This window comes from Ruegeria sp. CF1 (genome assembly GCF_056537445.1).
Window position 1 is genome coordinate 1 of record NZ_JBQFRN010000010.1, and the last position, 55,062, is coordinate 55,062.

57 protein-coding genes and 1 pseudogene (1 of these 58 only partly in view) are annotated in these 55,062 nt (G+C 57.7%); 28 read left to right on the plus strand and 30 right to left on the minus strand.

Annotation, left to right across the window (positions count from 1 at the left end):
- Both gcvT and ACRZ96_RS15965 read right to left on the minus strand, forming a co-directional pair.
- A pseudogene (gcvT, locus tag ACRZ96_RS15960) lies at positions 1-121 on the minus strand (glycine cleavage system aminomethyltransferase GcvT); the annotation flags it as partial.
- A 291-nt stretch (positions 122-412) separates the two neighbouring features.
- On the minus strand, positions 413-1,600 hold the full coding sequence (locus tag ACRZ96_RS15965) for a Zn-dependent hydrolase (RefSeq protein ID WP_480814835.1): 1,188 nt from the start codon (positions 1,598-1,600) through the stop codon (positions 413-415).
- Positions 1,601-1,729: 129 nt separating this feature from the next.
- On the opposite strand from ACRZ96_RS15965, the gene ACRZ96_RS15970 reads away from it, so the two are divergent.
- From ACRZ96_RS15970 to ACRZ96_RS15985, 4 genes are read left to right on the plus strand one after another with little or no spacing between them, the layout of a single operon-like run.
- A complete protein-coding gene (locus ACRZ96_RS15970) occupies positions 1,730-2,380 on the plus strand; it encodes a histidine phosphatase family protein (RefSeq protein WP_170513888.1) in 651 nt (216 codons plus the stop codon).
- 10 nt (positions 2,381-2,390) lie between these two features.
- On the plus strand, positions 2,391-3,005 hold the full coding sequence (locus ACRZ96_RS15975; RefSeq protein WP_480706426.1) for a glutathione S-transferase family protein: 615 nt from the start codon (positions 2,391-2,393) through the stop codon (positions 3,003-3,005).
- 14 nt (positions 3,006-3,019) lie between these two features.
- On the plus strand, positions 3,020-4,075 hold the full coding sequence (locus ACRZ96_RS15980) for a saccharopine dehydrogenase (RefSeq protein WP_170598443.1): 1,056 nt from the start codon (positions 3,020-3,022) through the stop codon (positions 4,073-4,075).
- Positions 4,076-4,078: 3 nt separating this feature from the next.
- Positions 4,079-5,221 (plus strand): saccharopine dehydrogenase C-terminal domain-containing protein, encoded by a 1,143-nt coding sequence (locus tag ACRZ96_RS15985; RefSeq protein WP_170637086.1) that lies wholly within the window; start codon positions 4,079-4,081, stop codon positions 5,219-5,221.
- 66 nt (positions 5,222-5,287) lie between these two features.
- Here the strand turns inward: ACRZ96_RS15985 and ACRZ96_RS15990 are convergent, their stop codons facing one another.
- From ACRZ96_RS15990 to ACRZ96_RS16005, 4 genes are all read right to left on the minus strand, one after another.
- Entirely contained in the window at positions 5,288-5,488 is a 201-nt protein-coding gene (locus tag ACRZ96_RS15990; RefSeq protein WP_480563455.1) for a DUF1127 domain-containing protein, read from the minus strand.
- 57 nt (positions 5,489-5,545) lie between these two features.
- Positions 5,546-5,782 (minus strand): DUF1127 domain-containing protein, encoded by a 237-nt coding sequence (locus ACRZ96_RS15995; RefSeq protein ID WP_170394595.1) that lies wholly within the window; start codon positions 5,780-5,782, stop codon positions 5,546-5,548.
- Positions 5,783-5,912: 130 nt separating this feature from the next.
- On the minus strand, positions 5,913-6,230 hold the full coding sequence (locus ACRZ96_RS16000) for a DUF3775 domain-containing protein (protein WP_170408475.1): 318 nt from the start codon (positions 6,228-6,230) through the stop codon (positions 5,913-5,915).
- 87 nt (positions 6,231-6,317) lie between these two features.
- Positions 6,318-7,088, minus strand: a complete 771-nt coding sequence (locus tag ACRZ96_RS16005) for a DUF1365 domain-containing protein (RefSeq protein WP_480771842.1) — start codon at positions 7,086-7,088, stop codon at positions 6,318-6,320.
- 288 nt (positions 7,089-7,376) lie between these two features.
- Between ACRZ96_RS16005 and ACRZ96_RS16010 the strand changes: the two genes are divergently transcribed.
- The 3 genes from ACRZ96_RS16010 to ACRZ96_RS16020 all read left to right on the plus strand — a co-directional run bounded on the left by ACRZ96_RS16010 (position 7,377) and on the right by ACRZ96_RS16020 (position 9,007).
- The gene (locus tag ACRZ96_RS16010) at positions 7,377-7,892 is read left to right on the plus strand and encodes a sigma-70 family RNA polymerase sigma factor (RefSeq protein WP_480814858.1); all 516 of its coding nucleotides are present in this window, start codon (positions 7,377-7,379) and stop codon (positions 7,890-7,892) included.
- Positions 7,893-7,902: 10 nt separating this feature from the next.
- Positions 7,903-8,553, plus strand: coding sequence for a ChrR family anti-sigma-E factor (locus ACRZ96_RS16015; protein WP_170408477.1), 651 nt, complete (start codon positions 7,903-7,905; stop codon positions 8,551-8,553).
- A 112-nt stretch (positions 8,554-8,665) separates the two neighbouring features.
- Positions 8,666-9,007, plus strand: a complete 342-nt coding sequence (locus tag ACRZ96_RS16020; RefSeq protein WP_480814836.1) for a hypothetical protein — start codon at positions 8,666-8,668, stop codon at positions 9,005-9,007.
- 3 nt (positions 9,008-9,010) lie between these two features.
- Here the strand turns inward: ACRZ96_RS16020 and ACRZ96_RS16025 are convergent, their stop codons facing one another.
- The 6 genes from ACRZ96_RS16025 to ACRZ96_RS16050 all read right to left on the minus strand — a co-directional run bounded on the left by ACRZ96_RS16025 (position 9,011) and on the right by ACRZ96_RS16050 (position 16,321).
- Positions 9,011-10,240 carry a DNA recombination protein RmuC gene (locus ACRZ96_RS16025; RefSeq protein ID WP_480814837.1) on the minus strand — a complete coding sequence of 410 codons (1,230 nt, stop codon included), beginning with the start codon at positions 10,238-10,240 and terminating at the stop codon, positions 9,011-9,013.
- A gap of 52 nt (positions 10,241-10,292) precedes the next feature.
- Positions 10,293-12,143, minus strand: coding sequence for a DNA mismatch repair endonuclease MutL (gene mutL / locus ACRZ96_RS16030; protein WP_480814838.1), 1,851 nt, complete (start codon positions 12,141-12,143; stop codon positions 10,293-10,295).
- A 283-nt stretch (positions 12,144-12,426) separates the two neighbouring features.
- Positions 12,427-13,356: a metal ABC transporter permease gene (locus tag ACRZ96_RS16035; protein ID WP_480706439.1), complete on the minus strand. Its 930-nt coding sequence runs from the start codon at positions 13,354-13,356 to the stop codon at positions 12,427-12,429.
- Entirely contained in the window at positions 13,353-14,558 is a 1,206-nt protein-coding gene (locus ACRZ96_RS16040) for a metal ABC transporter permease (RefSeq protein WP_480706441.1), read from the minus strand. The genes ACRZ96_RS16035 and ACRZ96_RS16040 overlap by 4 nt, the downstream gene beginning before the upstream one ends.
- A 2-nt stretch (positions 14,559-14,560) precedes the next feature.
- Positions 14,561-15,364 carry a metal ABC transporter ATP-binding protein gene (locus ACRZ96_RS16045; protein ID WP_170426192.1) on the minus strand — a complete coding sequence of 268 codons (804 nt, stop codon included), beginning with the start codon at positions 15,362-15,364 and terminating at the stop codon, positions 14,561-14,563.
- 3 nt (positions 15,365-15,367) lie between these two features.
- The gene (locus tag ACRZ96_RS16050) at positions 15,368-16,321 is read right to left on the minus strand and encodes a metal ABC transporter solute-binding protein, Zn/Mn family (protein WP_170408483.1); all 954 of its coding nucleotides are present in this window, start codon (positions 16,319-16,321) and stop codon (positions 15,368-15,370) included.
- A 199-nt stretch (positions 16,322-16,520) separates the two neighbouring features.
- Between ACRZ96_RS16050 and deoC the strand changes: the two genes are divergently transcribed.
- From deoC to ACRZ96_RS16065, 3 genes are read left to right on the plus strand one after another with little or no spacing between them, the layout of a single operon-like run.
- Positions 16,521-17,519: a deoxyribose-phosphate aldolase gene (deoC, locus tag ACRZ96_RS16055; RefSeq protein WP_170408484.1), complete on the plus strand. Its 999-nt coding sequence runs from the start codon at positions 16,521-16,523 to the stop codon at positions 17,517-17,519.
- Positions 17,520-17,530: 11 nt separating this feature from the next.
- Entirely contained in the window at positions 17,531-19,864 is a 2,334-nt protein-coding gene (locus tag ACRZ96_RS16060; protein ID WP_480706444.1) for an aldehyde dehydrogenase family protein, read from the plus strand.
- Between the two features lie 25 nt (positions 19,865-19,889).
- Entirely contained in the window at positions 19,890-20,705 is an 816-nt protein-coding gene (locus ACRZ96_RS16065) for an SDR family oxidoreductase (protein WP_223117187.1), read from the plus strand.
- Between the two features lie 69 nt (positions 20,706-20,774).
- Here the strand turns inward: ACRZ96_RS16065 and ACRZ96_RS16070 are convergent, their stop codons facing one another.
- The 8 genes from ACRZ96_RS16070 to ACRZ96_RS16105 all read right to left on the minus strand — a co-directional run bounded on the left by ACRZ96_RS16070 (position 20,775) and on the right by ACRZ96_RS16105 (position 29,694).
- Positions 20,775-20,939 carry a hypothetical protein gene (locus ACRZ96_RS16070; protein WP_170515005.1) on the minus strand — a complete coding sequence of 55 codons (165 nt, stop codon included), beginning with the start codon at positions 20,937-20,939 and terminating at the stop codon, positions 20,775-20,777.
- Between the two features lie 292 nt (positions 20,940-21,231).
- Positions 21,232-22,536 (minus strand): M16 family metallopeptidase, encoded by a 1,305-nt coding sequence (locus ACRZ96_RS16075; protein ID WP_170515008.1) that lies wholly within the window; start codon positions 22,534-22,536, stop codon positions 21,232-21,234.
- On the minus strand, positions 22,533-23,873 hold the full coding sequence (locus ACRZ96_RS16080) for a M16 family metallopeptidase (protein WP_480814839.1): 1,341 nt from the start codon (positions 23,871-23,873) through the stop codon (positions 22,533-22,535). Before ACRZ96_RS16080 ends, ACRZ96_RS16075 begins: the two co-directional genes overlap by 4 nt.
- 85 nt (positions 23,874-23,958) lie before the next feature.
- Positions 23,959-24,474: a DUF3035 domain-containing protein gene (locus tag ACRZ96_RS16085; protein ID WP_170566971.1), complete on the minus strand. Its 516-nt coding sequence runs from the start codon at positions 24,472-24,474 to the stop codon at positions 23,959-23,961.
- A 50-nt stretch (positions 24,475-24,524) separates the two neighbouring features.
- Complete coding sequence (gene lspA / locus ACRZ96_RS16090) at positions 24,525-24,995, minus strand: signal peptidase II (protein ID WP_170394647.1); 471 nt, start codon at positions 24,993-24,995, stop codon at positions 24,525-24,527.
- The gene (gene purH, locus ACRZ96_RS16095) at positions 24,995-26,584 is read right to left on the minus strand and encodes a bifunctional phosphoribosylaminoimidazolecarboxamide formyltransferase/IMP cyclohydrolase (protein WP_170733896.1); all 1,590 of its coding nucleotides are present in this window, start codon (positions 26,582-26,584) and stop codon (positions 24,995-24,997) included. Before purH ends, lspA begins: the two co-directional genes overlap by 1 nt.
- Before the next feature lie 22 nt (positions 26,585-26,606).
- Complete coding sequence (locus tag ACRZ96_RS16100; RefSeq protein WP_170566965.1) at positions 26,607-28,346, minus strand: heparinase II/III domain-containing protein; 1,740 nt, start codon at positions 28,344-28,346, stop codon at positions 26,607-26,609.
- A gap of 88 nt (positions 28,347-28,434) precedes the next feature.
- Entirely contained in the window at positions 28,435-29,694 is a 1,260-nt protein-coding gene (locus ACRZ96_RS16105) for an RsmB/NOP family class I SAM-dependent RNA methyltransferase (RefSeq protein ID WP_480706453.1), read from the minus strand.
- A 90-nt stretch (positions 29,695-29,784) separates the two neighbouring features.
- On the opposite strand from ACRZ96_RS16105, the gene ACRZ96_RS16110 reads away from it, so the two are divergent.
- A complete protein-coding gene (locus ACRZ96_RS16110; RefSeq protein ID WP_170394659.1) occupies positions 29,785-29,967 on the plus strand; it encodes a DUF1674 domain-containing protein in 183 nt (60 codons plus the stop codon).
- On the opposite strand, the gene ACRZ96_RS16115 is transcribed toward ACRZ96_RS16110, so the two are convergent.
- Complete coding sequence (locus ACRZ96_RS16115; protein WP_480614451.1) at positions 29,968-30,828, minus strand: LysR family transcriptional regulator; 861 nt, start codon at positions 30,826-30,828, stop codon at positions 29,968-29,970. It lies immediately after the preceding gene.
- A 99-nt stretch (positions 30,829-30,927) separates the two neighbouring features.
- Here ACRZ96_RS16115 and tmpA point away from each other — a divergent pair, with 99 nt between their 5' ends.
- Both tmpA and tmpB read left to right on the plus strand, forming a co-directional pair.
- Positions 30,928-32,064, plus strand: coding sequence for a 2-trimethylaminoethylphosphonate dioxygenase (tmpA, locus tag ACRZ96_RS16120; protein WP_480706455.1), 1,137 nt, complete (start codon positions 30,928-30,930; stop codon positions 32,062-32,064).
- Positions 32,061-32,651, plus strand: a complete 591-nt coding sequence (tmpB, locus tag ACRZ96_RS16125) for a (R)-1-hydroxy-2-trimethylaminoethylphosphonate oxygenase (RefSeq protein ID WP_170648778.1) — start codon at positions 32,061-32,063, stop codon at positions 32,649-32,651. The genes tmpA and tmpB overlap by 4 nt, the downstream gene beginning before the upstream one ends.
- Before the next feature lie 72 nt (positions 32,652-32,723).
- On the opposite strand, the gene dapB is transcribed toward tmpB, so the two are convergent.
- A complete protein-coding gene (gene dapB / locus ACRZ96_RS16130) occupies positions 32,724-33,533 on the minus strand; it encodes a 4-hydroxy-tetrahydrodipicolinate reductase (protein ID WP_480706458.1) in 810 nt (269 codons plus the stop codon).
- Between the two features lie 89 nt (positions 33,534-33,622).
- Here dapB and rbfA point away from each other — a divergent pair, with 89 nt between their 5' ends.
- Genes rbfA through truB form a run of 3 tightly spaced genes read left to right on the plus strand, consistent with a single transcriptional unit; the run spans position 33,623 to position 35,718 of the window.
- Positions 33,623-34,018, plus strand: coding sequence for a 30S ribosome-binding factor RbfA (gene rbfA, locus ACRZ96_RS16135; RefSeq protein WP_480706460.1), 396 nt, complete (start codon positions 33,623-33,625; stop codon positions 34,016-34,018).
- Positions 34,015-34,755: a phosphodiester glycosidase family protein gene (locus ACRZ96_RS16140; protein WP_480706461.1), complete on the plus strand. Its 741-nt coding sequence runs from the start codon at positions 34,015-34,017 to the stop codon at positions 34,753-34,755. Before rbfA ends, ACRZ96_RS16140 begins: the two co-directional genes overlap by 4 nt.
- Positions 34,756-34,809: 54 nt before the next feature.
- Positions 34,810-35,718, plus strand: a complete 909-nt coding sequence (gene truB, locus ACRZ96_RS16145; protein ID WP_170426161.1) for a tRNA pseudouridine(55) synthase TruB — start codon at positions 34,810-34,812, stop codon at positions 35,716-35,718.
- 7 nt (positions 35,719-35,725) lie between these two features.
- Here the strand turns inward: truB and ACRZ96_RS16150 are convergent, their stop codons facing one another.
- Positions 35,726-37,174: a pyridoxal-dependent decarboxylase gene (locus ACRZ96_RS16150; protein ID WP_170513970.1), complete on the minus strand. Its 1,449-nt coding sequence runs from the start codon at positions 37,172-37,174 to the stop codon at positions 35,726-35,728.
- A gap of 106 nt (positions 37,175-37,280) precedes the next feature.
- On the opposite strand from ACRZ96_RS16150, the gene ACRZ96_RS16155 reads away from it, so the two are divergent.
- The 3 genes from ACRZ96_RS16155 (at position 37,281) to rpsO (ending at position 39,328) form a co-directional block, all read left to right on the plus strand.
- The gene (locus ACRZ96_RS16155; RefSeq protein WP_170513974.1) at positions 37,281-37,784 is read left to right on the plus strand and encodes a DUF1643 domain-containing protein; all 504 of its coding nucleotides are present in this window, start codon (positions 37,281-37,283) and stop codon (positions 37,782-37,784) included.
- Positions 37,785-37,880: 96 nt separating this feature from the next.
- Positions 37,881-38,915, plus strand: a complete 1,035-nt coding sequence (locus ACRZ96_RS16160) for a calcium-binding protein (RefSeq protein ID WP_480814840.1) — start codon at positions 37,881-37,883, stop codon at positions 38,913-38,915.
- A 143-nt stretch (positions 38,916-39,058) separates the two neighbouring features.
- The gene (gene rpsO / locus ACRZ96_RS16165) at positions 39,059-39,328 is read left to right on the plus strand and encodes a 30S ribosomal protein S15 (RefSeq protein WP_050605082.1); all 270 of its coding nucleotides are present in this window, start codon (positions 39,059-39,061) and stop codon (positions 39,326-39,328) included.
- 386 nt (positions 39,329-39,714) lie between these two features.
- On the opposite strand, the gene ACRZ96_RS16170 is transcribed toward rpsO, so the two are convergent.
- Positions 39,715-40,962 carry an MFS transporter gene (locus ACRZ96_RS16170; RefSeq protein WP_480751098.1) on the minus strand — a complete coding sequence of 416 codons (1,248 nt, stop codon included), beginning with the start codon at positions 40,960-40,962 and terminating at the stop codon, positions 39,715-39,717.
- 449 nt (positions 40,963-41,411) lie between these two features.
- Between ACRZ96_RS16170 and ACRZ96_RS16175 the strand changes: the two genes are divergently transcribed.
- Positions 41,412-41,621, plus strand: coding sequence for a hypothetical protein (locus ACRZ96_RS16175; protein WP_170394694.1), 210 nt, complete (start codon positions 41,412-41,414; stop codon positions 41,619-41,621).
- 116 nt (positions 41,622-41,737) lie between these two features.
- Here ACRZ96_RS16175 and ACRZ96_RS16180 read toward each other — a convergent pair whose 3' ends face one another.
- Complete coding sequence (locus ACRZ96_RS16180) at positions 41,738-43,339, minus strand: BCCT family transporter (protein ID WP_170513982.1); 1,602 nt, start codon at positions 43,337-43,339, stop codon at positions 41,738-41,740.
- Between the two features lie 268 nt (positions 43,340-43,607).
- Here ACRZ96_RS16180 and ACRZ96_RS16185 point away from each other — a divergent pair, with 268 nt between their 5' ends.
- The 4 genes from ACRZ96_RS16185 (at position 43,608) to pnp (ending at position 47,104) form a co-directional block, all read left to right on the plus strand.
- On the plus strand, positions 43,608-43,961 hold the full coding sequence (locus tag ACRZ96_RS16185) for a metalloregulator ArsR/SmtB family transcription factor (protein WP_170408502.1): 354 nt from the start codon (positions 43,608-43,610) through the stop codon (positions 43,959-43,961).
- Positions 43,942-44,364, plus strand: coding sequence for an SRPBCC family protein (locus ACRZ96_RS16190; RefSeq protein ID WP_170394703.1), 423 nt, complete (start codon positions 43,942-43,944; stop codon positions 44,362-44,364). The genes ACRZ96_RS16185 and ACRZ96_RS16190 overlap by 20 nt, the downstream gene beginning before the upstream one ends.
- Entirely contained in the window at positions 44,361-44,729 is a 369-nt protein-coding gene (locus tag ACRZ96_RS16195; protein WP_170513987.1) for a DUF1761 family protein, read from the plus strand. Before ACRZ96_RS16190 ends, ACRZ96_RS16195 begins: the two co-directional genes overlap by 4 nt.
- 224 nt (positions 44,730-44,953) lie before the next feature.
- Positions 44,954-47,104, plus strand: a complete 2,151-nt coding sequence (gene pnp / locus ACRZ96_RS16200) for a polyribonucleotide nucleotidyltransferase (RefSeq protein ID WP_170394709.1) — start codon at positions 44,954-44,956, stop codon at positions 47,102-47,104.
- 294 nt (positions 47,105-47,398) lie between these two features.
- Here pnp and ACRZ96_RS16205 read toward each other — a convergent pair whose 3' ends face one another.
- On the minus strand, positions 47,399-47,899 hold the full coding sequence (locus ACRZ96_RS16205) for a helix-turn-helix transcriptional regulator (protein ID WP_170394711.1): 501 nt from the start codon (positions 47,897-47,899) through the stop codon (positions 47,399-47,401).
- 36 nt (positions 47,900-47,935) lie between these two features.
- The gene (locus tag ACRZ96_RS16210) at positions 47,936-48,487 is read right to left on the minus strand and encodes a hypothetical protein (protein WP_480814841.1); all 552 of its coding nucleotides are present in this window, start codon (positions 48,485-48,487) and stop codon (positions 47,936-47,938) included.
- A gap of 250 nt (positions 48,488-48,737) precedes the next feature.
- On the opposite strand from ACRZ96_RS16210, the gene ACRZ96_RS16215 reads away from it, so the two are divergent.
- The gene (locus tag ACRZ96_RS16215; protein ID WP_480814842.1) at positions 48,738-49,367 is read left to right on the plus strand and encodes a TIGR02466 family protein; all 630 of its coding nucleotides are present in this window, start codon (positions 48,738-48,740) and stop codon (positions 49,365-49,367) included.
- 314 nt (positions 49,368-49,681) lie between these two features.
- Positions 49,682-50,677, plus strand: coding sequence for a Hint domain-containing protein (locus tag ACRZ96_RS16220; protein ID WP_480771848.1), 996 nt, complete (start codon positions 49,682-49,684; stop codon positions 50,675-50,677).
- Between the two features lie 38 nt (positions 50,678-50,715).
- Here the strand turns inward: ACRZ96_RS16220 and ACRZ96_RS16225 are convergent, their stop codons facing one another.
- Entirely contained in the window at positions 50,716-51,366 is a 651-nt protein-coding gene (locus ACRZ96_RS16225) for a peroxiredoxin (RefSeq protein ID WP_170408508.1), read from the minus strand.
- 218 nt (positions 51,367-51,584) lie between these two features.
- On the opposite strand from ACRZ96_RS16225, the gene ACRZ96_RS16230 reads away from it, so the two are divergent.
- Positions 51,585-53,024, plus strand: a complete 1,440-nt coding sequence (locus tag ACRZ96_RS16230) for an aldehyde dehydrogenase family protein (RefSeq protein ID WP_170394725.1) — start codon at positions 51,585-51,587, stop codon at positions 53,022-53,024.
- A 55-nt stretch (positions 53,025-53,079) separates the two neighbouring features.
- Here the strand turns inward: ACRZ96_RS16230 and ACRZ96_RS16235 are convergent, their stop codons facing one another.
- Both ACRZ96_RS16235 and ACRZ96_RS16240 read right to left on the minus strand, forming a co-directional pair.
- Positions 53,080-53,514 carry a glyoxalase superfamily protein gene (locus ACRZ96_RS16235; protein ID WP_170408510.1) on the minus strand — a complete coding sequence of 145 codons (435 nt, stop codon included), beginning with the start codon at positions 53,512-53,514 and terminating at the stop codon, positions 53,080-53,082.
- Positions 53,515-53,689: 175 nt separating this feature from the next.
- Entirely contained in the window at positions 53,690-54,541 is an 852-nt protein-coding gene (locus ACRZ96_RS16240; RefSeq protein WP_170394731.1) for a bifunctional helix-turn-helix domain-containing protein/methylated-DNA--[protein]-cysteine S-methyltransferase, read from the minus strand.
- Between the two features lie 120 nt (positions 54,542-54,661).
- On the opposite strand from ACRZ96_RS16240, the gene ACRZ96_RS16245 reads away from it, so the two are divergent.
- On the plus strand, positions 54,662-55,062 hold the 5' portion of the coding sequence (locus ACRZ96_RS16245; protein ID WP_170636552.1) for a MarR family winged helix-turn-helix transcriptional regulator. 49 nt of this gene lie beyond the right edge of the window; only the first 401 of its 450 coding nucleotides appear in the window; its start codon is at positions 54,662-54,664; its stop codon lies off the right edge, out of view.

Consider the following 55,062-nt stretch of genomic DNA (forward strand, 5'->3'; position numbering starts at 1 on the left):
GCTCCCCCATAATCCCCAAAGGATACTGAACAGGCATCTCCCATCCCGCAAAATCAACCAACTTACCCCCCAACTCAACATGCAAAGCGTGCAAGGGAGTGCGTTTTAAGGATGAAGTCATGGTGGCCACCTGCTTTGTATCAGTTACCCAGAAACGTTCCTGTCAGTCTGACCCAAGCTGCACAGATTGCAACGATTCAGCCCAGGATTTCAGCAGATCGCCTCGATCACGGCAGAACAGTATACGGGTGCATGCATCAACAATGTTCCTATAGGAAACTTTTTTCCGTTAGGCAACACTCCTTGTTCGGAGTCAGTAAAACTGTGCCGAGCACCCACCCATAGCTGGTAGACATCCCCGATAGTAACTTGGTTTAGCGTGGAAAATCGTGAAATGGTCTTCAACTTACCTTCATTCCTCAAGGGAATGGACTGCGCGATCAAGCACCCTGAGACCTGCAACCAAATCCTCTTCGGCTGTGTCTTCGGCAAAATCGTGGCTGATTCCGTCAATCGACGGGACAAAGAGCATCGCAACCGGCATCAGGCGCGAGACATTGGTGGCATCGTGGAGCGCTCCGGATGGCATATTGCGCCAACGCCCAGGCGCAATGGCCTGCGCGCCGCTTTCCAGCGCACCGCGCAAAACCGGGTCCATGCTGACGGGCTCTAACCCCAGCATCGGGCCGTAGGTTAGTGTTACGCCCTGCTCTTCGGCAATCTGCTGTGCGGTCGCGCGAATGATGTCTTCCATACGCACCAGACGCTCAGGATCGCCGTCGCGCCATTGCATCGAAAACCGCACCCGTCCCGGCACGATAGAGGACGCATTGGGGTGAACATCAACACGCCCGATGGTCCAGACGGTTTGCGGCGTGACCACATTACGGAACCGGTCATTGAGGCGCGTGTTGAACAGCGACAGGGCCTGAAACGCGTCACGTCGCAAATGCATTGGCGTGGTTCCAGCATGGTTTTGCTGGCCTTGGAAGGTGATGACCATATCGCGGATGCCGACGATATCGGTAACAACGCCGATCTGTTCACCGGCTGCATCCAGTGCCGGGCCCTGTTCGATGTGCATTTCGATGAAGCCGCTGAACCGGACAGGATCAACAAAGCCTTGCGACTTCTTTGCCATTTCAGCCCGCGCGCTGCCAAAGGTGACGCCTGAGCCATCAATCAGCACGTCCGCCTGTTCCAAAGATAATCCACCTGACCAGACCGCCGATCCGGTGGTGACGCCGAACCGCCCCTCTTCGTCCTGAAAACTGACGACCGAGATGGGTCGATCACTGGAACGCGCGATTTCCAGTGCCGCAATGACGCCCAGGGCTCCGTCCAGCCAACCGCCCTCGGGCTGGCTGTCGGAATGCGAGCCCATCAGCAGCGAGGGTCCATCAGCCAACCCGAACAGGTTTCCAACCGGGTCGACATGCGGAGTCAGGCCAGCCTCGGTCATGCACCCGGCGAGCCACTGGCGCGCGGCGATATCAGCTTTGGAATAGGCAGGGCGGACGACGCCCTTGCCGACGCCCGAAGCCCCGAATGAACGCAGCGTGTGTAGATCGGTCAGAAACCGTGTGTGATCGACAGCCATGGGTCCTCCTTGTCGGGGTGACCATAGCGGTAAACTTCGCCTGATATAGGAGTTTTTTCGGGCCCGCGTGAAAGCCCTCTGGTCCCGGCCCCGAACCTGCCCTAAGACGTCAACGCAAGAGGGATCATCATGTCACATATCACATTAGTGCGCCACGGGCAGGCCAACACAACCGCACGGGATGAGCTGAGCTATGACCGGCTGAGCGAACTGGGTCACCAACAGGCCCGTTGGCTGGGCGCGCATTTGCGCGATACCCGCCTGCATTACCCTCGGGTTTATTGCGGCACACTCAACCGGCACGTGGAAACTGCGGCCAGCATGGGGCTGCCGCAGCCAACTCGGGATGCGCGGCTGAATGAGATCGAGTATTTCACCCTTGCCCAGTTATTCCAACAGCAGCACGGGGTTGAAATACCAACCGACCGCGAAGGCTTTGTCGAGCACTTGCCCCGCACCTTTGCCGCCTGGTCCCGGGGCGAGATCGAAGATACGCCAGAATCCTTTGAAGAGTTCGAGACTCGCGTTCGCGATGCTCTGCGTGAGATAGGCACCGAAGGCGGTCCGGCAATTGTCGTGACCTCGGGCGGGCTGATCTCGATGGTGGTGCGGCAGGCGATGGGCTTGGACATCCCATCGATGGCGCGGGTGGCGCTTGCCATCATGAACACGTCGATGCATCGTCTGCACCCGATTGGCGCGCAGCTAAGTCCGGTTCTGTTCAACGCAGTGCCCCATCTGGAAGCGCCAGACCGTCAGTTCGCGCAGACCCATCTGTAAGGAGGCTACAATGCAACTTTATTATGCCCCCCGCACAATCTCGGTCGCCGTGGCAATTGCGCTGGAAGAGGCCGGGCTTGAGTATGAGGCCATCCAACTGGACTTTGCCGGAGGTGAGCAAACCAAACCCGCCTATAAGCAGATCAATCCAAAAGGTCGGGTCCCGGCACTGGTTGTGGATGGCGTCATTCTGACCGAAACCGGAGCGTTGCTGGAATACACTGCCGCTAAAGCGCCTGAGGCGGGATTGGTGCCATCAGATCCGGTTATGGCGGCGCGGATGCGAGAGGTGATGTTTTATCTCGCCTCGACCATGCATGTGAACCATGCCCACAAGATGCGCGGGCCCCGTTGGGCAGACAAGAAATCCAGCTGGAAAGACATGAAGGACAAAGTCGCGCAAAACATGACTGAGTCCTGCGCATATATCTCGTCGAACGGGTTGCGTGGGCCGTTTGTTTTGGGCGAGGCGTTCTCGCTGGCCGACGCGTACCTGTACGTGGTTTGCAGCTGGCTGGAGGGCGACGGTGTTGACGTCTCGGCCTTTCCAAAGATCATCGCCTTCCGAGAAGCGATGGAGGCGCGTCCCTCGGTACAGGCGGTACGCGCTGCCGGTATGCTCTGACAAAAGGAATTGGAATGACACATCTCTGGGTCCGGGCAGAACAGCGCCCGAACGAGGAACGGGTCGGGCTGACCCCCGAAGGCACTGCCGCGTTGATCGCGGCAGGCATCCGCGTGACGGTCGAGGAAAGTTCCGTCCGCGCCATCGCAATTGATGGCTACAAGGACGCGGGCTGTGAAATCGCGGCTGAGAATTCCTGGCCCAATGCCCCGCTGGACGCGATCATCTTTGGCCTCAAGGAGCTGCCCGAGGACGGCACGCCCCTGCCCCACCGCCATATCATGTTCGGCCATGCCTATAAGGGGCAACATTCAGGACGCGCGCTTTTGCAGCGGTTCAAGGCTGGCGGCGGCACACTTTATGATCTGGAGTATCTGGTCGAGGAAAACGGCCGCCGGGTTGCCGCTTTCGGCTATTGGGCTGGATACGCGGGGGCTGCCGTGACGCTCAAGACATGGGCGGCCCAGCAACGAAATGAAGAATGCCCGCCGGTTGGTGTTTATAAGAACAAAGACACGTTGAATGCCGAATTGCTGGCCGAGCTGGACTCCACCGGCGCCGACCGTCCCCGCGCCATCGTCATCGGTGCGTTGGGCCGTGTTGGCACAGGCGCGGCTGATCTCTGCGAGGCAATGGGCGTCAGCGTTACCAAGTGGGACATGGCCGAAACCGCCCGCGGCGGACCATTCCCAGAAATCCTCGATCACGACCTGTTCTTGAACTGTATCTTCGCTCGTCCCGGCACACCGGTCTTTGTCCCACGGTCAGCGCTGACCACCTCGCGGAACCTTACAGCTATCGGCGATGTGGCCTGCGACCCGGATAGCGATTACAACCCAGTGCCGGTCTATGACCGCGCGACCACATGGGATGCCCCCGCCTTGCGCGTGGCCACCGATCCGGTGATGGATGTTATGGCGATCGACAACCTGCCGTCGATGCTGCCTGTCGAAAGTTCCGAGGACTACGCGGCGCAATTACTTCCGTCGTTGTTGACCCTCACCGATCTGGATAGCGGCGTCTGGGGCCGGGCAGAAGCAACTTACAAAACTCATATTGAAGGGATCTGAGCGATGACGATTCACTGGTGCGGCACCGGCCTGTCGGCCATCCCCGGCCTGCGCCGTCTTATTGAAGGCGGGCACAAAGTCACTGTCTGGAACCGGACCATTGAGAAGGCCAAGACAGAGGTCGGTGACCTCACCGACGACATCCGCGCCTTCGACATCGACGCATTGGGTGCGGTGCTGGAAAAAGGTGATGCCATCGTATCGATGCTGCCTGGTGACTGGCATGTACCTTTGGCAGAATTGGCAATCTCGAAAGAAGCCAACTTTGTCTCTTCCTCATATATCGCACCTGAGATGCGCGCGCTGGACAGCAAGGCCCGCGAGGCCGGAGTAGCGCTGGTTAACGAAGTTGGGTTGGACCCGGGCATCGACCATCTGATGGCGCATGCGCTGGTTGCCGATTACCGCGCCTCGGACGCGTTTGATCCCCAAAACCACCTGAGCTTTATCTCTTATTGCGGAGGCGTTCCCAAGAATCCCAACCCGTTCCGCTACAAATTCAGCTGGTCACCTCTGGGTGTGCTCAAAGCGCTGCGCTCTCCTTCCAAGTCAATCCGGGACTACGCGCCGCTGGATGTCGCCCGACCTTGGGACGCGATCACCAGCTACATCGCACCGCTGCCCACTCCGGAAAGCTTCGAAGTCTACCCGAACCGCGACTCGATCCCCTTCAAGGCCGAGTACCAGTTCGAGGATCACTGGCCGGTCAAGGAATTTGTCCGTGGCACCCTGCGCCTGAACGGCTGGGCTGACGCGTGGTCGGATGTGTTCACCGAAATCGAAACGCTGTCCGGCCCCGAAGGCGATGCGCGCTTGAAAGAGATGTCGGATCAGTTCTGGGCCGAGAACGCCTATGACGAGGGCGAGCCTGACCGCGTGGTTTTATGTGTGGGCCTGAAGGCGGAAAAGGACGGCGTTGAAGTTTGGCACAAAACCTATGTCATGGATGCCTGGGGCGACGCGCGCGGGACGGCGATGGCGCGGCTGGTTTCGATCCCGGTTTCATTGGCCGTCGAGGCCGTGCTGAACCGCGCTATTCCCGCAGGAGTTCACGCTGCACCCAGCGACCCGAAGCTGGTGCAGGACTGGATGCGCGAGATCGACACGCTGGCACAGCACCTGCAGATCGTGGACCACACGGCCTAAATCACAAACAGCCGCTCCGGTACCTTCGGAGCGGCTGCGTTCTTAATGCGGCTTAACCCGCTATCGTCAGATGTATTGCGCAATCACCGCTTCAACATCACAGCGATTGATGCCCAGTTCTGACAGATCGGAATCAGAAAGCCGGTTCAGTTCCTGGGCGGCACAAACGATATCCGCCCTGATCGCGTGTATTCTCATCGCCCGGTCAAACAGCATCAATGCGCTTTTTGAAGGGGGTTGTTTCGGGATTGGGTTGGCATCCAGCATACTTGTTACCTCAGCAAAATTTAAAATGGACCGATTTCCGTTCAGCGCCGGAAAGGCTTAAACGCCGTTCAGATAGGGTATGTTCTGATAGACGTTCCGATATACGCGCCGCCTGATCTCACCACGCGGAATGCCGATATCAAAAAGCTGACGATCGCTGAGTTCTTCAAGCGCCCGGATCGTGTTCTTGTAGACCTTGCGGCGCTGCCATCCTGACTTTGGCACTGTTTGGTTCACAAGTTGGCCAAAAAGCAGATCCCGATGATCTGCTCCGGTTGCATTGACATGTGCCATGACGGTTCCTCCTAGATTCATCGCTGTGTTTGATGAACCTGATCAAAGAACTCGACATTAACCCCGACGGAAGGCCGCATTAATTTTGCTTCATACGCTAGGATAAGCTGACCCGTCGCCAGATCACCGACTACATCAGATCGTTTTCAACGTCCTCGGCTGAAATACCCAGCGCATCCAACCCGTTTTCCAGATGGTCCGACAAATGCGGTGTTCCGATCAGATAATCCGCGCAAGGCGTCGAGGCTTCGGACTTAGCCGTCGCGATCGCTTCGGCCAAATCCTCGGCAAAAAAGCTTTCTCGACCGATCCACATGACGGCCACCAGTTCTGCTTGCTCATCCTCACCCATACGGTCGATGAATGCGCGCAATTCGCCCTCGGCCCGGTCCAGTTCACGCCCCATCATGGCGACCTGGGCGATCTTTCTTGCCGAGATTTCCAACATCTGTCTCAACTCCTCGTGTTCGCGGTCCAGGCATTTCTGCACGATCCCACAGATGACCGTCTTTGATCTTGCGCAAAGCGGAGGGCTTTAGTGCCGCGACCGGGATACAGGCTGATCGGGAACCGGCGCGGTACGAAACGGGCTGAACCGCGCCCGTTTGAACCACAGCTTCACAGCCTGCCAGTGGATCAGAAACACCGCCCGGCGCGCGCCGAACGGACGCCGCCAGAGAGACTTTAGAATGATCCGGTTGCTGTACGGCTGGCGCGGACCGGTCAGCGTGGCAATCAAACCGCCTCGGGCACGCCCATAATCGATCCAGACACCAACACGTTCGTCCTGATAGTCAAAGTGGAAGGTATAGGTGCCCTCGATCTTCTGAAACGGAGAGACATGCATCAGCTTGTCCGCAAGTATCCGATCGGTAGGTGCAATCGGTGAAAGATCGGGTTTGTGGCACAAGTAGCTATGGCGTGTGCCATAAGTGTTGGTCACCTCGGCCACCACAGCATAAAGCTGGTTATCTTTATCAAAACAGAACCAGAAACTGACCGGATTGAACACATGCCCTAACACACGGGGTTGTGTCAGCAAGGTCATCCTGTCCGGTTGTGGAATATCTTGCGCCTCAAAGCACTCACGCAGCCAGATCGCCCCGCGACCCTGACCAGGTTCACCCCCATGATCACAATCTCGCCAGCTTGTCAGGTTCGCGCCATTGATCGAAAACAGGGATGGGGTCTTGGGGTGGGCCTCGGGGTCTAGCAAGATGTAATCGACGGAATAGCGAAACGCATTCTCGACCGCACCTTTGCGCCCGTGAAAGGTATGGCCCGCGATATAATCAATTCTGTTCATGAAACAGATTTTCCGTCCTGCCCGCAAATCATTCAATTGACATGCATTTCCGCATATCTGGTATCTCACAATACGATATTCAGCCGGTTTTGGATGAAATTTATCCAACCGACTGATCCACCTTGGGTGTCCCCACGTATTGTGGTTATGTTTACCGAGACTGACACCGCGACATTGGACGAACCGACGGCAGAAGCTGCTGGAAGAATTGTTTGGCGCGGACCTAAGCGTTTTAAGGGCAACTCGGTGAACGGACAGAATAATACTTGTGGCGCCAGAAAGGATTGGGTGGAACACGTCCGTCGAATCCGAGACGCTCACGATCAGGCGGCCTTCGCCGAACTGTTTCAGCATTTCGCGCCTCGTATCAAGGCGTTCCTGATCAAGTCCGGTTCGGATGCCGCCCTGGCTGAAGAATGCGCGCAGGAGGTCATGGCGACCTTGTGGCACAAGGCGCATCTGTTTGACCCGACAAGGGCGACGGTTGCGACCTGGGTGTTCACGATCGCAAGGAACAAGCGCATTGACGTATTGCGCAAGCAACGCCGCCCCGAACCCGAAGACCTCGGGTGGGGGCCGGAGGCGGAGCCGGAACAGGAAGACGTTTTAGCGCTGCAACAGGAAACCGCGCAGCTGCGTGATGCCATGGCTGCATTACCTGAGGCGCAAAGACAGCTGATCGAGAAGGCTTACTTCGGAGATCTGAGCCATCGAGAAATCGCATCTCAGACCGGGTTGCCCTTGGGAACGATCAAATCACGGATACGGCTGGCGCTGGACCGCTTGCGCCACGCGATGAACTGAGATGACGAGCATGAAAAACGAGATTAAACATCACCTGACAGACGACCTGCTGATGGCCTATGCCGCAGGCAATCTGCCCGAAGCGTTTGACCTGATGGTCGCAACGCATCTTTCTCTGTGCGACCACTGCCGCGCCCGCGCTGAAAGCTTTGACGCAGTTGGCGGATGCGTTTTGCAAGAACAAGATGCGTCAGCAAGCATGAGTGACGGTTCACTGGCGGCAACAATGGCATTGATTGCTCAGGGCGCACCAAAGGTGAAACCCGCGCACCCGTCTTGTGCAGTTCTTCCGACACCGCTGCAGGACTATGTCGGCGGCGACGTGAACGCGATCAAATGGAAGCCCGTCGGCATGGGTGTCAAACAGGCAATCCTGCCCACGACCAGCGAAGCCACCGCCCGGTTGTTGTTTATCCCCGCCGGGGCAGCAGTGCCGGATCACAGCCATAAAGGCATAGAACTGACGATGGTCCTGCAGGGTGCATTCTCTGACGAGATCGACCGCTTCGACCGCGGCGACGTCGAAATCGCTGACCAGTCTATCCATCATACGCCTACGGCAGATATCTCTGAAGACTGCATTTGCCTGGCCGTCACTGATGCTCCACTGAAGTTCAGCAAGCTGATGCCGCGCCTGTTCCAGCCATTCCTTCGAATCTGACCCGTTGTGGTAGGGTTGTTTATCGACGCTAACTAATTGGGGGTTTTCAATGTTCTTAAGAATGGCGGTCACAGCGCTTTTGCTGACTTTTGGGGCCAGCGTTTCCGCACAGATGTCCGCAGACATTAAATTCCAACCGGGCAATTTCGGCACGATGGTGAATGGGACTGTCACCGGCGACGAGTATTTCGACTATAAACTCGGAGCCAAGGCTGGGCAGGAGATGTTCGCCGACCTTAAGGTCAGTGACACCAATGGCAACGGCGTGATCTATTTCAACATCTTGCCGCCGGATAGCGACGGCGTCGCAATTTACAACGGCTCAATCGATGGAAATACCGCCCGGATCGAGCTTCCCGATGATGGCGACTACACCATACGTGTTTATCTGATGGGTAACGATCGCGACACAGGCAAGACGGTTGGTTACAACTTGGACCTGTCGATCCAATAACGCTTACCCTTCGGTTTTGCCCAGCGGCACGACGTTTGTTTGGTCATCCGGCGCAAGCTCTTCGAAATCGAAATTATCCAACCGTTGCGCCCGGCGACCCGCCTTTTCCGCGCTGATCTTGATTTCCGAGATATCCTTTGCAGCCTGCCCGAAATGACGGTCGAGATTCGACACCCGGTCGCCTAAACGTTCCACATCCTTATGCAGCAGCCCCAATTCCTTGCGGATCGCACCGGCCTGTTCGCGCATACGCGCATCTTTAAGGATCGCCCGCATGGTGTTCAGCGTCGCCATGCACGTGGTGGGTGAAACGATCCAAACGCGTTTCGAGAAACTCTCTTGCACCAATTCAGGGAACTTGGCGTGCAGCTCGGCATAGACTGCCTCGGAGGGCAAGAACATCAAAGCGCCGTCGGCAGTTTCACCGTCCAGAATGTACTTCTCAGCAATATCGTTGATGTGCTTGCGCACTGTACTGCGGAACATCTGCACGGCTGTTTTCAGCTCCATATCATTGGTCGATCCGATCAGCGCCTCATAGGCTTCCAGCGGGAACTTACTGTCGATCACGATTGGTCCGGGAGGGTTCGGCAGGTTGATCAGGCAATCAGCGCGCCGTCCGTTCGATAACGTGGCCTGCAGCTGAAAACTATCTGATGGCAGCGCCTTTGAAACGATATCGTTCAGCTGGATTTCCCCGAATGCCCCGCGCGTCTGCTTGTTCGACAGAATATCCTGCAATGACAGCACGTCGCCTGAAAGCTTGGTGATATTGTCCTGCGCCTTGTCGATGGCTGCCAGACGTTCCTGCAATTGCGTCAGCGAGGTCGCCGTCTGTTTCGACGAACCATGCAGCGATTCCTTCATCCGCTCCTGCATCTCAGCCAGAGCGCGCGCCGATTTCATCGCGTTATCGGCCAGCCGGTCATTCATCTGCTGTTGCACCGATGACAGGCGGGATTCAACGGTCTGGATCACCTGCACCTGCGCGTTGGCTTGCGTGTCCGAGACATGCTGTAGGCCACCTCGCAGTTGTTCCTGCCCCTGGCCCAGTTGCTGCACATGCTGCCCAAGGTGCGCCATCTGCCGGGCCAGCGGCTCCGCCATCCGAGCTGAACGCTGTGACGCTCGAAGTGACAGAAACAGAAGCAGCAGAATCAACACCACCACCCCGCCCACTGTCAGGATAACAGGGTCATTCAACGCATATTGAGTGCCAGCAATCTCGATCATGTTGCCTCAGATGTTCTTGTTTTATTCTTCATAGCCCGAGCGGGCCAGCGGATCAACTGCGGCCGAACAGGCGTTCGATATCGCTCAGCTTCAGTTCCACATAAGTTGGCCGCCCGTGGTTGCACTGCCCGGAATGGGGCGTCGCCTCCATCTCACGCAGCAGGGCATTTATCTCTTCGGCCCGCATCCGACGGCCAGACCGAACCGAACCATGGCAGGCCACCCGGCTCAGGATCGCCTCGATCCGCGCTTGCACCGTCTGGCTTTCGCCCTGATCGGCAAGCTCATCAAGGATATCGAGGATCATCGCACGGGCATCGACCTCTCCCAATATGGCCGGAGTCTCGCGCACGGCGATTGCCCCGCCACCAAAGGGTTCGATGGTCAATCCAAAGCGCGACAGGTCCTCTGCAACGGCCATCAGTCGCGCGCAGTCACCGTCTGTCAGTTCGACGATTTCGGGGATCAACAACGCTTGTGCGGCAACGCCATTTTCGGCCATCTGGGACTTGAGCTTTTCGTAAACCAACCGTTCATGTGCGGCGTGTTGATCCACGATCACCATGCCGTCTGCCGTTTGGGCGATGATGTAATTCTCGTGCACCTGCCCGCGCGCCGCCCCCAAGGGCAGGTCTTGCGGCTCATCCACCGGTGCAGTTTCGGGCACCGGTTCCATGATGCGTCCGCTATAGTCCTGCGACAGTTCCGCAAAGCCCGGAGACTGCGCCCGATAGGCCGCCTGACGCGCCGCGGGTGACGGGCGATCCATTTGATACACCCGCGCCGGGGTTGCAGGTGCCGGCTCGGGCCGCATCGCACCCAAGGTTGCGTTGGCCACGGTCGAAGATGCCCGGTGCCCGGCCTCGGCCAACGCGTGACGCAGGCTGGACACGATCAAGCCACGCGCGAGGCCCGGATCGCGGAACCGAACCTCGGATTTTGCCGGATGTACATTCACATCCACCAGCGTTGGATCGCAATCTATGAACAGCGCCGCCGCCGGATGCCGGTCGCGGCTGAGGAAATCGAAATAGGCCGCTCGCAGCGCACCGGTCAGCATCTTGTCCCGCACGGGTCGCCCATTGACGAACAGATACTGCGCCACTGCAGCCCCGCGCGAATAGGTCGGCAGCGCGGCATAGCCATAAAGCCTGAGCCCTTCGCGTGTGGCATCGATCTGCAAAGCATTCTCAGCGAACTCACGGCCAAGAACGCGCGCCAATCGGGCATGCAGCGCATCAAACAGATCGCCATTCTCGCGGTCGGCACGAAAGGTCACGCGCCCCTCTCCCCCGCCCGAGACATCGCGCAGAGTGAACGCGACCGAAGGCTCGGCCATCGCCAAACGTTTCACAATGTCCGAGATCGCCTGCGCCTCGGCCCGGTCAGTGCGCATGAATTTCAGCCGTGCCGGGGTGGCGTAGAACAGGTCTCGCAACTCAACCACAGTCCCAGCGCGCAAGGCTGCTGGCTTCACTGCATCCATTTTGCCACCGCACACTTGGATCGAGGCCGCATCAGCACCCGAGACACGGCTGGTGATGGTCAAACGCCCGACAGCCCCCAGCGAGGGCAGTGCTTCACCGCGAAATCCAAAGGTGTGGATATTCAACAGGTCGGCGCCGTCGATCTTCGACGTCGCATGGCGCGACAGCGCCAGTGGCAAATCCCCGGCTGCGATCCCACACCCATCATCTGTGACACGAATCAGGGTCTTGCCGCCATCCGCGACCTCAATGGCGATGCGTGTGGCCCCGGCATCGATGGCGTTTTCGACCAGTTCCTTGACGGCAGAAGCAGGCCGTTCCACGACTTCACCCGCTGCAATCCGGTTGATCGCTGCGTCGTCAAGCTGTCGAATGACCGGCCGATCGTCGCTGATATTGGGGTTAGCATACACCATACCGCTAGACCTAGCATAGGCGCACGCGATTCGACCACCGGTTTGAATTGTGAAGAGCGGGCTTTAAACGAGGTATCCGGCCAGTTTGACCGCGCCGTTAAGGGGGTAGCGACTAAGGTCAGAACTGGCCGGATATACCAGAGTGAGTGGTGGTCTTGTGGTTTCCAATTGAAAGTTTGGTATCACCGAAAATGGAATAAATCTTGTTAAGAATTCGTGATTGTTTCCACTTGGCGAAGTTCAGCCGAAACTGCGTGATGGGCGTTGGCGTGAATACGCCAAGTCAAGCCTGACTGGGCGCTCCGCTGCGGGTTCGGCATGGGCCAAAAGCAGCGGTCAGCGCCAGAATCAGGCCTGATATCGTGGCGATCATTCCAGCGGCGCTGACAGCATCCGCAGCCCCCAACCACAATGGGCCATAGCCCGCTAAAACATAACCGGACACGGCGGAAAGGGTTGCGAACAGGACACTCCAGACGATCTGGGCTTCCAACCGGTTGGTCATCATCCGTGCTGCAGCTGGCGGGCAGATAAACATTGCAATCACGATGATCGACCCCACTGCATCAAATGCCGCGACAGCAGCAATCGCAGCTATGATCACCAGCGCCATCCCTAACGCACCAGTGCGGATACCAATTGTGCGCGCAAAGCCTTCATCGAAGGTTGATATCTTGAGCGGTCGCCAGAACAACCACGTGAATAGCAAGACCCCCGTCAGTGTCAGCGCAATGCGCGGCAATTCAGGTGGCAACCCTGCCAATGCCTGTAGATCCAGCAGCGACGACCAGTCCGTTGCATCCAGCCAGATCAAGCTTTCCAGATTGCCGTAAAGCGCATGTTCAACATCCAAATGGACGGTCGAAGTGTCAGTCTGCTCAAGCAGTAGGACACCACCGGCGAACATGGTCGTGAATACGACACCCATCGCTGCCCCCGGCTCGATCTGACCCAATCGCCGGATCGCTTCGATCATAACCACGGCGACCACAGCAGCCCCTGCTGCGCCAAGCATCATCGGCCAAGTTGAAATTGCGCCTGTCAACAGAAACGCGACGACAATACCGGGCAACACCACATGGCTGATCGCGTCGCCAATCAGCGCTTGCTTGCGCAGCACCAGAAAGTTGCCGGGCAGAGCGCATGCGATGGCCGCGAATGTCCCAATCAACAAAGGCGTCAGCGACAGGGGTACGAACTCTTCTCCGCTCATGGCGTGACCTCCTGCGGGCCGCCGATACGGCGATCGATCTCGGCGATCTGATCGCGAGTCAGCACGGTCTCGATATCGCGCAGCCCATCGTACAGCGCCGCAGTGGCCTCATGCGCCTGATCCGCGCGGACGATCTCCCACCGCTTTTCGTCTCGTAGGGCCTTGGCCGCACGCGCCCTCCCTTCCTCTGTTGCAACTCCATCGGCGCGCACAAGGCCGGTGCGGCGTAACAGGCGAATGGTTAGGGGTTCATAGATTTGCTGCCCCTGCGCCAGTGCCAGCAGTCCCTGCCGAATGTGCACTCGACGCTGGAACCGAAGGTGGCTGAGAATAGCTGCCAACACGCCCCGAACCGGCGCGAACAGGAGAGACAGGGCAAAGAACCCAAAGCTGACCAGAACGATGATCGGTCCGGTCGGCAGGTTCGGAGCCGAGGCCGAAATACCTGCCCCCAGATACCCTGCAAGACCTCCGGCCAAACCGGCCAGAACGACCACGCGGTCGGATCGCTCCGTCCAGAACCGCGCTGTCACAGGCGGGATGATCAGCAGAGCAACAATCAGGATCAGACCAACGATCTTTAGCCCGACCACGGTCACCGCCATCACGAGCCCCATCATCGCCAGATCAATCCGATGCACGGGCAACCCGCGCGCAGCGGCATATTCGGGATCGAAGGCGACCATCGTCATCGGGCGGCGGATGATCATCACCAGTACCAACGTTGCCGCGCCACCGATCGCGATGACCAGAGCATCAGCCCATAGCATCCCAGCAGTAGAACCCAGCAAGAATCCTTCCAATCCTGCCTGGCGTCCAACCCCCATGGTTTGAATAACGGTCAGCAGTACGACACCAAAACCGAAGAACACCGATAACACTGCGCCGATCGCTGCATCTTCTGCCAAACGTGTGCGACTGGTCAGCCAGTTCATACAGAGCAAACCAACCCATGCAGATATTGCCGAACCTGCAAGCAGTCCGATCAAATTCCGACCATCACCACCGAAAGCCACCAGCACCATGAAGGCAAGGCAAACGCCCGGTAGGGTCGCGTGGCTGATGGCATCGCTAACCAGCGCGCGTTTACGCAGGAATAAGAACGTGCCCGTCACACCTGCCGAAACGCCCAGTAACGTCGCACCAATAGCAACCAGCGTGGCGTTATAGCCAAGCTGTAACGTCAAAGCCTCCCAAAGCATGACTACCCCAGCGCGCGCGAAATCTGATCGATTTGAGCCGTTGCAAGACGTCCGCCATAAGCGGCCTGCAGCGTTTCAGCGGTAAAGGCCTGCTCCACCGGTCCCTCGGCCACTTTGCGGGTGTTGATCAGGAACACATGGTCGAAATAGTCGGTGACCGTGGCCAGGTCGTGATGCACTACAACAACGGTCTTGCCAGCCTCTTTCAACGATTTCAGCACGGCGATGATCGCCTTTTCAGTCGCGGCGTCCACGCCTGCAAAAGGTTCGTCCAACAAATACATGTCGGCATCCTGTGCCAATGCGCGCGCAAGAAAGACCCTCTGTTGCTGACCACCAGAAAGCTGCCCGATCTGACGGTCGGCAAATTCCCGCATACCGACACGGTGCAGACAGTCCATGGCACGGGCGGTATGGCGGGCACGAACACGACCCAGCAGGCCCAATTGACGCGACAAGCCCATCAGCACCACATCAATCACGCGCGTCGGGAAATCCCAGTCCACGCTGGCGCGCTGTGGTACATAGGCGATGCGGGCCCGCTGGTCCTCGAGCGGCTGACCAAACACGGTCACCTGACCCGACAGCGGAGACACGATCCCCAAAGCAGCCTTTAGCAAGGTTGATTTGCCAGCCCCATTTGGCCCGATAATTGCCGTCATGGCGCCGGGCTGCACCGTCATATCGACCGAGAAGACTGCGGGTTTCTGACCGTACGAGACGGTCAAACCCCGTATGGCGAGAGGGCAAAGATCGATGTCCTGCCCTTCGATAGAAACCCCTTGAACTGTGGCGAGTTCAATCATGGCTCAAAACCCCGCCGACAGTTTTCCGTTCATGCCGCGTTCGGGCACATCCGCCCCCAACGCGCCGGCAATCACAGTAATGTTGTGATCGAGCATACCGATATAGGTGCCCTCATAAGTGCCCGGCTCGCCCATGGCGTCGGAATAAAGCTCTCCGCCGACGCCCACTTTGTGACCTTCGGCCGAAGCACCCTCGATCAAGGCACGCATGGATCGATCTGAAACGGAACTCTCCACAAACACGGCGTTCAGCTGACGCTCTACCAGAGTTTCGACCAACTCACCGATCCGGTTCAACCCTGCCTCGGATTGGGTCGAGATGCCCTGAATACCCAGCACCTCATAGCCATATTCATCACCGAAATAGCCAAATGCATCATGCGCAGTCACCAGCACGCGGTTGTTTTCGGGAACGGCCGCCAAAACCTGCTTGCCATAGGCGGCCAGCAGATCGATCTCGGCCAGAAAAGCTTGTGCGTTGGCTGCGAACTCATCTGCCGCTTCGGGTCGGGCTTCGGTCAGAGCTTCCTGCACTTCGATCACGACATCGCGCCACAGAACCGGGCTCATCCAGACATGCGGGTCAAATTTGTCAGCGTAGTCGTCATGGGCGCGCAGTTTCGATGTGTCGATGCCATCCGCCACGGCAACCACTGTCCGCTTGCGGCCCAGATCGTCAAAGAAACCTTCCATCTGAGCCTCTAGATAGAGGCCGTGCCACAGCACCAGATCAGCTCGGGTCATCGCAACAATATCGGTGCGGGTCTGGCGATAAGCGTGAGGGTCGACACCGGGTCCCATCAAGCCCTTCACGTCGACCTGTTCACCGCCGACCTGGCGCGCAGCGTCTGCAATCATGCCGGTGGTGGCGACGACTTTCAGCGGCGCTTGAGCGATTGCGGCAACGGGCCACACAAGCACGAGAGCCAATGCCGTAAGTAGCGATCGACGAATCATTTCAGACTCCGAACGGTTATCCTGTTAAGTCAAAATATGAGAACCATTCGCAACTAAGTCAATGCAAATGCGAATTACTCGCAAGAAAACGACTATATTTGTCCATTTGGTCAAAAATTTGCCCCTTACGACGCTGGCACACCTTCCCTTTCGCTGCGACCCATGCGATTTTGACGCGAACCTCCAAAAGGACGGAATAATGGAAACGCAGAGCTCAGAAAGCACCGTGCGCACCCCGCATCTGCCGCAAGTGACCGAGCCCCGGAACCCAGGAATGGATCTGGATCTGGATTGGGTGCGGGCCGTGCAGGCCAACACTTCGGCCATCGAGCGCCGCGCAGCGACGCTGCCCGGTCGGCGGTCAGTGAAAAAAGAATACCAGGCCGCATGGCTGCTCAAAGCGATCACAATGATCGACCTGACCACGCTATCGGGCGATGACACGGTTGGGCGGGTTCGTCGCCTGTGCGCAAAGGCTCGTCAGCCTATCGCGTCTTCAGTTCTGCAGGCGCTGGACATGCCGCCGATCACAACAGGAGCGGTGTGTGTCTACCATGACATGATCGAAACGGCTGTGGACGCATTGGAAGGCACTGGTATTCCGGTTGCGGCGGTATCCACTGGCTTCCCGGCTGGGCTCTCTCCGTTTCATCTGCGTGTGGCAGAGATCGAAGAAAGCGTGAAGGCCGGAGCCGAGGAGATCGACATCGTCATCTCGCGCCGTCATGTGCTGTCTGGCGACTGGCAGGCCCTGTATGATGAGATGAAGGCCTTCCGCGTCGCCTGCAGCGATGCACATGTCAAAGCCATTTTGGCGACCGGAGAGTTGGGCAGCCTGCGCAACGTCGCGCGTGCTTCGCTGGTATGCATGATGGCGGGCGCTGATTTCATCAAGACCTCGACCGGCAAAGAAAGCGTCAACGCCACCTTGCCTGTGTCGCTGGTGATGATCCGAGCTATTCGCGACTATTATGACCGTACCGGCTATCGCGTAGGCTACAAGCCTGCGGGTGGGATTTCGAAAGCCAAGGATGCGCTGGTCTATCTGTCGCTGATCAAGGACGAGCTGGGCGACCGCTGGCTGGAGCCGGATCTGTTTCGCTTTGGTGCCTCATCATTGCTGGGCGACATTGAGCGGCAGTTGGAACACTATGTCACCGGCGCATACTCCGCCGGTTACCGTCACTCCATGGGCTGAGGACAAAAACAATGACAGTCAAAGAGATTTTCGAGACCATGGACTACGGCCCTGCCCCCGAAAGCGCAGCCGAGGCACTGGCCTGGCTGGTCGATCAGGGCGACAAGTTCGGCCACTACATCGATGGCGCGTTTACCAAACCCGGCAAAGGATTCGACAGCCGCAACCCAGCAACCGGAGAGGTTCTGGCCAAGCTGACACAAGCGAAACAGGCTGACGTGGACGCCGCCGTTTCTGCCGCTCGCAATGCGCAACCCAAGTGGGAGAAGCTGGGCGGTGCGGGTCGGGCACAATACCTCTATGCGATTGCGCGCCTGCTGCAGAAGCATTCGCGCCTGTTTGCCGTGCTCGAAAGCCTCGACAACGGTAAGCCGATCCGTGAATCGCGCGACATCGACATCCCGCTGGCGCAACGGCATTTCTATTACCACGCGGGCATGGCCCAGCTGATGAAAAGCGAGCTACCCGATGCGCAAGCCTTGGGTGTGTGCGGCCAGATCATCCCCTGGAATTTCCCACTGCTGATGCTGGCGTGGAAGATCGCGCCTGCGTTGGCCATGGGCAACACCGTGGTTCTGAAGCCGGCCGAGTACACCTCGCTGACCGCACTGCTCTTTGCTGATATCTGCTCGCAGGCCGGTCTGCCGAAAGGCGTCGTCAATATCGTGACCGGAGACGGTGCGGTGGGCGAGATGATCGTGAACGCGGATGTGGACAAGGTCGCCTTCACCGGCTCGACCGAAGTTGGGCGGCGTATCCGTGAAGCGACAGCGGGATCAGGCAAAGAACTAACCTTAGAACTGGGCGGCAAATCTGCTTATGTTGTCTTTGATGACGCCGATATTGATTCAGCCATCGAAGGTCTGGTCGACGCAATCTGGTTCAATCAGGGTCAGGTCTGCTGTGCAGGTTCGCGCCTTCTGGTGCAGGAGGGTATCGCTGATCGTTTTCATGACAAACTGCGCGCCCGGATGGACACACTGCGCATCGGGGATCCGCTGGACAAATGCATCGACGTGGGCGCTGTGGTGGACCCTGTTCAGCTGCAGACCATCAAAGGCAAGGTCGAGAGCAACACGGCTGGCCACGTGCATCAAGCCGCCTGCGAATTGCCCGCAAATGGCTGCTACTACCCGCCGACCCTGATCTCGGGCCTCGAAACCTCGGACCCGCTGATGCAGGAAGAGATCTTTGGCCCGGTTCTGGTCTCCTCGACCTTCCGCACTCCGGAAGAGGCGGTCGAGCTGGCCAACAACACCCGTTACGGGTTGGCCGCAACGGTCTGGACCGAAAACGTAAACCTCGCGCTGGACATCGCGCCCAAGCTGGTTGCGGGCGTGGTCTGGGTGAACGCAACCAACCTGTTCGACGCTGCTGCCGGGTTCGGCGGTGTACGCGAAAGCGGCTTTGGCCGTGAAGGCGGTTGGGAAGGGCTGACGGCCTATACCAAGCCCAAAGCCAAGGCCAAACCGCTGACAAAGATTGAGGCGGCAATGGGCGAAGGCGCTCCCGTCGATCCTATTGACCGCACCGCCAAGATGTATGTCGGCGGCAAGCAGGCGCGGCCCGATGGCGGCTATTCGAAACCTGTCTGGGGCAAGTCCGGCCTACTGGGCCATGTGGGACTGGCCAACCGCAAGGACGTGCGCAATGCGGTTGAGGCGGCGGCAGGGGCCAAGGGCTGGTCCAAGACCACCGGCCATCTGCGGGCTCAGATCCTGTACTACATCGGCGAAAACCTCTCGGCGCGTGCGGGTGAGTTCGCCGCTCGTATCGACGCAATGACCGGCAAAAAGGACGGCGCGAAAGAGGTTGAGGCCTCGATCCAGCGCCTGTTCTCCGCCGCTGCGTGGGCTGACAAGTATGACGGTCAGGTGCATGGCGTTCCGATCCGAGGTGTGGCGATTGCCATGAAAGAGTCCGTTGGCGTGATCGGCGCCCTGTGCGCCGACGAAGCGCCCCTGTTGGGCCTGGTCTCAGCCATGGCTCCGGCGATTGCGATGGGCAACCGGGTGGTTCTGGCGGCAAGTGAGCCCTACCCGCTGGCAGCAACGGATTTTTACCAGATCCTAGAAACCTCGGACGTGCCCGCCGGTGTGGTCAACATCCTGACCGGCAGCCACGCAGAGCTGGCAAAGCCGCTGGCCTCGCATCTGAACGTGGATGCGGTCTGGTCGTTCTCGTCCACCGATCTGTCTAAAGATATCGAGGTCGTCTCGGCCGGAAATCTGAAGCGGACTTGGGTCAATAACGCGACGGCATTTGACTGGAGCGTGGACCATTCGCGCCGCTTCCTGCAGGCTGCGACCGAAGTGAAAAACATCTGGGTGCCCTACGGAGAGTAAGGCCCCCGTACCACCGGAGGCCTAAATGGATTTTTCAAGTAAGACCGTCATCGTCATTGGTGGCACCAGCGGTATCAATCGCGGCATTGCCGAGGCCTTTGCGGCCTCGGGTGCTAATCTGGCTGTCGCCAGCCGGTCGCAGGCAAAGGTCGATGATACCGTGGCCGCGTTGAAAGCAGCAGGCGCATCCGACGCGATCGGCGCGGCGTTCGACGTTCGCAATCCAGAGGCCGTAGCCGAAGGCCTTAAGCAATTCCACGACGCTTTTGGAGATTTCGATGTCCTAATTTCTGGTGCTGCCGGCAACTTCCCAGCGCTGGCATCTGAAATGTCGGTCAATGCATTCAAGGCGGTCATAGATATCGATCTGATGGGCACGATCCACGTCATGAAAGGGGCCTACCCCTATCTCAAACGTCCCGGTGCCAGCATTATCAACATTTCGGCCCCGCAATCCTATCTGCCTTACGAAGGGCAAGCCCATGTTTGCGCCGCCAAGGCGGGCGTTGATCAGATCACCCGAACCCTTTCAATGGAATGGGGCGTCGAAGGGATTCGCGTGAATTCGGTCGTTCCGGGTTTTATCGAAGGAACCGAAGGCGCAAAACGGCTGGCCCCTACCGAAAATGCCCATGAAGAGCTGCGTCGGGACGTCCCGCTGGGTCGCTGGGGTCAGCCCCAGGATGTGGCAAATGCCTGCCTATTCCTTAGCTCTGATATGGCGAGCTATATCAGCGGAACAGTCATGGCCGTTGACGGGGCTTTGTATCAGCGCGGCTCGGGCAAGTTTGGCCAGATGATGGGTCAGATGCTGCGCGCAGCGAAAAAGGGCCAGGCTTAGGTTAGAACACAGGGGTCCGATTGGTGACAAACTTTTCAGTCGCTGGGCTTTATTTCCAACCTACCAAATTCAAGAGCTTCTGAAATAGATACCCGCTGCTACCAAAAGCGATGTCAGCGTACCAGCCACCACGTAAAGTGCGAAAGCGCTGAGCAGAGATTGACCGACAACCAAAGCGGCAGCAAAGGTTAAAAACCCTGCAAGTATTCCCAATCCCATTATCGCAACTATCATGGTGCCGCTATCCGTCCCAAGCCTCGTCTCAGGAGATGTTGATCTTCTGAATCCCATCTCCGTTCCCGACTAACATAGAATTCTCGACATTTCTGGCCAAAGTATGGCCAAGGCGAGTTAACGATTACTTAAGGCGGAGAATTGCCGATCTTCTGTCAGGCGCTGCGCCCTGCAAGAGGTCACAAACTCGTTGTTTCCGCCAGTGGTTCGCATCACCCCCTGCCGTCAATTCCAAGAAAAATCATTCAATAACAACGAATAATTCTGTTCGGCAGCGGGTAGATGGACGACGTCAGCCGTCCACCCCTTCCGGTTTGCCGACGATGGTGAAATGCAGACCCTCGGGGTTCAGCAGTTCAGACGCCACCCGGTTCACATCCTCCAAGGTCACTGCATTCACCTTGTCGTTGCGAGTCGCAATGTAGTCGATAGGCAGATCTTCCATCTGCATCCCGACCATGATTCCGGCAATCTGGCCATTGCCGTCAAAACGCAGCGGATAGGCCCCGGTCAAATAGGTCTTGGCGTCATCCAATTCTTTCTGCGTCACACCTTCCGCAGCCGCGCGCGCCCATTCCTGTCGGATCACCTCGACCGCTTCGGCGATACGGTCATTGGCAGATGAGACCGAGCCCAGATACACCGACGCCAGATCCTTGGGCACCAGATAGGTCGCCACGCCATAGGTCAAACCACGTTTCTCACGTACTTCCTGCATAAGGCGACTTTCGAATCCGCCGCCGCCCAGAATGTGATTCAGGATATAGGCCGCAAAGAAATCGGGATCGTCGCGATCAATGCCACTTTGCCCGAACAGGGCGACGGATTGCGGAGTGTTGAAGTCCACTACGCTGACACCGCCGTCAATGGTGACCTTCGCCTTGTCTGGAATGGGTTTCCCGGTTGCTGGCAGATCCAACAGCAATTCGTCCAACAGTACCCCCAGCTCTTCTGCTGTGATGTCGCCGACAGCCCCGACGTACAGTCTGTCCTTGGCAAAGACATTGTCGTAGGCAGCGACGATGTCGTCGCGGGTCAGGCTTGAAACGCTTTCAATCGTACCTTTACCGTCCGACGCATATGGATGATCCCCATATGCCATTTCAGCAAAGCTGCGTCCGGCAATATCGCTTGGATCAGTCTGGTCGGACTTCAGACCCGAAATCACCTGAGCGCGCACCCGATCGATCGCATCCTCATCGAAACGCGGTTCATGAATTGTGGTCTGCAGCAAATCAATCACTTCATCCCGGTTCTCAGTCAGGAACCGCGCCGAAATGGAGACCGTATCATCTGTTGCCCTGTAGCTGAAGGACGCAGCCAGAGATTCAAGTTCGCGTGCATAGGTGCGGGCATCCATGTCGCCGGCGCCTTCCTCAATCAGGCCGCTCATCAGATAGACCGCGCCGCGTTTGTCGGGATCATCCAGCGACGTTCCTCCACGAAACCGAAGTTCCAGCGCAGTGAAGGGGATCGAATGATCTTGGACCAGCCAAGCGGTAATACCACCGGGCGAGGTTACCTCTTTGATCTTAATCTCGGCCCAGGCGGGAAGGGCAATGATCAGCGCAATTAGCGTTGCGGCAAACCGTTTCATTGTGTCACCTCATCGTCACGCATCAGCCAGCCAGTGACCGAGGTTTCAGGTTGCAGCACTTCACGGGCAGCCGCGATGATCTCGTCACCCGTCACAGCCTGCAGGATGTCGGGCCAAGCCTGCACATCCTCGACCGTCAACCCGCTGGTCAACGCACGACCATAGCGGTTTCCAATACCGTCCACGTTATCGCGCGCATAGGTCTGCGCGGCGCGGAGCTGCATCTTAATGCGCTCCAGGTCTTCATCCTTGACACCTTCCGCGATGAAATCCGCAACGGCCTGATCCATGGCATCCTCCGCATCCTGAAGCGAAACGCCCTCAGCCGGCACAACGATCAGATCAAAGGTCGTGTCATCCAATGAGACCCCCTTGTAGAACGCACCGGTATAGACCACCTTCTGCTGCTCAAATTGCAGCTTTTCATTCAGATATGAGGTTGTGCTTCCTCCCAGCAATTCCGCCAAAAGGAACAGGGCAGCGGCCTTCTCCTGCTCACCGGCGTCCCGTTCAGGGGCCAGATAGCTGCGCTGCACGTAGGGTTGTGCGACACGCGCATCCTTGAAGGTCAGGCGACGTTCGGCAGTCTGGGGTGGTTCTTGCGAGCGTATCCGCTCGGGCAAATCAGGGTTGGCTGGGATAACACCGTAGTACTGATCGGCCAACGCCCTGACTTCGTCGGGGTCAACATCTCCGGTGACGACCAATATGGCGTTATTGGGTGCATAATGGGTCTGGTAGAAGGACAGGGCGTCGTCCATATCCAACGCCTCCATCTCGTGGCGCCAGCCGATAATCGGCGCTCCGTAACGGTGGTTCAAATATTGCGCTGCATTCATCTGTTCTCCGAACAGAGCGCGTGGATTGTTTTCGCTCCGCTGATTACGCTCTTCCAGAACCACGTCGCGTTCGGTGATGATATCATTCTCGGTCAGGCGGATGTTGCGCATACGATCTGCCTCCATCCGCATCATCAGTTCCAGCCGGTCAGCGGCGACACGCTGAAAATAGGCGGTGTAGTCGTAAGAAGTGAAAGCGTTGTCATTGCCGCCATTGGCCGCGACAGTGGCTGACAACTCGCCCGCTTCCATTGTGTCGGTGGCTTTGAACAGCAGATGTTCCAGGAAATGTGCAACGCCAGAGGATCCGATCGGTTCATCGGCGGATCCGGCCCGGTACCAGACCATATGCTGCACAACAGGAGCGCGATGATCCTCGACCACTACGACGTCCATGCCGTTTTCCAGCGTAAATGTGGTGACAGCCTCTTGCCCCTCTTTCGCGAACAAGGGGGTGGCGGCGATCAGGGCAGCCGACAATGCCAGGGCCCGAACCATGGGGCATCCTCCGTTTCATTTCTGATATTCAAACTACGGTGGTGCCGCCGGGGTTCAAGGCCAATGACGGAAAGTTAAGAAGAATTCATTCCAGCGGCGGGGCCGACGGCGTTTCGATCCCACGACGACGCGCCGCTTCATTGGTCGCGTTCGCATCGATTGACTGACGTTCATAGACCTGCGAGTACCGATCAACCGGGAACAGGCGCAGGCGGGTCCAGCGACCGCGATTTTTGCGGAATGCCGCATCCTCTTCGGCCGTTATCTGGCGCGTATTGGCAGGAACGCCATATCTGCTTGAGGCCGTCACAAGCGCGGCATCGCTGGCCGGTATTGAGGTATTCGGGTTCAGCGCTGCCTCACTACCACCCAGCGCCACAACGGCGTCCGCTTTGGGGTTAGGATCGGTCAGGTTTGCACCGCCGGGAGTCGGCGCTGGAAGAAAGGCGTAGTCCTTGGGCTGGGTCAGCGGCTTGACGGGCAATACCGAAAATTCATCCGGCCCCGCTCCGGGCGGATCAAGATTGCGCAAACCAATATCGGAACAGCCCGCAACGACAACGGCGAGTGTCAGAACAAGAATGGCGCGTGGCATACGCATCAGTGTCTCCAGCCAGTTTCAGGCGCTTTTATCGCATATCGTCCGGCAGGTCACGAGGGCTTTTTGCCATCGAACAGGACCAATCCCAAAGCTCCCGCAAATATGAACACATCCGCCAGATTGAACACAAAAGGGTTGCTGATCCCGCAGCAGGACATGTTCAAAAAATCCAGAACATAGCCGTAAAGCACCCGGTCCACGACATTTCCCAGCGCACCGCCGATCAGGAGACCGCCGCAGAATTGTTGAAGCTTCGTAGGAGCGATGCGGCCCAGCCAGATCAGGACGCCCAGGCAGATCGCCACGGAAACCCCGATCAGCACCCAGCGGGCGGCGTCACCGTCGCCCTGAAACAGGCCAAAATTGATGCCGCGATTCTCGCCGTATCTGAAAACCAGAAGCGGTGGCAGCACGTCGATATCGCCCTGCGCCACGCGCATTACGTGAACGACCAGATACTTACTAATCTGGTCGATCAAAAACGCCGCCAATCCGGCCCATAGGATGAACGAACCGCGCATCAGTGACGGAAATGCCGCATGCCGGTGAAGACCATGGCCAGACCGGCCTCATCCGCCGCCGCGATCACTTCATCATCACGCATCGAACCGCCGGGCTGAATAACGCATGTTGCGCCTGCCTCGGCGGCCTCCATAAGCCCATCGGGGAAGGGGAAGAATGCATCAGAAGCTACGGCCGAACCGATGGTCAGCGGCTGGGGCAAGCCCAGCGCATCAGCCATACGCTCGGCTTTCTTTGCCGCGATCAGTGCCGAGTCAACGCGGCTCATCTGCCCCGCGCCGACACCCACGGTCGCGCCGTCTTTGACATAGACTATGGCGTTGGATTTGACATGTTTCGCCACTTTCCACGCGAACAGCAGGTCGCGCATCTGCTCCTCAGATGGCGCTTTTTTGGTGACCACCTTCAAGTCATCCATACCAACAAAGCCGTTATCCTTGTCCTGCACCAGCAGGCCACCGGCCACCTGTCGCACAGTTTTACCACCGGCGGTCACATCCGGCAGAGCTTCGGACGTCAGCAGGCGCAGGTTCTTCTTGGCGGCGAAGATCGCCTTGGCCTCGTCTGACGCCCCCGGAGCGATCACAACCTCGGTGAAAATCCCCGTGATCTCCTGCGCGGTTTCCGCGTCCAGCGGTTGATTCAACGCCACGATACCGCCGAATGCCGACGTCCTGTCGCAGTCGAACGCGGCTTTATAGGCCTCAAGCAACGTCGCACCTATCGCTACACCACACGGATTGGCATGCTTGATAATCGCACAAGCTGCCCCTTCGGCCGGGTCGAACTCAGCGACCAACTCAAAGGCGGCATCGGTATCGTTGATGTTGTTATAGCTCAGTTCCTTGCCCTGATGCTGTACGGCCGTCGCCACGCCCGGACGACCCGAGCCATCTACATAGAACGCTGCCGACTGGTGGCTATTCTCGCCATATCGTAAGGTCTGTTTCAGCTCACCGGCAAAGGCGCGGCGTTTGGGCGCCTCAAGCTCCAGCGCATCGGCCATCCAGTTGGACACGGCTGTGTCATAAGCGGCAGTGCGGGCATAGGCCTTTTGCGCCAACCACTGACGGAAGCCCAGAGAAGTCTTACCGTAATTCTCTTCCAGCTGATCCAGCAGCGACGAGTAGTCTTCGACGTCCACAACCACGTTTACAAAAGCATGGTTCTTCGATGCGGCACGGATCATGGCTGGGCCGCCGATATCGATGTTCTCGATACACTCATCATAGGCAGCGCCCTTGGCCACGGTCGCTTCAAATGGGTAGAGATTTACCACAAGCAGATCGATTGCGCCGATACCATGTTCGTTCATCGCGGCGACATGGGTGTCATTATCGCGCAGAGCCAGCAGCCCGCCATGGACCATCGGGTGCAGCGTTTTGACCCGGCCATCCATCATCTCGGGGAAGCCGGTGATCTCGCTGACATCTTTCACCTCCAACCCCGCATCGCGTAGCGCCTTCGCGGTACCGCCGGTCGAAAGCAGTTCAACCCCGCGTTCGGCCAACGCCGTTCCCAGCTCGATCAGCCCGGTTTTGTCGGAAACGGAAAGCAACGCGCGGCGCACGGGGTGAAGGTCGGTCATGGGTCCAAAGGTCCTTTTGGCGTCAGTCGAAAACGGGCTCGTCCCGGTGCGTATCCCGCACGGCATAGGCTGTATCCTGAGCCTTGCTGAGCGTCCACCGGATGCGCGTCGCATACTCCATTGCGCGCCCAGATAGAACGATCTGTTTTGTCGCGCGTGGCTTCAAACGGCCTTTTTCAAGGTAAACGCTTGGTTCAACTGACAACTTTCCAACGCCATCATGGCGGAAAACCCATATCTCACCGCTCTTGAGCGCCATCGACACCGCAGCGCCACCCAGATCAAGTGCCGCATCAACGTCAGGATGCAGGTGAAACCGGATGTCAAAGGCTATCCCCTGCAGACCTGCCCCGTCCATCGCGCGATCGAACTGCCGTTTGGCTTTGTCGGTTGCGGTCAGCAGAATATCCTCGCCCACCAGCTCACGCCCGTCAAAGCGCAGTTCAAGCGTGCGGGCATGGGTCAGGCCAAACACTTTAGCGTAGCCGTCATGACCCACCATAAAGCGGGTGCCTTCGAATGCATCCTCGAAATCCACGGGCACATCCTGCGGGCCATCCACCAATGCTTCCTGCGACGACCCATTTGCGCCTTCTGCAAGCCGGGCGCTGGAATACCCTTCGACGCATAGGGTCGAATGCGACGGGGTCGCGCGCCCTGCCCTGCGCCATTCCTGCCCAAAACTGCCGCCTGATCCACAGTTCACGATCAGAGGACGGCGCCCCGAGGTCAGCTCAAACGCAAGCGAGGATGCGTGGGCGTTGAACGACGCAGCACCTTTGGGAGGCGCGCTGGCATCCACCAGAACCGTGGTTCTCGAGGCGGCAAGCCGTGCATAACCCATTGACAGGTCCGAATGCTGCTGCGGCTTGACACCGCTTTGTGCCAGTGCCTGATCCAGCCGCCCTTCAAGCCCACGCCCGCCCCCGTGAAATCTGGCCAGAGATCCATCTGCATGACGCAGATTTCGCAGAGTAGGTGCAATGCGCTTGATCGCCCCGGTCTGAGAGGCAGGCGTGCCTCGGCCAACTTCACCAAGTGCAGCAGAGGTCCAGGCCAGCAGAGTGAAGACCTCCAGCAATTCCTCAGGGTTGCGGGTGAGAATGCCGCCCTCGGCATCGATCTGGCGGTCGCATTCCCGGGCCAGTGCGCGCAATGCGGGATCAGCCAGTTGCTCCAACCCCTCCAGGGCCAAACCAGCCTGAACCAGCCCTGCGAGCGCTTCGAATCTCGGCAATCCTGGTGTTGCTGCTGTCCAGCGTTTGGAAAGAAACCATGTTTGTTGTGCCAAGGAGCGGAAGAAAGCTCTGCTTTGCGCTTCGTCAGCGCCGCGTAGCAGAAATTGCGCGTGGTTGATCCAGCGCATCACCCGGCGCCCGGTCAGGTCCGGCGCCCAGCCGGGCCCCTTCCCGCGCCCATGTGCGGTGATCCAGCCCCAGACCCATCGCTGCGCCTTTTCACGGGCGCGCATATCGCCGACGGCTGCCAGATCATCCAGCCAGATGAAACCGTGGCGTTCATCATCAAAATCCGGACTGGGCGCAGCAACATCCCAGAGATCGGTGTCATCCGCCTCGACCAGATATCCAGCGAAAAGGAGATTCCCGGCCACCAGTTGTCGCCCGCGTGCAAACGAACCGACGGTGCGCGGCTCAGGCTGGCTGACGAATCCCGAAACCGCCTTCCGCCTTTGGCTCAGGCGCGCGTAAAGGCGGTTCTGAAACCGCATCCAGCGATTGGCCATTGTGTCCGATTCTGACATGACGCTTGCGACTCTGCCCCTTGCGCTCTGCGGGCGCTTGAACACACGATAGACCGGTCCGCGCGTCAAGTCATCGAAAAGCGTCGCCTCAAGCGGATTTGTTCAGACAGGCGATATAGAACCCGTCCATGCCACCCTTGTCCGGCCAGAAATCCGGGCGCAGACGCAAGCCACCTTCTTCTGTAATCCAGTCCGGTTCAACGCCCGCAATCTCAAGCGCCGCACGGTCAATCTGCATATCCGGATATTGATCCAGCGCCTCTTCGATCTGCACCTCTCCTTCGTCCGGCAACAAGGAACAGGTGCAATATACCAATCGGCCTCCGGGTTTGAGCAGGGTCCAGGCATGGGCCAGCATACGGGCCTGTAGCTCGATCAATCCCCCGAATTCCGAGCCATCCTTGGCGAAGGGTAAATCAGGATGGCGGCGAATCGTGCCCGTGGCCGAACACGGCGCGTCGAGCAGGATGGCATCATACTGGCCCCGATGGTCCAGCGCATCACCAGCGATCACCTTAGCCTCCAAACCTGTCCGTTTCAGGTTCTCGCGCACCCGCTCCAACCGTGTTTCAGAGATATCCAGCGCCGTGACCTCTGCCCCTACCACAGCCAATTGCAACGTTTTGCCACCGGGCGCAGCGCAAAGGTCCAACGCCTTTTCCCCGGCTTTCGGGGCCAGCACGCGCACAGGCAGCGCCGCTGCCGCATCCTGAACCCACCAGTTTCCACGCTTGTAGCCCGGCAAAGCCGACACCTGCCCCGCATCCTGCAAACGGACTGAGCCGGTGGGCAGGGCTTCTCCGCCCGGCGCCTCAGCGCCCGGTTTCAGCGTCACGTCCAGCGGTGCACCATTGAAATGGGCCTGTTCCATACCCTTTACTGCGTCATCGCCCCACGCCATGATCAGAGGATCGCGCAGCCAGTCGGGCAGACGGGGCACGCGCATCTTGGGCCAAGCATCCGGTCCATCGGCGGCAATCTTGCGCAAGACTGCATTCACCAACCCCTTGAGCCGCCCATGCTTGCGCGAGCGTCCCACGATCTCGACCATCGAATTGACCACGCCATGCGCGGCCTCGCCCTGACACAACTCGACCGTTCCAAGCCGCAGCGCGTTATGCACCGTTAGCGCCGGTGTCTGCCGCAAGTGATCCGCCAACAGCCGGTCGGCACGCTCAAGTCCGCGTAGGGTTTCAATAGTCAGACGCTGCGCGCGCGCGCGATCCTCGGGTACCAGACGATCCAATGCGCCGGCCGCCAGACATTCAGGTAACAACCGCCCCTCGCCCAATATCTGATCCAGCAGATAGATTGCACTGCGCCGCGCGGCGGTTGCAGAGTTTGACATGATGCTGAGTGCCTCTCGTGACCTTTGCCGCATTGCCTTGGGCGGACGAGGGCGTATATCAAGGCCCTGAACAGAAAGGAACCCGATGTCATGAGTGACGAGCGCAAAGACCTGCCCCCCGCCGCTCAGCGCGCATTGGCCGAGGCTGAGGAACGTCGCAAAAAGGCCGAAGCGGAAGCCAAGGCGCAGCCCAAGGAACTGGGTGGGCGCGACGGTCCCGATCCGGCCCGCTATGGTGATTGGGAAAAAAAGGGCATCGCCATCGACTTCTGATCAGGCCCCGCCCCGCAGCGCTTGCAGAAAGTCGTCTATCAAAGCCCTTTGCCGTTTCGACCTTGCCCGATCCTCGGGCCATGTCAGCCAATAGCCATCCTTTGTCCTAAGCTCGGGCATATCCAATCTGTGTAATTGACCAGTCTTTAAGCTGCCCGAAGCCAACGGTAGTGAACCCAACGCGATCCCCATGCCCTGACGCGCCGCCGTGATCGCGTGACCTACCGAATCAAAACTGATCCGGCCAGCCGGTAATTCATCAACCCCCGCTACCTGCGCCCAGTCCTTCCAACCGGGGCGTTCTCCGCGCAAATCAATCAGCGGCGCACCCCAGTTGATGCCGGATGCGGCCATCGGTGCCAGCACTTCGGGCGCAATAAGCTTTGCCTTTCGTCCAGGCCAGACACCTCTGCCATAGCGGATCTGCAGCCAAGTACGTTCTTCCTCCAGCGAGGCGCGGCGGGCCATCGAATCTGTCATTACACGCACATTTGGCTGCGCCTCAAGGAACGTGGGCAAGGCTGGTAGAACCAGCGCGTGGATATGCGACGAAAGTCCCGCGACCCGAAGCTCGCGCGGAGTTTTGCCGAACAGATCCTCGGTATTGCGTTCCAGTGCTTGCAGGCTGTCCTGCACCAATGGCAGATAGCTTTCGCCTTCGATGGTCAGCGAAACACCGCGGGCTTCGCGCACAAACAATGACCGGCCCAGCCACGCCTCAAGATTGCCTATCCGTTGACTGACCGCCGCCTGCGTCAAACCAAATTCGCGCGCAGCAGCAGAAAAACCACCCAGCCGCCCGGCGGCTTCGAACACACGCAGCCAGTCCAATGGAGGTAGTCCAATCTTCTTCTTAGCCATAAGTATTCCCAGCCCTCAGTGGCAATAAGGTTTAATTGTAGTAATGCCACGGAGCGCGTATCTCCTCAAGCAAAGCCCGCGCCGAACAGGAGAGACCCCATGCTGCGCTCAGCCACTTTCGACCCATCTGTGGTCACTATCGCGTTTTCCGATGGTACCCAGGCCAGATTTCACGCCATTTGGCTGCGCGACAATGCGCTGGACCCCGAGACCCGCGCCCCCGGCAACGGGCAGCGCCTGATTACCATCGGCGATATCCCCACCGATATCTCGGTCAGCGCTGCCGAGATCCAAAATGGCGATCTGAGTGTTACCTTTCAGCCCGAAAACAAATCCGTGATGTTCCCTGCCGATTGGCTGGCCGATCACGTTTATGACCGCGAACAGGCGCAAGAAGTTGGCCGCACCGCATCCGGCGTCACCACATGGGAGCGTGGTATCAGCGCCCCCAGCGGTGACTGGGAAAGGGTGCACACCGACCCTGAGGCCAAGCGCAGCTGGCTGGCTGCCGTCGCGGAGTACGGCTTTGCCAAGCTGACAGGTGGCCCGACCGAGCCGGAATCGCTGCTGAAAGTGGCCGATCTGTTCGGCTACGTGCGCCAGACAAATTATGGCCCCTATTTCGAAGTTCGGACCGAGGTGAACCCGACCAACCTCGCCTATACTGGGTTGGGGTTGCAGGCCCATACCGACAACCCTTATCGCGACCCGGTGCCGACACTGCAAATCCTCTACTGCCTTGAGAATTCGGCCGAAGGCGGCGATTCCATCGTTGTAGATGGTTTCCGCGCGGCTGAGCGTCTGCGCGATCTGAACCCCGAGGGCTTCGCCTTGCTTGCAGGCTATCCGGCACGGTTCGAGTATAAAGGTTCGGACGGGGTCTGTTTGCGGTCACGTCGCCCGATGATCGAGCTTTCCCCCGATGGCGAGTTGATCGGCATTCGCTTCAACAACCGCTCGTCTGCGCCGTTCGTGGATGTACCCTTTGACAAGATGGAAGCCTACTATGCAGCCTATCGCCAGCTGGGCGAGATCATTGACGATCCCGCTATGGGCGTGTCTTTCAAGCTGGAACCGGGCGAAAGTTTCATCGTCGACAACACTCGCGTAATGCATGCACGGCTGGGCTATTCCGGGGCCGGGTCTCGCTGGTTGCAGGGATGCTATGCTGACAAGGATGGGCTGCTTTCGACACTGGCCGCCATGCAGATGACACAACCGGAGGCGGCGGAATGAAACCCGATTTCTCGACCTTAAACCGGGACAATATCGTGGCCTTTATCGGTGACATCTTCGATCGTCGGGGGGGAGAGGAATATCTGGGGGAACCCGTCACCATGGCCCAGCACATGCTGCAAGGTGCCACGATTGCGGAACAGAACGGACAGTCTGAAGAAATCATCGTCGGTGCGTTGTTGCACGACATTGGCCATTTTACTTCGGAATTCGGCACTTACCATCCGGACGATACCGAGGACCGGCATCATGAAGATGCAGGTGCCGAGGTGTTGGAGCAGTTCTTTCCGTCGGTCATCACCGATTGCTGCCGGTACCACGTGGCAGCCAAGCGGTATCTCTGCGCCACCAAGCCGGAGTATTTCAATCGCCTGTCCGCAGCCTCAGTCCATACGCTGGAACTGCAGGGTGGTCCGATGAGTGCCAAGGAGATAGCCGAGTTCGAGGCAAATCCGAACCTGAAAGAAATCATTCAGGTCCGTTATCTGGACGAAGCGGGAAAACGCGCTGATATGGAGACCCCGGATTTCGCCCATTTCGCACCGATGGTACAACGGATGGTCGACCGGCACATTCAGGCAAGCTGAGACAACTTTCATCTGCCCGATCGATAGAGCCAAGAAAATTCGTCGAATTTTCTTGGCTCTTGATCCTAAAGCCTACAGCCCCAGAACATCCACCATGTCATACTGGCCCGGCGCCTTGCCTTGACCCCACAACGCGGCTTTGAGCGCCCCACGGGCAAAGATCGCACGGTCAGTAGCCAGATGGCGCAACACGATACGCTCACCGGGTGCCGCGAACAGGACATCGTGTTCGCCGACAATGTCTCCGCCACGAATGGCGTGGAAGCCGATGTCGCCGCGTTTGCGCGCACCGGTAATACCGTCGCGGCCCCTATCGGCCACATCCGACAACTTGACACCGCGCCCCTCGGCGGCGGCTTCGCCCAGCATCAAAGCTGTGCCTGAAGGCGCATCGACCTTGTGATGGTGATGCCCCTCGATGACCTCGATATCGAAATCCTCATCCAGCGCGGCGGCAACCTTTTTGGTGAGCTGCACCAACAGATTGACCCCAAGGCTCATATTCCCGGCCCGCACAATCACAGCATGGCGCGCGGCAGGTTCCAGCGCGGCGATCTGTTCGTTATTCATGCCGGTAGTGCCAATTACGTGAACGCACCGCGCCTGCGCGGCCAGTGCGGCAAATTCCAGTGTCGCTTCGGGCGCAGTAAAGTCGATGACGGCCTGTGCCTGTGCAAATGCCTCCAGCGGATCGTCAGTAACGGTAACACCGAGCGCCTGCCCGCCCATCACCTGACCTACATCCTGACCGATCCAGTCATGGCCCTTACGCTCGACCACACCAACCAGACGCGCCTGATCGCTCTCAGACACGGTCTTGATCAGCATCTGCCCCATACGGCCCGAAGCCCCTGTGATAACGATCCCCGGAATATGGGTCATTGCGCTGGTCCTTTCTAAAGTCGGCTCAAAGCCTCCTAACCCGTTCGCGCCCGCTTGGCAAAGCCCCGCTTTGGGCTTAGATCGGGGGCATGGCAAAGAACAAATTCCACGATGGCCCCGGCCCATCCCAACGACAGCTGCGCGTCGGCGAACTGATCCGCCGCACCCTGTCCGAGGTTCTGGCGCGCGGAGATGTCCACGACCCCGACCTGAACCGCATGTCGATCACCGTGGGTGAGGTGCGCACCTCGCCCGATCTGAAGATCGCCACCGCTTATGTGCTGCCCCTGGGCGGCAAAGGGCAGGAAGACGTGATTGACCTGCTGGCCCGCAACAAGGGCGAACTGCGGCGCGCAGTGGGCAAGAAGGTGGGCCTGAAATTCTCACCCGACCTGCGGTTCCGTTTGGACGACACGTTTGATCGACTGGACGACACCCGCCGTATGTTTAATCAGGACGCGGTACGCCGCGATCTGGACGAGTGATCCGTACCCTTGTCACGCTGTGTGCTGTCCTTTGGGCCGCGCAAGTCTCTGCAGTCACTTGCGAGAAGCTGACTCATGAGGATAAGCGATATACGGTTTGCGAGGTGGATACCTCGGAAGATTTGCGCCTGTTTCTGAACGATGAAAATGGCGATCTGTTGGGTCATTTCTCTTCGGTGAATGAGGCGTTGGAGCCTCAGGGGAAAAGGCTCGTCTTTGCGATGAATGCGGGCATGTACCATGACGACCGCTCGCCCGTCGGTCACTATGTCGAAGACGGGGAAGAGCAGATGCGCGTGATACCGAATGCCGGACCCGGCAATTTCGGACTGCTGCCCAACGGTGTGTTCTGCATCCGTGAAAACCGTGCCGATGTGTTCGAGACTTTGGATTTCGTCGATCAGGCGCCGCAGTGCCGCTTTGCGACACAATCGGGCCCCATGCTGGTGATCAACGGAGAGTTACACCCTCGCTTTCTGCCGGATTCAACCTCGCGCTACACCCGAAACGGGGTGGGCACCAGCGCCGATGGCACGCGTGTGGTGTTTGCGATATCGGACGATTACGTCACTTTCTATGAATTCGGCAGCCTATTCCGCGACGTCTTAAAAACACCGAATGCGCTGTTTCTGGATGGCAACATTTCCCGCATGTATGATCGCGCCAGCAACCGGTCGGATATCGGGTTTTCGCTGGGACCCATCGTGGGTGTCGTCGAGGACGTTCCGGCAAATTGACAGCATCGAAACGATCCGCTAACTCGCGCGCCTCAGCAAGACTCAAGGTGTAGTATGGGACGCAAACGCAAGGGCCGCGACATTTCCGGTTGGCTGGTGGTGGACAAGCCCGCTGGCATGACTTCGACCGCGGTGGTCAACAAGGTGCGTTGGGCGATGGACGCCAAGAAAGCGGGCCATGCGGGCACGCTGGACCCAGAGGCAACCGGCGTTTTGGCCGTTGCGCTGGGTGAGGCAACCAAAACCGTCCCCTACATCACCGATGCGCTGAAGGCCTACACCTTCACCGTGCGGCTGGGGCAGGCCACCAACACCGATGATGCTGAGGGTGAAGTCATCGCTGAGAGCATTGCGCGCCCCTCGGATGAGGATATCAAACAAGCGCTCGGCCCGTTTCTGGGCGATATCAAACAGGTGCCGCCCAAGTTCTCGGCCGTGAAAATCGACGGTCAACGCGCCTATAAGCTGGCCCGAGATGGCGAGGATGTGGAACTGACCGCCCGCCCTCTTTGGGTAGAGGAACTGGTGCTGATCGACCGCCCCGACGAAGACCACGTCGTGCTGGAGATGACCTGTGGCAAAGGTGGCTATGTCCGTTCCATTGCGCGTGATCTGGGCGAGGCGCTCGGCTGCCACGGCCACGTGAAAAAACTGCGCCGCATCTGGTCCGGCCCGTTTGAGGCCGAGGATGGCCTGACCATCGAACAGATCGACGAGATGGCCAAAACCACCGCTCTGGATGATTATCTGCATCCGCTGGAAACCGGCTTGTCGGACCTGCCCGAGCTGAAATGCACCTCTGAAGGAGCCACCCGTCTGAGGAATGGCAATCCGGGCATGGTGCTCGCCTCTGACGTGGAATACGGCGACGAGGCCTGGGCCTCGCTGGATGGCAAGGCCGTGGCCGTAGGAATTTACAAGTCGGGCGAATTGCACCCAAGCCGCGTCTTTGCCGCCAACTGATGACTGTTCAGGCGGCGATACGCAATTTGTGACCCAGTCGAAGTATCTCGGACACCAGTAGATCCAGATCCTGCTTTTGCGTGCGGTGATTGTTGACCGCCACCCGTAGGCAATGCGCCCCCTGAACCGTTGTATCCGACAAAACCGCTGTGCCTTCCTCTTGCAGGCACAACATGATTTCGCTGTTAATCGCACGCAGAGTTTCGGGGCTGAGACCGCCCGGGTCATAGCGGAAACAAACGATGTTTATGTTGGTGGGGAACATCAAGGTGAGGTCATCCTCTGCCTCGATCAGCGAAGTCAGATAACGCGCCTTTTCGATATCCTGATCAATGAGCCTGCCGAATTTCTGAACGCCGTGCTCCTTCAAGGACATCCAGACCTTGAGCGCTCGAAACCCACGCGAAGTCTGAATGCCGTAATCGTGCAAAAACGCCGCCCCGGCGACGCCTCGGGATTGCGGTTCCAGGTATTCCGGGGTCAGAGTGAATGTCGCGTGGTGGGCATCATGGCTTCGCACTAACGCGCAACCCACTTCGAAAGGCGCATGTAACCATTTGTGTGGGTCGAGCGCGACGGAATCCGCGCGTTCGATGCCGGACACGCGCCAACTGTTATCATGGGCGATTGCAATTAACGCACCGATACAGCCGTCAACATGAAACCACAGGCCTTCCTCGCGGCAGAAATCGGCAATCGCCGACAAGTCGTCGATGGCGCCTGTGTTCACGGTTCCGGCGGTGGCAATCACACAAGCGGGGTTAAGGCCGTCTGCGCGATCCTGCGCGACCATGCCGGCAAGCGCTTCAAGATCCATCGTCAAATCGTCTTGCGTAGGAATACGCCGCAGCGCCTTGTTGCCCAGGCCCAGTGTTTCGAGCGACTTTTGGTGACAACTGTGCATCTGATCCGATCCGTAATACCGCATCGGCTTATCCATGGCGGCGATGCCCTCTTCGCGCATGTCGATCCCGGATTTGACGTTGCGGGCCACCGTCAGCCCGATCAAGTTTGCCACGCTGCCGCCGCTGACCAATGTCCCACTGGCCCCTTCCGGCAGACCGATCATCTCGCGTAGCCAGTCGACGACTTGTCGGTCGATCAGGGCTGCCGCATGATTCCCACCCCCTAGGTTCGATCCCTGAACCGCCGCCAGAAAATCCGCCATCGCGCCTGTGAAATTGCTCGCGCCCATATACCAGCCCCAAAACCGGGGATGAATATTGCCCATTGGATACTGCATGACCTGAGACTGGACATCATCCATCAAATCACCCAACGGCATACCCTGCTGAGGTGCGGGCGTTTCGAACCCGTTGCGTATGGCAGTCGGCATATCTTTCCATATCGACCTATCACGCACATCACGCGTATGATCCAACGCCATATCCAACATCTCATGTGCTAATTTGCGGGTCTGCTCCCAATCCGCCGGATCCAATGTCTCGAATGTCATGTCTTCCCCCAGAATAAGCCGTTCAAATGAAGGCAGGTATAGCACAAGTTAAGGATCAGGACATCGCCCCTTGTAAACGGGCCTAATTCCAGCCAAACCCGACTGCATGATCACCCGTTCTCATACCAAGGGCGACGCGCCCTCGACTGCTATCTACTCCGATTGCGAAAAATACCGCTATAGCCTGACCCGTATCTGGAACCCGGCGGGCCGCAAGGCGTTGTTTGTGATGCTGAATCCGTCGACGGCGACCGAGGTGCAGAACGACCCCACGGTGGAACGTTGCGAGCGTCGCGCACGCACACTGGGTTTCGGAGCTTTTCAGGTCACCAATATCTTTGCCTGGCGCGACACTGATCCGCGCAAGATGCGTGCATCTGCAGATCCGGTGGGGCCTGAGAATGACGCAGCCATCCTGGACGGCGTGGAATGGGCGGATCAGGTCATCGCCGCCTGGGGCACCCATGGCGCACATCTGGAACGCGGCCCCGCAGTTGAGGACTTGCTGCGCGGCACGGGCCAGCCCTTGTTCCACCTTGGGCTGACCAAGGACGGGCATCCGAAGCATCCTCTCTACATTGCGTACACTCAGCAGCCCGAACCCTGGTGATAAAGGATTAACCACGCTCTCAGCTTCGCTTTGACCAAGCCATTGTTTGCATGAGATGTTTTACACTCGGAGCCATTGTGCTTGCGGAGGGTAGATATGTTTCTGATTGGATTATTCGGAATGGCCGCCATGGGTGGTGCGGCCTACGCAATCAGCGACGTACTTGTGCCAGAAGACAAAGGCGATGACGAGGAGGAAGACGATCGCATCGAGGAAACGACCGACGACGACCTGTCGGAAGGCAATTTGCTTGACGCGGACGAGAATGTCGACGAGCCCAGCTCTGCCGAGGAAACCGACTCTGACACAGGCGAGATTGTGTCTGAGTATGAGGGCGATCTGGTCATTGCGGGCGACGAGGATGCGGATGTTGTGACCGGGCAGGAAGGCAACGATCAGATCAACGGATATGGCGGGGACGACTGGATCGACGGCGGCGCCGGCAACGACGTGTTGTATGGCGGTGGTGGCGGGGACGTCCTGTTTGGCAACCTCGGGAATGATGTGCTCCATGGTGAATATGGTGACGACGCGCTGGACGGAATGTCAGGAAATGACGACCTGTATGGTCATTTCGGAACAGATGATCTGAGCGGCGGTGATGGGAATGACCGGCTTTTTGGTGGTCAGGGCGCTGACACGTTAAGCGGCGATGACGGCGACGACGCGCTACAAGGCGGAGATGGCGACGACTACCTTGTTGGGGGTGCCGGTGAAGACGCCCTGTTTGGCGGAGATGGTGATGACATCTTGTCCGGAGAAGACGGCCCGGACGAGCCTGCGCGCGACTTCCTAAACGGGGGCTCTGGGGACGACGTCATTCTTGCCGAAGACGGCGATGTGGTCACAGGTGGAGAGGGTGAGGACGAGATCGTTGTGCAGTCCGACCCCGAGCAGGAAGCCACGACAATCATGGATTTCCAGATCGGTCACGACAAGCTTCTTATCACCTGGGACAACCCGGAAGAACCGGAATTGACGATCGAACAGGACAGTGAAAACAACAGCTTGACCCATGTTCGGGTCAATGGCGAAGACGTCGCTCAGCTTTTTGGCGCAGAGGGTCTGACTGTTGAAGATATTCAGTTTGTGACCGAAGCCCAGTTGGAGCAGTACGCCTTCACCAGTTGAGCCTGCAGAATCCCTTTGCCATTTGCGGTGAATGCGCCTATACGCGCCCATCCGCATCGGAATCGGTGCGGTTTTCTCCATGGGCCTGTGCTGGACGACATCCCGGCCTGCGCCATCAACTCTAACCTTTAAAGGAGACCCCGATGTCGATTACTGCCGCTGATAAAGCACGCGTCATGAAAGAATTCGCAACCAAGGACGGCGACACTGGTTCGCCTGAAGTCCAGGTTGCTATCCTGACCTCGCGCATTAACACCCTGACCGAGCACTTCAAAACCCACAAGAAAGACAACCACGGTCGTCGTGGTCTGCTGAAGATGGTTGCTCAGCGCCGTAAGCTGCTGGACTATCTGAAGGGCAAAGAAGAAGCACGCTATCAGGACCTGATCAAAAAGCTGGGCATCCGCCGCTAAACGCGTTTTGTTCATGTTGTACAGGCGCTGAGGCCCTGTTCGTACAAATTGTACATCTTGTACGCCCGCCATTTGGTGGGCGTATTTGTTTTGGTCACTGTCTAATCTAGTGAACTGTGCGGCGCGCGAATTTCCCGCCATGTTCATGAGAGACGGCACACACATACCTGCGGCCCAAACCTTACCGCTACGCAAAGAAGCGCAAACTTTTTTAACTTCCTGTGAACCACTTCACTGAACGCGGTCAAAGATTGCGCCATTCTGAGGATGTTAGTGAGTAGGCGCTTCTTTTGTTTCGAGCGTCAGGTTTTTCATAGTCCTCCCTTTTTTACTGGGCGTGCCTGTAGCGGGCGCGCCCATTTTCGTTCGGGACACACTGATGAAACCTACTTGCCTTTGGTATCAAGCGCTTGAACGCCGGGATGGCGAAAGAGTTTCGCCATCGCAATCAATGCCAGTACACCGCAGATGACCGCGAGCACGAAAGGCATCCGCAAATTGATAGCCATAAGGGACCCGCTGAGGGCCGTAATGGTCCCGGAGCCCAACGCGTAGATGGCGACTGTCACACCCATGACCCAACCTTGCTCGGTTGGGCCGACGCTCGCGGAAAACAACGAAAGCATGGTCGGGTACATGATCGCGAACGCGATGGTTATCGGAACAATCAGGACATAGGTCAGATCGGCCATGGGGTTCAGCATGAAGGCCAATATCCCAAGCGCCATGGCTGCAATGGAGACATATAGAATCGGAAACTTTTTATAGCGCTCGTGCAGCGGTGCGGTGAGGTAGGCACTGCCAAAGGCCATGGAGCCTCCGAACACGGCGAGGGCCATGCTGTTTTGAAGCGTACTGAACTTGAACCGGGTCAGCAGATACGTGTCGATGAAGAAGAAAAACGCATTCAGGCACATCAGCGAGAACAACATGACGACCGAAAGCCGCAAAACGACCGGGTGCGAGAAGACTTTCCACAGGTTCAAAACAACATCTAAAAGCCCGAAGTCAATTTTTTGTCTTTTGAAACCGGGTTCGGAGAAGAAGAACAGAATCAGTGCCATGTTGATCAGGATCAGGGCAATGGCGACGTAGAAAGGCAGTTCCAGTGACGCAAATGACCCCATCAGGTTTTGGTCGCTGAGCAACCCTGAAATCAGTGGCCCCCCGAGCAGGCCCAGCGCGGATGCCGCAACAATCATCCCGAGGTTTTTTGATTTCTCCTGATCGTCATGGCTGATGTCGATCAATGCGGCCTGCGCAATGGGTTGGTTGGCCGTCGTAAACCCGGAAGTGGCGCGCCCCAAAAGTAACAGCCAATAGCTGGACGTCATGATCGCGGCCACAGTCAGAACATAGCCGATCAGGGCACCGGTAAGGCAGATCATGATGCCTGTTTTACGCCCGATATAGTCCGACAACTTGGCGATAAAGGCCGCCCCGAAAAAGTAGAACAGAAAGAAGACGACAATCAGAATCGTATAGTCGAGCTGGCGGATATTCGTCGCTGTTCCATGTGCGAGGAAAGCCTGGTGTGGATCCAGCAGGATCGTGTTGAAAATCGGCACGATCAATCCAAAACCCATCACGTCAATGAATACGACCAGCAACAGAGACAATCGTGAAAGGTTCATAACAGCTTCCTCATTACGGTCCCGGAATAATCCAATTTCAAAACGTCGAGGGGGCCGGCCACATCACAAGAAACACGCGCTGCGCCAAGAGTTGCCCGGAGTCAGGGTATGGGCTCTTTTGTTTTCTGTCCAATTTGGCGCGGCGACGGGCGGTATCCGGGTGGCTGACCTTGGGTTTCGAATTGTGACGCCGCGTCGCGAAAGCCGGGCCCTAGGTTAGAAGGTTGACGTAAGCGTAAGCAGTGTCGTGATTTTTTTCCAAGCGGTCAAAAAAATGATGCAAACAGCAGATTTCTTCCCCCTTTCTCGGCACCCCATTTTTCTTACATGGACGGTGTCGCTGCGGGTTCACACTCACGGAAGTTGGTCTTTGAGCCCTTCCCTCAAGTGGCTTGGACCTGACCCGCAGCGGCAAGGATTTGATGACCATATGTTGCGGGAGTTGAATGATGCCATTGAAGTCAATTCTGAGCCGGGTGTTTGCAACCAAGATGTCTGAGACGTCCAACGCCACAAATGCGCGGTCGATTTTGAATAATCCCTACGACCATAAGAAGGCAATTTCGAAGGTTGAGACAGCGGCGGTTCTTCGCGGGATCCTAGAAGATGAAAAGATGGAATATCCAACCCAAGGCAAACGCAAGGATTCGCTGCACTGACCGCCGTTTGGTACGCTCCTGACGACTTCTGCATGGGTACGCACTACAGGGGCCGCTCCGGACCAAAAACGCCCGCCGAATTGGCGGGCGTTTCGGTTTTCTCAGGATAATCCCAGTTACATCTTGGCCTTTTCTGATTTAAGCGCCAGCCACAGGCAGTAGCACATGATCAGAACCACCAAGGTAAACGGAATTCCAGTCGACACCGCTGCCCCTTGCAAGGCAGAGAGACCTCCGCCCAGCAGCAGTGCGATTGCGACGAGGCCTTCAAGCGTGCACCAGAACACGCGTTGCACAACCGGTGCGTCCATCTTGCCGCCTGCCGTGATCGTATCGATCACCAGCGAGCCCGAATCCGACGATGTCACAAAGAACACCACGATCAGGATCAGCGCGATGGGTGCGATGATGCCGTATAGCGGAAGTTCCTTCAGGAACCCAAACAGCGCGCCTTCTGGGGCGTAGCTGTCGATCACCGTGGCGCGGACGCCTTCTGCGCCGCCTGCGTTCAGCATGTCGATGGCTGCGCCGCCAAAGGTCGACATCCACAAGGCACATACCGCAGTGGGTGCCAACAAGGCGCAGATCACGAACTCACGCACCGTACGACCTTTGGAAATGCGGGCGATGAACATGCCCACGAAAGGTGACCACGCAATCCACCAGGCCCAGTAGAAGGTTGTCCAGCCGTGGAAGTAGCTGGTGTCTTCCCGACCGAACGGATTGGACAGAGCAGGCAGGTGCGTCACGTAATCCACCATCACGTTGAAGTACCGTGCAATGGCGGTGCCGACACCGGTAACTACAATGACGAAGATGAACAGTCCTACGGCCATGATCATGTTGATCTCACTCAACCGTTTGACTCCTGCATCCATGCCCATCAGGACCGAGCCCAGTGCGATCATCGTAATGCCTATGATCAGCAGGACGGTGACGGTGGGGCTGGGTTCGATGCCAAAGACCTCATACAGCCCGGCGGCCACCTGTTGTGCGCCCAAACCCAATGATGTGGTCAGGCCGAAGAGGGTCGCGAATACTGCCAGAGTATCGATGATGTGGCCCCACCAGCCCCAGACGCGCTCGCCCAGGATCGGATAAAAAGCCGAACGCAGGGTCAATGGTAGCCCGAGATTATAGCTGAAGATTGCAAGCGCCAGACCAACGGCCGCATATACCGCCCAGCCTTCGAGACCCCAATGATGGATCGTGCCGACAATGCCGATATATTCGTTACCCGGCACAGCGATATCGATGCCCAGCGGGCGGGCGTTGCCGTCTTCTGCAAAGTTGTAATAGACCGGCTCCATCACGCCGAAGAACAACAGCCCGATGCCGATCCCGGCCGCGAACATCATCGCGATCCATCCGGCGTAGGAATAGTCGGGTTTGGCGTCCTTGCCGCCGATCCGCACCTTGCCCACAGGCAAGATGATCAGCACCAGACAGAACAGGGTGATTGCGTCAACCGACAGCACCAGAAACCAGTCAAACGTGCTGGTCAGCCATGGCCGGAGCCAGCCAAAGAACGTGGCTGCGGATTCCTGATTTGCCAGCGCGATCAGGACGAACGCGAAGATCAGGATGCTTGAGATCAAAAAGACCGGGTTATGGATATCCAGACCGAAAGGCCGGACATTGTCCTGTCCAAGCTCATATTCGGTCTCAAAGTCATAAATCCGGGGATCCGGATCCAGCATTTTCTTGGTTTGTGCCATGCGTCTGCCCTTCTGTTCGCTACTTGCAAACGCCAAGGTATTCGACCGGCGGACGGAGGTGATATTCGTATTACCTTGGCGCGTTTCCGTCGTTTCGACCGCAGGTATGGTGGTTTCAGCCTATACGGATACTAAATTTTCACCAAATATATTCGATTTCGCGAATAGTTAGGCGGTGGGAGCGACCGAATTAGCTTTCAGAGCTGCAAATATCCTGTTATTCAACCAAATGGTTGACTGAAGCAGAAAAGGCATGTAATTCATCCAAATGGTTGAACGAGAGAATCGCTATGACCTAAGCGCTATATTGAAGGCCGCGTCCGACCCAACCCGCCGCGTGATCCTAACGATGCTCGCGCAGCAGGGCCCCTTGCGGGTGACGGATATTGCGCAGCAATTCGATATGAGCCTCAACTCGGTGTCCAAGCACATCAAGGTGCTCGAGAATGCCGGGCTGGTGCGGCGTCGGACGGAATGGCGCGAGCATCTGATCGAGGTGCAGATGGCCCCCTTATCAGCCGTGGATGACTGGTTCGCCGGGCTGCGTTCGATCTGGGCGCTTCGGCTGGACGCCTTGGAAACTGCTTTGGAGGACCCAGAAGATGACGGAACTGTCCCTTGAAATAACCCGCGCCATTCCGCACCCGCCGGAAAAGGTTTTTGATGCTTGGCTAGACCCGGAAATGTTGGCCAAGTTCATGCTGCCCGGTCCCAACATGTCAGTGCCCGAAGCTTATTCTGACGCCAAGGTAGGGGGCCGGTTCAAGATCATCATGCGCGCGCCCGAGGCCGGGGACCTTCCGCATGAGGGCGAATACAAGGTGATCGACCGGCCCAATCGGCTGCAATTCACTTGGAACTCGCCTTACAGTCAGGACGATTCCACCGTGACGCTAGATTTCACGCCCACCGACAAGGGTACGGAATTGCGCCTGCACCACATCCGCTTCCCTTCGGAAGAAAGCCGCAACAATCACGAAGGTGGCTGGACCCGAATCCTTGAGACGCTGGAGGGTGCGCTGTGATCAACTGGCTCGCCCTTGGCGTGGGTGTGATCGCGGCCTTTCTGCTGGGCTGGCTGGTCTACGGACCCGTCGGCTTTCAGAAACGCTGGGCCGAGGGAACACGGATCGACCCCACCCCGCCCGAATCTCCACCCCTGCCGCAGATGGCGGCCCAGATCGTTTTCCTGATCCTGCTAGCCGCTGTGATCGCGGTGACCGAGACCAACAACAGCCTTGGCGTTGCGGTGCTGGCGATCCTCGCAGTGGCTGCTCAGGCCGCATCGGTCGGGGCATGGGCACAGAAAAGCGGCTTCGCCATCGCAGTCGACACCGGATATGCGCTGGGCTGCGGCGTGGTGATGATATTGGCGCACGCTATCCTTTGATACATCGGCCCCTGCCCAGCTTGGGCGGGGGTTAGGCAATCCCCTGCCCCCCAAAAACTCCCGACTTTCCAAAGCTTGCAAACTGATGTATGGGCCTGTCATCTGAGACGTTGTGCCCTGACCCCGGCACTCGAATGGAAGATAAAGTGGGGTCGGCGGCAATGGGGCCGCCATGCAAACCGGAGACCCGCAGGGGCGGGAGTGCTCCGTTCTAGGATACGCATATGTTTGATGTAACAAAGAAATCGATTCAGTGGGGCGAAGAGACGCTGACACTGGAAACCGGCAAGGTTGCCCGTCAGGCCGACGGCAGCGTGATTGCCACGCTGGGCGAAACCAGCGTGATGGCAAACGTGACCTTTGCCCGTGCTCAAAAGCCCGGTCAGGATTTTTTTCCGCTGACCGTGCACTATCAAGAAAAATACTATGCCGCCGGTAAGGTTCCGGGTGGCTTCTTCAAGCGCGAAGCGCGCCCGACCGAGAAAGAGACGCTGACCGCGCGTCTGATTGACCGTCCGATCCGCCCGCTGTTTGTTGACGGCTTTAAAAACGAAGTTCTGGTGATGTGCACCGTGCTGTCCCACGATCTGGTCAACGACCCCGACATCGTTGCGATGATCGCAGCCTCTGCCGCACTGACCATTTCCGGCGCGCCGTTCATGGGTCCGATCGCCGGTGCCCGCGTTGGTTTCGAGGATGGCGAATACGTTCTGAACCCGACCGTCGACGACATGCAGGACCTGCGCCTGAACCCTGAACAGCGTCTGGACCTGGTTGTCGCCGGTACCAAAGACGCCGTGATGATGGTGGAATCGGAAGCGTACGAACTGTCCGAGGCGGAAATGCTGGGCGCGGTAAACTTCGCGCATGAGCAAATTCAGCCCGTGATCGACCTGATCATCTCGCTGGCCGAAGAAGCCGCGAAAGAGCCGTTCGAATTTGTCGCCCCCGATTACTCGGAGCTGTCCGCCGCTGTTTCGGCTGCCGGTGAAGAGAAGATGCGCGCCGCGTTCGCGATCACCGACAAGCAAGAGCGCACCGCCGCTGTTGCCGCGGCCCGTGAAGCGATCAAGGAAGCGCTGACCGAAGAGCAACTAGAAGACGGCAACCTCGGTTCCGCTATGAAGAAGCTGGAAGCTGGCATTCTGCGCGGTGACGTCGTCAAAGGCGGCAAGCGTATCGACGGTCGTTCGACCACCGATATCCGTTCGATCGTCGCAGAAACCTCGATGCTGCCGCGGACCCACGGTTCTGCCCTGTTCACCCGTGGTGAGACTCAGGCATTGGCCGTGACCACGCTGGGCACCGGTGACGACGAACAGTTCATCGACGCGCTACACGGCAACTTCAAATCGAACTTCCTGCTGCACTACAACTTCCCTCCCTACTCGGTTGGCGAAGTTGGCCGCGTGGGTGGTCCGGGCCGTCGTGAGATCGGCCACGGCAAGCTGGCATGGCGTGCCCTGCAGGCGGTTCTGCCTGCGGCGACCGACTTCCCCTACACGATCCGCATCGTGTCGGAGATCACGGAATCCAACGGCTCCAGCTCAATGGCGTCGGTCTGCGGCGGTTCGCTGTCGATGATGGATGCGGGCGTTCCGCTCAAAGCACCGGTTGCCGGTGTGGCCATGGGTCTGATCCTGGAAGATGACGGCGAATACGCCATCCTGTCGGACATTCTGGGTGACGAAGATCACCTGGGCGACATGGACTTCAAGGTTGCGGGTACCGAAAACGGCATCACCTCGCTGCAGATGGACATCAAGGTTGCGGGCATCACGCCTGAGATCATGGAGAAAGCCCTGGCGCAAGCCAAGGACGGCCGGATGCACATTCTGGGTGAGATGGGCAAAGCCCTGTCCGAAACCAACGAATTCTCGGTCCACGCGCCGCGCATCGAGACCATGAACATCCCCACCGACAAGATCCGCGAAGTGATCGGCTCGGGCGGTAAGGTCATCCGCGAGATCGTCGAGGTTTCGGGCGCCAAGGTTGACATCAATGACGACGGCGTCATCAAGATCGCGTCGCCCGACGGTGAATCGATCAAGAAGGCCTATGAGATGATCCACTCGATCGTTGCTGAGCCGGAAGAAGGCCAGATCTACACCGGTAAAGTGGTCAAGATCGTCGACTTCGGTGCCTTCGTGAACTTCTTTGGCAAGCGCGACGGTCTGGTGCACGTGTCCCAGATCGAAAACCGACGCCTGAACCATCCGTCGGATGTTCTGAAAGAAGGTCAGGAAGTAAAGGTCAAGCTGCTGGGCTTTGACGATCGCGGCAAGGTGCGCCTGTCGATGAAAGTTGTCGATCAGGAAACCGGTGAAGAGATCGTTCCCGAGAAGAAAGAAAAGAAAGAGGAAAGCGCAGAGTAATCTGCGTCTTTTGCAAGAACGAAGGCCCCGGTAATCCGCCGGGGCCTTTTTCTTTGGGCGAATGTCGAGTGCCGCAGCGATACTGTGGAATGTGCCGATCATCAGCTGGTGCTGGGGTAGGCTTCAATTTAGATGAGGATACAGTTTTAATCGCTGAGTGCATTGCCCTGAAACAGAGCCTCGCAACCACTTAAAACGTTGGCTTTACAGGCCCGAGGCATCTACTTGGGCGTTCTTTTCTACTCATTGCCGATAAAAGAATGAATTTACGACGATATCCGATCGTTTCTTGGTTTATTTCTTTTCTTCGATCAAAAGCTCTTCTATGAGCGCGCCTAACAGTTGCGTCCTCGATTTGACCTTAGCTTTTTTGTAGATTGAATTGTTCTGGGACTTGATTGTTCCCTCGCTGGTCTCGCGCAGTTTAGCTATTTCTGCGAGGGACAGGCCCTTTACGGTGAGCAGTGCAACATCTCGTTCCGCAGCACTAAGGCCCCAACGGTCGAACTGTAGTTCCAGCATCCGAAAAAACTCGCCTTGAGCCTTTCGCAGGTTCTGTTTGACTTCTTGGTGACGTCGCAAAAACAGCCTGTGGCTTTGCCAAATCAAAAGCCCCCCAAGAATAAACCCAAATAGGGTGATGAGAGCCGTGATTTCATGGACCACCCAACTCGCGGAAAAAATGTAGTACCCTGTTATTTCGCCAATCAATTCGATCACAAACGTCAAAGCAGAGATCGCATATACAGCGATCCCCGCTTTGAACATGGCTTCTTTTTTAAACCATTTGTTCAAACCCCAATCTCGCTTGGGCTCAAGTTGGAAGCTGAATTAATCATCGTCGCCTTCGTCATCCCCTTCGCCATCGTCACCTTCACCGTCGCGCTCGCCATCGTCGCCTTCGCTATCGCGTTCGCCGTCATCGCCTTCGCTATCGCGTTCGCCATCGTCGCCTTCGCTATCGCGCTCGCCATCGTCACCTTCGCTGTCGCGCTCACCATCGTCGCCTTCGCTGTCGCGTTCACCATCGTCGCCTTCGCTATCGTTTTCCCCATCGCCTTCGTCATCGTCACCTTCGTCGTCATCTTCGTCGTCATCTTCGTCATCAAAATCTTCGTCGTCATCTTCCTCATCGTCGAACTCATCGTCTCGCTCTGAACGATCCCGAACGATGGTTCCGTCTTTCCCCAGCACCACTTCTCTCTCGATTCCAGGTCCAGTCGCTTCAAAGCGAAGATTCCCAAACAGCGTGTTGGTTATTTCGATTCGTTGGAAACCTTGTTCTGTGAGTTCGTCGATGATGTCTTGCTTGGTGGTTTGCGAAAGCGCCGTGGTGGCCATCAGAACGAAAGTTGATGTCAGACCGATAGTTTTCTTGTTCATGTTCCCATCCTCAAAGGAATTGCCAATTGAACTAAAACATCGGCGCTTTGCGATGGGAATATAACTTAGGTTGGTTAGGCCAGACTTGAACCAAAGAACTATATCCTCAACGGTACTGGGTAATGCGCGCAATGTGCGGGAACGTGGATTTGGAGAGCGCCGAAAAATTTTTCAGGAGCAAATTCCTGAATTTGATCTCGGACCGATCTGAATTTACAGCCATGTAGTTTTTGAAGGTGACACCGAGGATATGTCCGAAGCCAAGAAATTCGAAAAGCTCTTCTCTACTCCAATGATGCGATTTGTGGTGCCTAACAGTGCAGCGCTTAATGCGGCGATTCTGTTTGAGGCCGAAAAGATGCGTGAGGAAGACGAGGGTGCCTCAAAATCCAATCGCGGCGGATGGCACTCAAACGGAAACCTCTTTGATCGCGATACGCCCGCTATTCAGAATTTGCGAGACGCGGCCGAAGATGCGGTGTTTCAAATAACGCGAAAGGTCTCAGACAAGGTTGAACCGGATAAACTTCGCCTGAAATTGTTCGGGTGGATAAACGACAATCCTTCCGGCGGGTACAATGCGCCGCATACTCATCCCGGCGCGCATTGGTCTGGAGTGTACTATGTTTCTCAACCCGAGATCGAAGAAGGTTCGTCTGGAATGATTGAGTTTCTCGACCCCCGAAACGAGTTGCCTCACTGGCGCATACTTCAGGCGAGTGCGTTTCGGAACAAAAAGAAGCTGCGCCCGGCAGCAGGCGAAATGATCCTTTTTCCATCCTATCTGACCCATTGGGTCCACCCAAACCAAAGTAAAGAAAGCCGCGTCACGGTTGCCTTCAACGCAACCTTTCGACGTCCAAAATCGGATCCCACTTAATCGCCTCGAGATACGCAGCCTCTGTGGTATCGAACATCATGGCATGTTTCGCCTGGTCAACGCAGTCAGCGCGGCTTTCAGTTTCCATCAGAAGCTACAATCCTTTGGCAGCGAGACCGCGTTCAACTGACGTATCGGATCCCAACCACCGCCTCGGCAGGCGTGCCCACAGTCGATCCAACATAGCCAATCTGCCTTTTTCGATCAGTGCCGCTTTCGAGCCCTGCACGTCACGGTAAACGATATGTTAACACTTCTAAGTTGAGTTAGCTCAAAGTTAGGGAAATCCAAATCATCTGGGAAGTCGCCGCGCTTTGGCCTCTATCACCATCTTTGAGATCGACGGAGATCCGTTTGGCAACCCCAGTGTGACGGTGACCCAGGGGTTTCAGGTCACCATTACTGATGATAATAATTTTCTCGAAAATCCGGACAACAACGGCAGCCAACAGTTCGATACCCTCCCAATCCCCGGGCTGAGCAACTCCGGCAGCTTTCAGATATTTGAAGGCTACAGCGCGACGGTCGGAGGTGCACCGGTCACCTTCACACTGCTGCAATTCTCGGGTACGCAATACATCGTTGTGACCTCGGGAAACGTTGCTGTTAACGATGTACTGACAGGCAACTCACTGGCCCAGAGTACTGCACCTGCGGTCGAATATGATAACCTTCCCAGCTTTGTCTGCTTTACTTCGGGGTCACATATTCTGACACCGTCGGGCCAGCGTCTGATCGAAGAAGTCAAAGCAGGCGATCATGTGATCACCGCAGATGGCACCGGTCGGGCCGTGCGCTGGGTGGGTCAGCGACGGCTGAGTGAGGCGGATCTGAGACAGACCCCTAAGCATTGCCCGATCCGGATCAGTGCGGGCAGTCTTGGGCCGCAGACACCATCGCGAGATCTGCTGCTGTCACCTCAGCATCGGGTTGTCGTGTCCTCACCTTCGTTGGAACTGCATCATAGTCACCCGATGATGTTGGCGACGGCCAAGTCTCTGCTCAACGGCAAGTCTATCACGCAAGTACCGCCAACCGGGGGCGTCGAGTACATTCACATTCTATTCGACCAGCATGAGCTGGTGAATGTCGAAGGATTGTGGTCGGAATCGTTTTATCCCGGCGGATACACGTTGGACGCGATGAGCAGTGCGGTGAAGGAGGAACTATTCGAGCTGTTCCCCGAGCTTCATTCCGACGCAGGCGGCTATGGTGATACGGTGCTGCCGGTTCTGAAACCGTACGAAGTGCAGATGCTGCGCCCGGAGCTGTGTGCCCCTTGTGGAGCTACTGCAGCGTTTGCGCACTAAACGAGGGCGGGGGCTTGTGCCCCCCGCCCATTATCCAATCACGATGGCGCTTTGGTTTTGCGCAGATAGGGGAAAATCGTTTCGAACTCGCCGAACTTCTCTTTTGCCTCATCGTTGGAGACCGCAGGTGGAATGATCACATCCTCACCCGGCACCCAATTTGCGGGGGTTGCCACGCCCTTGGCGCTCATCTGCAGGCCATCCAGCGCACGCAGAATCTCGGCAAAGTTGCGGCCCACGGTCATCGGGTAGGTCATGGACAGTTTCAACTGCTTATCGGGTCCGATGATAAAGACAGAGCGTACAGTTGCGCTGTCGGCAGGCGTGCGGCCGTCGGGCAGATAGGCCTCGGCCGGCAGCATGTCGAAGGCTTTGGAAACAGCCAGACCGTCATCGGCGATGATCGGGAAGCCGGGGTTGGCGTTGCCATAGGCCTCGATATCTTTTTTCCACTTTTTATGATCTTCGACACCATCGACCGACACGCCGATCACTTTGGTGTTCCGCGCCGCCCATTCATCGTTCAGCTGCGCAACTGCCGAAAACTCGGTCGTGCAAACAGGAGTGAAGTCCTTGGGGTGTGAGAACAGGATGGCCCAGCTATCGCCAATCCAGTCATGAAACTGGACGGTGCCCTGATCTGTCTCTGCGGTGAAATTCGGGACCGTATCATTGATGCGCAAACCCATTGGGAAACTCCTTTCCTGTGAAAAATCGCGAGTCGATTGCTGCCAACCTAATCACTTTGCGCAGAGGTTAAACCATTCATGTTGCGCTGTCAGAAGATTCAGTAGGTAGATAATTTGATCAAATTATGTTTTACCCTTGCCCGACACCCGGGTGGGTGACAGAGTGCGAATGAAAACCGACCGTTCGGTCGATTGATTCCTGATCCGGAGGATGAGCCATGATCGAAAAACGCGATTTCTATATCAACGGCAAATGGGTCGCCCCATCAGAGCCGAATGATTTCGAAGTGATCGACCCGTCGACCGAAGAACCATGCGCGGTGATCTCGCTAGGGTCAGAGGCTGACACTAACGCAGCGGTCGCCGCGGCCAAAGCTGCTCTGCCTGGTTGGATGGCAACCCCGGTGGACGAGCGCATCGCTTTGGTCGAGAAACTGGTCGATATTTACGCCACCCGCTCTGAGGATCTGGCCCAGGCGATGTCGATGGAGATGGGTGCACCGATCGAAATGGCGCGCAGCCAGCAATCGGGCGCGGGGATCTATCACCTGAAAAACTTCATCCGTGCCGCCAAGGCGTTCCAATTCGAACGTCCGTTGGGCGATCATGCGCCGAATGACCGGATCATATATGAAGCGGTGGGTGTGGCAGCCCTGATCACCCCATGGAATTGGCCGATGAATCAGGTCACGCTCAAGGTCGGCGCGGCGGCGATTGCGGGCTGCACGATGGTGCTGAAACCGTCCGAGCAAAGCCCGCTGAACGCGATGATCTTTGCTGAGATGATGGATGAGGCTGGCTTCCCGGCTGGTGTTTTCAACCTGGTGAATGGCGATGGCGTGGGCGTGGGCTCTCAGCTCTCGGGGCACGCAGATGTTGATATGGTCAGCTTCACCGGTTCGACCCGCGCGGGCACTGCGATTTCCAAGAATGCGGCGGATACACTGAAGAAAGTGCATCTGGAACTGGGCGGCAAAGGGGCCAATGTGGTCTTCGCCGATGCCGACGAAAAGGCGGTAAAACGCGGCGTCCTGCACATGATGAACAACACCGGTCAAAGCTGTAACGCGCCCAGCCGGATGCTGGTGCAGCGTCCGATCTATGATCAGGCGGTTGAGACAGCCGCCGAAGTGGCAAACAAGGTCACCGTCGGCAGTGCCGCCGAGGAAGGCCGACATATCGGACCGGTGGTGAACGAAGTGCAGTGGACCAAAATTCAGGACCTGATCCAGAAAGGAATTGATGAGGGCGCGCGTCTGGTTGCAGGCGGCACGGGTCGGCCAGAGGGGCTGAACAAGGGCTATTATGTGCGCCCAACGGTTTTTGCCGATGCCAATAACCAGATGACGATCGCGCGCGAGGAGATCTTTGGCCCGGTTCTGACCATGATCCCCTTCGACACCGAAGAAGAAGCCATCGAGATTGCCAATGACACACCTTACGGGCTGACCAATTATGTTCAGACCCAAGACGGTGCACGCGCCAACCGAATGGCTCGCGTCTTGCGGTCGGGCATGGTTGAGATGAACGGCCAGTCGCGCAGCGCTGGGTCCCCGTTTGGTGGGATGAAACAGTCCGGCAATGGCCGCGAAGGCGGGGTTTGGGGACTGGAGGACTTCCTTGAGGTCAAGGCCGTTGGCGGTTGGGCCGCCGAATAGTCAATCTTGGTGCTATCAAAATGTGAGGCACCCCAAGGGTGCCTCGCTTTGTTTCTTAGGCAGGTCGGACGATAAGCTGCGGCTCTCCGTCCGACGTGTGGCGGGTGGATCGACCATCCCAGCCAATCTCACCTGTCACCCGCTGGCGAAGGGACGAAAAACTGTCGAACCGGACCACATCTACGGGCACGTCGAACTGAAGGGTCACCCGGCGATGTCCGCCATCCCCAATCATGGTCAGACCGCGGATTTCGGCGGTGAAGGGCTGACCCAGATATCGACCCTCAACTCGGTCACCGACGCGCAACTGCACTCGATTTCCTGCCATCGCGTGCAACGTGTTCCAATCCCGCGCACCGAGTTGATGCGCCAACAGTTCCAGCGCCTCGCTATGCGATAGCTTCACTCCGGCGTCCTGCAGGCGTTTGCGCAGGCGTTTTGCCTGCTCTTTCAGCTCCGCAACCGGAGCGATGTTCTGAGTATGTGTCATGGTGTGCCTCGTTTCCTGAAACGGGCGCGAAATCTGGACGGGGTTCGCATTGCCATCCGCGCGCCTGGAAAGGGCAACAGATGTGATTCAATCGGGTTTCACCAAAGCCTAAGGCCGCGAACGGCAGGGGACCCGAACCTGCCGTGCATATGGCAACGACGCGCCAGAATGTCAATCAGGCGTCGGCCTGCGCCGCCTCATAGGCCAGCATGGCGCGCTTGACGGGCAGCCCCCAGTGGTAGCCGCCTAAGCCGCCCGATTTGCGCAAGGCACGGTGGCAGGGGATCAGCCAACTGACCGGGTTGCGCCCAACTGCGGTGCCCACGGCGCGCACCGCTTGGGGTGAGCCGACCCGCTGCGCGATCTCGGAATAGGTGGTGACCTGGCCCGAAGGGATGTGCATCAGCGCTTCCCATACCTTGATCTGCAGTGGTGAGCCGATCAGGTAGAGCGGGGTCGGCTCCAACCGGTCGCTGGCCGCACCGAAGGCGCTGAGCACCCAAGGCCGCAGGCGCATGGGGTCCTCGACAAAATCAGCATTGGGCCAACGAGAGATCATGTCTTCCATCGCCGCCTCCTCGCCTGTCTCGGCCCCAAAGGCGATTCCACAGATTCCCTTGTCAGTTCCCATAACCAGCGCAGGGCCAAAGGGGCACTCGAACCAGCCCCAGTAGATCGTGAGACCTGCGCCTTTGCGGGCATATTCACCGGGGCTCATGGATTCCCATTTCAGGAACAGGTCATGAAGCCGCCCACTGCCGGACAGCCCCACATTATGAGCGGTTTCCAGCGTGGTGAAACGCTCGTGCAACAGAGCTTTGGCATGGCCAAGGGTCAGGTATTGCTGGTATCGCTTCGGAGAGACCCCGGTCCAGCGTGAGAACAGACGCTGAAAATGGGCAGGGCTCATATCCATCTGGCGAGCCAACTCATCAAGACTGAGACTCTCTCCGCCTTGATCGATCAATTCGATCGCGCGCCGCATGACGTTATAATGATATCCGCTTTCTGCTGTCTGGACGTTCATCGGTCACCTCATCAGTTACAGGAACAGTAACTTGCCCCTGTCGATCTTGCGACCCGGAACCTGCGCTTTATCTTGTCAACTGAGTTGACGAATCAAATCGATTTCTCCTACCATTCAGGTATGGGACACAGGTTGGATCAGCTTTATCAGGCAGTTCAGGCCACCCGGCCTTTGCTGCGGAACATCACGGCAGCGGTTGAGCAGGGCAGCCAGCGCAAAGGCGTGACCGTCGGGCAACGTGCCCTTTTGGAAGGTCTGTCGCTATCTCCCGGCGCGACAGCCCCGGTGCTATGCGCCGAGCTGCAGCTGAAACGACAATATGTCTCGCGCATCTTAAAAGAGCTGATGGGCGCACAGCTGATCGAAAGCCAGCCCAATCCCAAACGTGCAGGCACCTACTGCTACCGGCTGAGCCCTGCGGGCGAAGAGACGATCACGGCTATCAGGGCGGATGAGATGGCCAAGCTGACACGCTTTGCACAGGATTTTTCTGCGTCAGAGCTTGCCGCCTATCACAAGGT

What these genes read in the sequence shown, in the direction of transcription:
- ACRZ96_RS16020 (WP_480814836.1), top strand. Translation starts at nt 8,666, where the DNA reads ATGTCCGCAGACATTAAATTCCAACCGGGCAATTTCGGCACGATGGTG.
- ACRZ96_RS15975 (WP_480706426.1), top strand. Translation starts at nt 2,391, where the DNA reads ATGCAACTTTATTATGCCCCCCGCACAATCTCGGTCGCCGTGGCAATT.
- ACRZ96_RS16075 (WP_170515008.1), bottom strand. Translation starts at nt 22,536, where the DNA reads ATGAAACGGTTTGCCGCAACGCTAATTGCGCTGATCATTGCCCTTCCC.
- ACRZ96_RS16080 (WP_480814839.1), bottom strand. Translation starts at nt 23,873, where the DNA reads ATGGTTCGGGCCCTGGCATTGTCGGCTGCCCTGATCGCCGCCACCCCC.
- ACRZ96_RS16100 (WP_170566965.1), bottom strand. Translation starts at nt 28,346, where the DNA reads ATGTCAGAATCGGACACAATGGCCAATCGCTGGATGCGGTTTCAGAAC.
- rpsO (WP_050605082.1), top strand. Translation starts at nt 39,059, where the DNA reads ATGTCGATTACTGCCGCTGATAAAGCACGCGTCATGAAAGAATTCGCA.
- mutL (WP_480814838.1), bottom strand. Translation starts at nt 12,143, where the DNA reads ATGGTGTATGCTAACCCCAATATCAGCGACGATCGGCCGGTCATTCGA.
- ACRZ96_RS16065 (WP_223117187.1), top strand. Translation starts at nt 19,890, where the DNA reads ATGGATTTTTCAAGTAAGACCGTCATCGTCATTGGTGGCACCAGCGGT.
- ACRZ96_RS16085 (WP_170566971.1), bottom strand. Translation starts at nt 24,474, where the DNA reads ATGCGTATGCCACGCGCCATTCTTGTTCTGACACTCGCCGTTGTCGTT.
- ACRZ96_RS16070 (WP_170515005.1), bottom strand. Translation starts at nt 20,939, where the DNA reads ATGATAGTTGCGATAATGGGATTGGGAATACTTGCAGGGTTTTTAACC.
- ACRZ96_RS16015 (WP_170408477.1), top strand. Translation starts at nt 7,903, where the DNA reads ATGAAAAACGAGATTAAACATCACCTGACAGACGACCTGCTGATGGCC.
- ACRZ96_RS16240 (WP_170394731.1), bottom strand. Translation starts at nt 54,541, where the DNA reads ATGAACGTCCAGACAGCAGAAAGCGGATATCATTATAACGTCATGCGG.
- dapB (WP_480706458.1), bottom strand. Translation starts at nt 33,533, where the DNA reads ATGACCCATATTCCGGGGATCGTTATCACAGGGGCTTCGGGCCGTATG.
- ACRZ96_RS16050 (WP_170408483.1), bottom strand. Translation starts at nt 16,321, where the DNA reads ATGATTCGTCGATCGCTACTTACGGCATTGGCTCTCGTGCTTGTGTGG.
- ACRZ96_RS16155 (WP_170513974.1), top strand. Translation starts at nt 37,281, where the DNA reads ATGATCACCCGTTCTCATACCAAGGGCGACGCGCCCTCGACTGCTATC.
- tmpA (WP_480706455.1), top strand. Translation starts at nt 30,928, where the DNA reads ATGCTGCGCTCAGCCACTTTCGACCCATCTGTGGTCACTATCGCGTTT.
- ACRZ96_RS16230 (WP_170394725.1), top strand. Translation starts at nt 51,585, where the DNA reads ATGATCGAAAAACGCGATTTCTATATCAACGGCAAATGGGTCGCCCCA.
- pnp (WP_170394709.1), top strand. Translation starts at nt 44,954, where the DNA reads ATGTTTGATGTAACAAAGAAATCGATTCAGTGGGGCGAAGAGACGCTG.
- ACRZ96_RS15965 (WP_480814835.1), bottom strand. Translation starts at nt 1,600, where the DNA reads ATGGCTGTCGATCACACACGGTTTCTGACCGATCTACACACGCTGCGT.
- deoC (WP_170408484.1), top strand. Translation starts at nt 16,521, where the DNA reads ATGGAAACGCAGAGCTCAGAAAGCACCGTGCGCACCCCGCATCTGCCG.
- ACRZ96_RS16105 (WP_480706453.1), bottom strand. Translation starts at nt 29,694, where the DNA reads ATGTCAAACTCTGCAACCGCCGCGCGGCGCAGTGCAATCTATCTGCTG.
- ACRZ96_RS16190 (WP_170394703.1), top strand. Translation starts at nt 43,942, where the DNA reads ATGACGGAACTGTCCCTTGAAATAACCCGCGCCATTCCGCACCCGCCG.
- ACRZ96_RS15995 (WP_170394595.1), bottom strand. Translation starts at nt 5,782, where the DNA reads ATGGCACATGTCAATGCAACCGGAGCAGATCATCGGGATCTGCTTTTT.
- ACRZ96_RS16035 (WP_480706439.1), bottom strand. Translation starts at nt 13,356, where the DNA reads ATGAGCGGAGAAGAGTTCGTACCCCTGTCGCTGACGCCTTTGTTGATT.
- ACRZ96_RS16185 (WP_170408502.1), top strand. Translation starts at nt 43,608, where the DNA reads ATGGTTGAACGAGAGAATCGCTATGACCTAAGCGCTATATTGAAGGCC.
- ACRZ96_RS16150 (WP_170513970.1), bottom strand. Translation starts at nt 37,174, where the DNA reads ATGACATTCGAGACATTGGATCCGGCGGATTGGGAGCAGACCCGCAAA.
- rbfA (WP_480706460.1), top strand. Translation starts at nt 33,623, where the DNA reads ATGGCAAAGAACAAATTCCACGATGGCCCCGGCCCATCCCAACGACAG.
- ACRZ96_RS16040 (WP_480706441.1), bottom strand. Translation starts at nt 14,558, where the DNA reads ATGCTTTGGGAGGCTTTGACGTTACAGCTTGGCTATAACGCCACGCTG.
- ACRZ96_RS15980 (WP_170598443.1), top strand. Translation starts at nt 3,020, where the DNA reads ATGACACATCTCTGGGTCCGGGCAGAACAGCGCCCGAACGAGGAACGG.
- ACRZ96_RS16110 (WP_170394659.1), top strand. Translation starts at nt 29,785, where the DNA reads ATGAGTGACGAGCGCAAAGACCTGCCCCCCGCCGCTCAGCGCGCATTG.
- ACRZ96_RS16115 (WP_480614451.1), bottom strand. Translation starts at nt 30,828, where the DNA reads ATGGCTAAGAAGAAGATTGGACTACCTCCATTGGACTGGCTGCGTGTG.
- ACRZ96_RS16215 (WP_480814842.1), top strand. Translation starts at nt 48,738, where the DNA reads ATGTCCGAAGCCAAGAAATTCGAAAAGCTCTTCTCTACTCCAATGATG.
- ACRZ96_RS16175 (WP_170394694.1), top strand. Translation starts at nt 41,412, where the DNA reads ATGCCATTGAAGTCAATTCTGAGCCGGGTGTTTGCAACCAAGATGTCT.
- ACRZ96_RS16025 (WP_480814837.1), bottom strand. Translation starts at nt 10,240, where the DNA reads ATGATCGAGATTGCTGGCACTCAATATGCGTTGAATGACCCTGTTATC.
- ACRZ96_RS15990 (WP_480563455.1), bottom strand. Translation starts at nt 5,488, where the DNA reads ATGCTGGATGCCAACCCAATCCCGAAACAACCCCCTTCAAAAAGCGCA.
- purH (WP_170733896.1), bottom strand. Translation starts at nt 26,584, where the DNA reads ATGACCGACCTTCACCCCGTGCGCCGCGCGTTGCTTTCCGTTTCCGAC.
- ACRZ96_RS16000 (WP_170408475.1), bottom strand. Translation starts at nt 6,230, where the DNA reads ATGTTGGAAATCTCGGCAAGAAAGATCGCCCAGGTCGCCATGATGGGG.
- ACRZ96_RS16225 (WP_170408508.1), bottom strand. Translation starts at nt 51,366, where the DNA reads ATGGGTTTGCGCATCAATGATACGGTCCCGAATTTCACCGCAGAGACA.
- ACRZ96_RS16180 (WP_170513982.1), bottom strand. Translation starts at nt 43,339, where the DNA reads ATGGCACAAACCAAGAAAATGCTGGATCCGGATCCCCGGATTTATGAC.
- ACRZ96_RS16235 (WP_170408510.1), bottom strand. Translation starts at nt 53,514, where the DNA reads ATGACACATACTCAGAACATCGCTCCGGTTGCGGAGCTGAAAGAGCAG.
- ACRZ96_RS16005 (WP_480771842.1), bottom strand. Translation starts at nt 7,088, where the DNA reads ATGAACAGAATTGATTATATCGCGGGCCATACCTTTCACGGGCGCAAA.
- truB (WP_170426161.1), top strand. Translation starts at nt 34,810, where the DNA reads ATGGGACGCAAACGCAAGGGCCGCGACATTTCCGGTTGGCTGGTGGTG.
- ACRZ96_RS15985 (WP_170637086.1), top strand. Translation starts at nt 4,079, where the DNA reads ATGACGATTCACTGGTGCGGCACCGGCCTGTCGGCCATCCCCGGCCTG.
- ACRZ96_RS16045 (WP_170426192.1), bottom strand. Translation starts at nt 15,364, where the DNA reads ATGATTGAACTCGCCACAGTTCAAGGGGTTTCTATCGAAGGGCAGGAC.
- ACRZ96_RS16170 (WP_480751098.1), bottom strand. Translation starts at nt 40,962, where the DNA reads ATGAACCTTTCACGATTGTCTCTGTTGCTGGTCGTATTCATTGACGTG.
- ACRZ96_RS15970 (WP_170513888.1), top strand. Translation starts at nt 1,730, where the DNA reads ATGTCACATATCACATTAGTGCGCCACGGGCAGGCCAACACAACCGCA.
- ACRZ96_RS16160 (WP_480814840.1), top strand. Translation starts at nt 37,881, where the DNA reads ATGTTTCTGATTGGATTATTCGGAATGGCCGCCATGGGTGGTGCGGCC.
- lspA (WP_170394647.1), bottom strand. Translation starts at nt 24,995, where the DNA reads ATGCGCGGTTCGTTCATCCTATGGGCCGGATTGGCGGCGTTTTTGATC.
- tmpB (WP_170648778.1), top strand. Translation starts at nt 32,061, where the DNA reads ATGAAACCCGATTTCTCGACCTTAAACCGGGACAATATCGTGGCCTTT.
- ACRZ96_RS16210 (WP_480814841.1), bottom strand. Translation starts at nt 48,487, where the DNA reads ATGAACAAGAAAACTATCGGTCTGACATCAACTTTCGTTCTGATGGCC.
- ACRZ96_RS16060 (WP_480706444.1), top strand. Translation starts at nt 17,531, where the DNA reads ATGACAGTCAAAGAGATTTTCGAGACCATGGACTACGGCCCTGCCCCC.